The organism is Agrobacterium vacciniicorymbosi (genome assembly GCF_040427045.1).
GTDB lineage: Bacteria > Pseudomonadota > Alphaproteobacteria > Rhizobiales > Rhizobiaceae > Agrobacterium.
On record NZ_JBETMF010000007.1, the window covers coordinates 230,687 to 287,645 of the forward strand.

52 protein-coding genes, 2 tRNA genes, 1 riboswitch and 1 other annotated feature (2 of these 56 cut by a window edge) are annotated in these 56,959 nt (G+C 56.1%); of the genes, 20 read left to right on the forward strand and 34 right to left on the reverse strand.

All coding sequences use genetic code 11. The annotated features are described in order from the left end of the window. A protein-coding gene (locus tag ABUK73_RS13370; RefSeq protein WP_353577714.1) for a 3-hydroxyacyl-CoA dehydrogenase NAD-binding domain-containing protein crosses the window boundary here: on the forward strand, positions 1-676 show its 3' portion. 257 nt of this gene lie to the left of the window's left edge; the window shows 676 of its 933 coding nt (coding positions 258-933); its start codon lies beyond the left edge, outside the window; the stop codon is at positions 674-676. 48 nt (positions 677-724) lie between these two features. After that, on the forward strand, positions 725-1,492 hold the full coding sequence (locus ABUK73_RS13375; RefSeq protein WP_353577715.1) for a GntR family transcriptional regulator: 768 nt from the start codon (positions 725-727) through the stop codon (positions 1,490-1,492). 84 nt (positions 1,493-1,576) lie between these two features. Here ABUK73_RS13375 and ABUK73_RS13380 read toward each other — a convergent pair whose 3' ends face one another. The 14 genes from ABUK73_RS13380 to ABUK73_RS13445 form a co-directional block, all read right to left on the reverse strand. Further along, the gene (locus ABUK73_RS13380) at positions 1,577-2,353 is read right to left on the reverse strand and encodes an aspartate/glutamate racemase family protein (protein WP_353577716.1); all 777 of its coding nucleotides are present in this window, start codon (positions 2,351-2,353) and stop codon (positions 1,577-1,579) included. Then, positions 2,350-3,126 (reverse strand): aspartate/glutamate racemase family protein, encoded by a 777-nt coding sequence (locus ABUK73_RS13385; protein ID WP_353577717.1) that lies wholly within the window; start codon positions 3,124-3,126, stop codon positions 2,350-2,352. Before ABUK73_RS13385 ends, ABUK73_RS13380 begins: the two co-directional genes overlap by 4 nt. Positions 3,127-3,145: 19 nt before the next feature. Continuing rightward, positions 3,146-4,546: an FAD-dependent oxidoreductase gene (locus ABUK73_RS13390; RefSeq protein ID WP_353577718.1), complete on the reverse strand. Its 1,401-nt coding sequence runs from the start codon at positions 4,544-4,546 to the stop codon at positions 3,146-3,148. A 16-nt stretch (positions 4,547-4,562) separates the two neighbouring features. After that, positions 4,563-5,456 carry an isocitrate lyase/PEP mutase family protein gene (locus ABUK73_RS13395; RefSeq protein WP_200925502.1) on the reverse strand — a complete coding sequence of 298 codons (894 nt, stop codon included), beginning with the start codon at positions 5,454-5,456 and terminating at the stop codon, positions 4,563-4,565. 56 nt (positions 5,457-5,512) lie between these two features. Beyond that, entirely contained in the window at positions 5,513-6,214 is a 702-nt protein-coding gene (locus tag ABUK73_RS13400; protein WP_062448487.1) for an ABC transporter ATP-binding protein, read from the reverse strand. Further along, complete coding sequence (locus tag ABUK73_RS13405; RefSeq protein WP_103659653.1) at positions 6,207-6,947, reverse strand: ABC transporter ATP-binding protein; 741 nt, start codon at positions 6,945-6,947, stop codon at positions 6,207-6,209. The genes ABUK73_RS13400 and ABUK73_RS13405 overlap by 8 nt, the downstream gene beginning before the upstream one ends. Further along, complete coding sequence (locus ABUK73_RS13410) at positions 6,940-7,920, reverse strand: branched-chain amino acid ABC transporter permease (protein ID WP_353577719.1); 981 nt, start codon at positions 7,918-7,920, stop codon at positions 6,940-6,942. Before ABUK73_RS13410 ends, ABUK73_RS13405 begins: the two co-directional genes overlap by 8 nt. Beyond that, entirely contained in the window at positions 7,917-8,786 is an 870-nt protein-coding gene (locus tag ABUK73_RS13415; protein WP_062448481.1) for a branched-chain amino acid ABC transporter permease, read from the reverse strand. Before ABUK73_RS13415 ends, ABUK73_RS13410 begins: the two co-directional genes overlap by 4 nt. A 69-nt stretch (positions 8,787-8,855) precedes the next feature. Then, on the reverse strand, positions 8,856-10,073 hold the full coding sequence (locus ABUK73_RS13420) for an ABC transporter substrate-binding protein (RefSeq protein WP_353577720.1): 1,218 nt from the start codon (positions 10,071-10,073) through the stop codon (positions 8,856-8,858). A gap of 54 nt (positions 10,074-10,127) precedes the next feature. Beyond that, the gene (leuD, locus tag ABUK73_RS13425; RefSeq protein ID WP_353577721.1) at positions 10,128-10,745 is read right to left on the reverse strand and encodes a 3-isopropylmalate dehydratase small subunit; all 618 of its coding nucleotides are present in this window, start codon (positions 10,743-10,745) and stop codon (positions 10,128-10,130) included. Between the two features lie 7 nt (positions 10,746-10,752). Next, complete coding sequence (gene leuC, locus ABUK73_RS13430) at positions 10,753-12,159, reverse strand: 3-isopropylmalate dehydratase large subunit (protein WP_353577722.1); 1,407 nt, start codon at positions 12,157-12,159, stop codon at positions 10,753-10,755. Positions 12,160-12,230: 71 nt separating this feature from the next. Next, complete coding sequence (locus tag ABUK73_RS13435; protein ID WP_353577723.1) at positions 12,231-13,154, reverse strand: polysaccharide deacetylase family protein; 924 nt, start codon at positions 13,152-13,154, stop codon at positions 12,231-12,233. Beyond that, entirely contained in the window at positions 13,154-14,101 is a 948-nt protein-coding gene (locus tag ABUK73_RS13440) for a polysaccharide deacetylase family protein (protein WP_353577724.1), read from the reverse strand. Before ABUK73_RS13440 ends, ABUK73_RS13435 begins: the two co-directional genes overlap by 1 nt. A gap of 1 nt (position 14,102) precedes the next feature. Next, positions 14,103-14,780: an isochorismatase family protein gene (locus ABUK73_RS13445; RefSeq protein WP_353577725.1), complete on the reverse strand. Its 678-nt coding sequence runs from the start codon at positions 14,778-14,780 to the stop codon at positions 14,103-14,105. 236 nt (positions 14,781-15,016) lie between these two features. Between ABUK73_RS13445 and ABUK73_RS13450 the strand changes: the two genes are divergently transcribed. Next, positions 15,017-15,565: a carboxymuconolactone decarboxylase family protein gene (locus ABUK73_RS13450; protein WP_353577726.1), complete on the forward strand. Its 549-nt coding sequence runs from the start codon at positions 15,017-15,019 to the stop codon at positions 15,563-15,565. A gap of 7 nt (positions 15,566-15,572) precedes the next feature. On the opposite strand, the gene ABUK73_RS13455 is transcribed toward ABUK73_RS13450, so the two are convergent. Then, the gene (locus ABUK73_RS13455; RefSeq protein WP_353577727.1) at positions 15,573-17,039 is read right to left on the reverse strand and encodes a SulP family inorganic anion transporter; all 1,467 of its coding nucleotides are present in this window, start codon (positions 17,037-17,039) and stop codon (positions 15,573-15,575) included. A gap of 64 nt (positions 17,040-17,103) precedes the next feature. Beyond that, positions 17,104-17,159 (reverse strand) — a sequence feature (sul1 is cis-regulatory element that is thought to sense ions involved in sulfur or methionine metabolism; They are found in Alphaproteobacteria). Positions 17,160-17,385: 226 nt separating this feature from the next. Here ABUK73_RS13455 and ABUK73_RS13460 point away from each other — a divergent pair. Together ABUK73_RS13460 and ABUK73_RS13465 are read left to right on the forward strand one after the other, a co-directional pair. Then, on the forward strand, positions 17,386-17,652 hold the full coding sequence (locus ABUK73_RS13460; RefSeq protein ID WP_353577728.1) for a hypothetical protein: 267 nt from the start codon (positions 17,386-17,388) through the stop codon (positions 17,650-17,652). Between the two features lie 373 nt (positions 17,653-18,025). Then, entirely contained in the window at positions 18,026-18,391 is a 366-nt protein-coding gene (locus ABUK73_RS13465; RefSeq protein ID WP_353577766.1) for a PAS domain-containing protein, read from the forward strand. 67 nt (positions 18,392-18,458) lie between these two features. Here ABUK73_RS13465 and paoC read toward each other — a convergent pair whose 3' ends face one another. The 3 genes from paoC to paoA are packed head-to-tail and all read right to left on the reverse strand — an operon-like array spanning position 18,459 to position 22,243. Next, positions 18,459-20,657, reverse strand: coding sequence for an aldehyde oxidoreductase molybdenum-binding subunit PaoC (gene paoC, locus ABUK73_RS13470; RefSeq protein ID WP_353577729.1), 2,199 nt, complete (start codon positions 20,655-20,657; stop codon positions 18,459-18,461). Between the two features lie 3 nt (positions 20,658-20,660). After that, on the reverse strand, positions 20,661-21,611 hold the full coding sequence (locus tag ABUK73_RS13475; RefSeq protein WP_353577730.1) for an FAD binding domain-containing protein: 951 nt from the start codon (positions 21,609-21,611) through the stop codon (positions 20,661-20,663). Continuing rightward, positions 21,608-22,243 carry an aldehyde dehydrogenase iron-sulfur subunit PaoA gene (gene paoA, locus ABUK73_RS13480; RefSeq protein WP_353577767.1) on the reverse strand — a complete coding sequence of 212 codons (636 nt, stop codon included), beginning with the start codon at positions 22,241-22,243 and terminating at the stop codon, positions 21,608-21,610. The genes ABUK73_RS13475 and paoA overlap by 4 nt, the downstream gene beginning before the upstream one ends. A gap of 228 nt (positions 22,244-22,471) precedes the next feature. Here paoA and ABUK73_RS13485 point away from each other — a divergent pair, with 228 nt between their 5' ends. Together ABUK73_RS13485 and ABUK73_RS13490 are read left to right on the forward strand one after the other, a co-directional pair. Continuing rightward, positions 22,472-23,038 carry a DUF6030 family protein gene (locus ABUK73_RS13485; RefSeq protein ID WP_353577731.1) on the forward strand — a complete coding sequence of 189 codons (567 nt, stop codon included), beginning with the start codon at positions 22,472-22,474 and terminating at the stop codon, positions 23,036-23,038. Positions 23,039-23,053: 15 nt separating this feature from the next. Further along, positions 23,054-24,061 carry an XdhC family protein gene (locus ABUK73_RS13490; RefSeq protein ID WP_353577732.1) on the forward strand — a complete coding sequence of 336 codons (1,008 nt, stop codon included), beginning with the start codon at positions 23,054-23,056 and terminating at the stop codon, positions 24,059-24,061. Here ABUK73_RS13490 and ABUK73_RS13495 read toward each other — a convergent pair. The 8 genes from ABUK73_RS13495 to ABUK73_RS13530 all read right to left on the reverse strand — a co-directional run bounded on the left by ABUK73_RS13495 (position 24,041) and on the right by ABUK73_RS13530 (position 34,392). Beyond that, positions 24,041-24,670 carry a nucleotidyltransferase family protein gene (locus tag ABUK73_RS13495; RefSeq protein WP_353577733.1) on the reverse strand — a complete coding sequence of 210 codons (630 nt, stop codon included), beginning with the start codon at positions 24,668-24,670 and terminating at the stop codon, positions 24,041-24,043. The two genes, ABUK73_RS13490 and ABUK73_RS13495, sit on opposite strands and share 21 nt — an antisense overlap. A 95-nt stretch (positions 24,671-24,765) precedes the next feature. Continuing rightward, positions 24,766-26,574 carry an allophanate hydrolase gene (gene atzF, locus ABUK73_RS13500; RefSeq protein WP_353577734.1) on the reverse strand — a complete coding sequence of 603 codons (1,809 nt, stop codon included), beginning with the start codon at positions 26,572-26,574 and terminating at the stop codon, positions 24,766-24,768. Further along, positions 26,574-30,110, reverse strand: coding sequence for an urea carboxylase (gene uca / locus ABUK73_RS13505; protein WP_353577768.1), 3,537 nt, complete (start codon positions 30,108-30,110; stop codon positions 26,574-26,576). The genes atzF and uca overlap by 1 nt, the downstream gene beginning before the upstream one ends. Before the next feature lie 5 nt (positions 30,111-30,115). Then, positions 30,116-30,766, reverse strand: coding sequence for an urea amidolyase associated protein UAAP2 (locus ABUK73_RS13510; RefSeq protein WP_353577735.1), 651 nt, complete (start codon positions 30,764-30,766; stop codon positions 30,116-30,118). A gap of 16 nt (positions 30,767-30,782) precedes the next feature. Further along, a complete protein-coding gene (locus ABUK73_RS13515; RefSeq protein ID WP_353577736.1) occupies positions 30,783-31,598 on the reverse strand; it encodes an urea amidolyase associated protein UAAP1 in 816 nt (271 codons plus the stop codon). An 87-nt stretch (positions 31,599-31,685) separates the two neighbouring features. Then, entirely contained in the window at positions 31,686-32,429 is a 744-nt protein-coding gene (locus ABUK73_RS13520) for an ABC transporter ATP-binding protein (RefSeq protein WP_353577737.1), read from the reverse strand. Next, on the reverse strand, positions 32,426-33,244 hold the full coding sequence (locus tag ABUK73_RS13525; RefSeq protein WP_353577738.1) for an ABC transporter permease: 819 nt from the start codon (positions 33,242-33,244) through the stop codon (positions 32,426-32,428). The genes ABUK73_RS13520 and ABUK73_RS13525 overlap by 4 nt, the downstream gene beginning before the upstream one ends. A gap of 74 nt (positions 33,245-33,318) precedes the next feature. Beyond that, positions 33,319-34,392 (reverse strand): putative urea ABC transporter substrate-binding protein, encoded by a 1,074-nt coding sequence (locus ABUK73_RS13530; RefSeq protein WP_353577739.1) that lies wholly within the window; start codon positions 34,390-34,392, stop codon positions 33,319-33,321. A gap of 72 nt (positions 34,393-34,464) precedes the next feature. Then, positions 34,465-34,574: riboswitch (guanidine-I (ykkC/yxkD leader) on the reverse strand. Positions 34,575-34,933: 359 nt separating this feature from the next. Between ABUK73_RS13530 and scpA the strand changes: the two genes are divergently transcribed. Continuing rightward, on the forward strand, positions 34,934-37,075 hold the full coding sequence (gene scpA, locus ABUK73_RS13535; RefSeq protein WP_353577740.1) for a methylmalonyl-CoA mutase: 2,142 nt from the start codon (positions 34,934-34,936) through the stop codon (positions 37,073-37,075). Between the two features lie 22 nt (positions 37,076-37,097). On the opposite strand, the gene ABUK73_RS13540 is transcribed toward scpA, so the two are convergent. The 3 genes from ABUK73_RS13540 to ABUK73_RS13550 are packed head-to-tail and all read right to left on the reverse strand — an operon-like array spanning position 37,098 to position 40,845. Further along, the gene (locus tag ABUK73_RS13540) at positions 37,098-38,144 is read right to left on the reverse strand and encodes a glutathione synthase (RefSeq protein WP_353577741.1); all 1,047 of its coding nucleotides are present in this window, start codon (positions 38,142-38,144) and stop codon (positions 37,098-37,100) included. Positions 38,145-38,155: 11 nt separating this feature from the next. Continuing rightward, on the reverse strand, positions 38,156-40,030 hold the full coding sequence (locus tag ABUK73_RS13545; RefSeq protein ID WP_353577742.1) for a flavohemoglobin expression-modulating QEGLA motif protein: 1,875 nt from the start codon (positions 40,028-40,030) through the stop codon (positions 38,156-38,158). Then, positions 40,027-40,845: an N-formylglutamate amidohydrolase gene (locus ABUK73_RS13550; protein ID WP_353577743.1), complete on the reverse strand. Its 819-nt coding sequence runs from the start codon at positions 40,843-40,845 to the stop codon at positions 40,027-40,029. Before ABUK73_RS13550 ends, ABUK73_RS13545 begins: the two co-directional genes overlap by 4 nt. A gap of 226 nt (positions 40,846-41,071) precedes the next feature. Here ABUK73_RS13550 and ABUK73_RS13555 point away from each other — a divergent pair. The 3 genes from ABUK73_RS13555 (at position 41,072) to ABUK73_RS13565 (ending at position 43,561) form a co-directional block, all read left to right on the forward strand. Beyond that, positions 41,072-41,161 (forward strand) — tRNA-Ser (locus tag ABUK73_RS13555). Between the two features lie 219 nt (positions 41,162-41,380). Continuing rightward, entirely contained in the window at positions 41,381-42,829 is a 1,449-nt protein-coding gene (locus ABUK73_RS13560) for a P-loop ATPase, Sll1717 family (protein WP_353577744.1), read from the forward strand. A gap of 15 nt (positions 42,830-42,844) precedes the next feature. Then, positions 42,845-43,561 (forward strand): HNH endonuclease, encoded by a 717-nt coding sequence (locus tag ABUK73_RS13565; RefSeq protein ID WP_353577745.1) that lies wholly within the window; start codon positions 42,845-42,847, stop codon positions 43,559-43,561. Positions 43,562-43,667: 106 nt separating this feature from the next. Here ABUK73_RS13565 and ABUK73_RS13570 read toward each other — a convergent pair whose 3' ends face one another. Together ABUK73_RS13570 and ABUK73_RS13575 are read right to left on the reverse strand one after the other, a co-directional pair. Continuing rightward, on the reverse strand, positions 43,668-44,384 hold the full coding sequence (locus ABUK73_RS13570; RefSeq protein ID WP_353577746.1) for a DUF6998 domain-containing protein: 717 nt from the start codon (positions 44,382-44,384) through the stop codon (positions 43,668-43,670). Positions 44,385-44,398: 14 nt separating this feature from the next. Then, positions 44,399-45,661, reverse strand: coding sequence for a PAN domain-containing protein (locus ABUK73_RS13575; protein ID WP_353577747.1), 1,263 nt, complete (start codon positions 45,659-45,661; stop codon positions 44,399-44,401). Positions 45,662-45,843: 182 nt separating this feature from the next. On the opposite strand from ABUK73_RS13575, the gene ABUK73_RS13580 reads away from it, so the two are divergent. The 3 genes from ABUK73_RS13580 (at position 45,844) to ABUK73_RS13590 (ending at position 49,422) form a co-directional block, all read left to right on the forward strand. Next, on the forward strand, positions 45,844-46,836 hold the full coding sequence (locus tag ABUK73_RS13580; RefSeq protein WP_353577748.1) for a site-specific integrase: 993 nt from the start codon (positions 45,844-45,846) through the stop codon (positions 46,834-46,836). Positions 46,837-47,829: 993 nt separating this feature from the next. Beyond that, positions 47,830-48,855 (forward strand): hypothetical protein, encoded by a 1,026-nt coding sequence (locus tag ABUK73_RS13585; RefSeq protein ID WP_353577749.1) that lies wholly within the window; start codon positions 47,830-47,832, stop codon positions 48,853-48,855. Positions 48,856-49,023: 168 nt separating this feature from the next. Further along, the gene (locus tag ABUK73_RS13590) at positions 49,024-49,422 is read left to right on the forward strand and encodes a hypothetical protein (protein ID WP_353577750.1); all 399 of its coding nucleotides are present in this window, start codon (positions 49,024-49,026) and stop codon (positions 49,420-49,422) included. Between the two features lie 157 nt (positions 49,423-49,579). On the opposite strand, the gene ABUK73_RS13595 is transcribed toward ABUK73_RS13590, so the two are convergent. After that, positions 49,580-50,164, reverse strand: a complete 585-nt coding sequence (locus ABUK73_RS13595; RefSeq protein WP_353577769.1) for a recombinase family protein — start codon at positions 50,162-50,164, stop codon at positions 49,580-49,582. A gap of 219 nt (positions 50,165-50,383) precedes the next feature. Between ABUK73_RS13595 and ABUK73_RS13600 the strand changes: the two genes are divergently transcribed. Both ABUK73_RS13600 and ABUK73_RS13605 read left to right on the forward strand, forming a co-directional pair. Continuing rightward, the gene (locus tag ABUK73_RS13600) at positions 50,384-50,953 is read left to right on the forward strand and encodes a hypothetical protein (RefSeq protein ID WP_353577751.1); all 570 of its coding nucleotides are present in this window, start codon (positions 50,384-50,386) and stop codon (positions 50,951-50,953) included. A 361-nt stretch (positions 50,954-51,314) separates the two neighbouring features. After that, positions 51,315-52,952, forward strand: coding sequence for a DNA cytosine methyltransferase (locus ABUK73_RS13605; RefSeq protein WP_353577752.1), 1,638 nt, complete (start codon positions 51,315-51,317; stop codon positions 52,950-52,952). Here the strand turns inward: ABUK73_RS13605 and ABUK73_RS13610 are convergent. After that, the gene (locus tag ABUK73_RS13610; protein ID WP_353577753.1) at positions 52,949-53,563 is read right to left on the reverse strand and encodes a BglII/BstYI family type II restriction endonuclease; all 615 of its coding nucleotides are present in this window, start codon (positions 53,561-53,563) and stop codon (positions 52,949-52,951) included. The genes ABUK73_RS13605 and ABUK73_RS13610 overlap by 4 nt on opposite strands. Before the next feature lie 119 nt (positions 53,564-53,682). Here ABUK73_RS13610 and ABUK73_RS13615 point away from each other — a divergent pair, with 119 nt between their 5' ends. The 4 genes from ABUK73_RS13615 (at position 53,683) to ABUK73_RS13630 (ending at position 56,452) form a co-directional block, all read left to right on the forward strand. Then, positions 53,683-54,489 carry a BglII/BstYI family type II restriction endonuclease gene (locus ABUK73_RS13615; protein WP_353577754.1) on the forward strand — a complete coding sequence of 269 codons (807 nt, stop codon included), beginning with the start codon at positions 53,683-53,685 and terminating at the stop codon, positions 54,487-54,489. An 89-nt stretch (positions 54,490-54,578) separates the two neighbouring features. Then, positions 54,579-55,556 carry a hypothetical protein gene (locus ABUK73_RS13620; protein ID WP_353577755.1) on the forward strand — a complete coding sequence of 326 codons (978 nt, stop codon included), beginning with the start codon at positions 54,579-54,581 and terminating at the stop codon, positions 55,554-55,556. Between the two features lie 228 nt (positions 55,557-55,784). Then, on the forward strand, positions 55,785-56,309 hold the full coding sequence (locus tag ABUK73_RS13625) for a ClpX C4-type zinc finger protein (protein ID WP_353577756.1): 525 nt from the start codon (positions 55,785-55,787) through the stop codon (positions 56,307-56,309). Positions 56,310-56,362: 53 nt separating this feature from the next. Further along, positions 56,363-56,452: transfer RNA gene (locus ABUK73_RS13630), tRNA-Ser, on the forward strand. Between the two features lie 71 nt (positions 56,453-56,523). Here ABUK73_RS13630 and ABUK73_RS13635 read toward each other — a convergent pair. Next, positions 56,524-56,959 carry the 3' portion of a hypothetical protein gene (locus ABUK73_RS13635; protein WP_353577757.1) on the reverse strand. It continues 41 nt past the right edge of the window, so the window shows 436 of its 477 coding nt (coding positions 42-477); its start codon lies off the right edge, out of view; it ends in the stop codon at positions 56,524-56,526.

The window sequence follows — 56,959 nt, forward strand, 5'->3', positions numbered from 1 at the left end:
GGTTCAAGAGAACGCCCCGGAAAACGTACCGCTGAAGCGTGAACTCTATTCTGCGATTGAAACAGACGCTCCGGCGGGTATCACCATCGCCTCCAGCACCTCATCGCTGGTCTGGTCGGAATTGAGTGCCGAAATGGCCGATCCGTCACGGCTCATCACCGCCCATCCCTTCAACCCACCGCATCTGATGCCGCTGGTTGAACTCTATGGCAGTGATCGCAAACGCGTTGACGCTGCTGCGTCCTTCTACCGCACGCTGGATCGCCATCCGGTCAGATTGAAGCGGGAAGCGGTGGGCCACATTGCCAATCGCCTGTCTTCGGCGCTCTGGCGGGAGGCGGTCAATATGGTGGCGGAAGACATTGCCGAGGTCGAGGATATCGATGCAGCTCTCGTCTACGGCCCCGGCCTTCGCTGGTCCGTGGTCGGTTCGCATATGGCATATCATCTGGGCGGTGGCGCGGGCGGTATCGCACATTATCTTTCGCATCTCGGGCCCAGCCAGGAACGCCGTTGGCAGGACCTTGGGTCGCCAAGCCTCGATGCAGCGGCGTGTGAAAAACTCGTTGACGGCATCACCGCCGAAACGCGCGGCAGGAACATGTCCGAACTGGAGGCGATGCGCGATGACGGGCTAATTGCCGTACAGCGCGCCTTAAAAGGTCGCCGCGTCTAACGAGCTTCGTTCACATCAATTTTATTCTCTTTATGGATCCACGCATATATGGCCGAACGACATTCCCCGACCCCGCTTTATCACCGCGTTTATGCCGTCATGCGCGAACGTATCGTCAAGGGTTATTACCCCATCGACGTACCGGTTCCGAGTGAAGCGGAGCTTTCCGAAAGCTTTTCCGTCAGCCGCATTACGATCCGCAAGGCCATGGAAATGTTGACGGCGGAGGGTCTGGTGACGCGCACGCGCGGACGCGGAACCTATGTCACCGACCGCTCAAAGGAAAACAAACTCAACCGCGTGGTCGTTTCAAATATCAACAGCCTGTTCAGCTACCTCAACACGGTGGGCAAAAACACGAGGCTGAAAGTGGTCAGCCTTGATCTCGGTGAAGCGCCACCGCGCATCTGCGAGCAGATGGGCGTCCCACCGACCACAGAACTGATACGGGCCGTTCGCATCCGCTCCCTCGACCGCCGCCCTTACTCGCTGTCGATTGCCTATCTCCTCCCCGAGATTGGCCAAACGCTAAACCGCCAAGACCTGGCGACCACCAACATGATCGATCTGGTCCAGAAAACCGGTGTGGTGGTGGAACAGGTCGAACAAACCCTGACCGCGACGCTTGCCGATGATTACGCCGCCAAGCATCTGGAGATCCCCATCGGCGCGCCGCTGATGCTGGTCAATCGCGTGTTCTTCAACGCCGATCTGAAGCCGTTCTATGTAGCAGAAATTTTCTACCGGGCTGACCGCTATGAGTACCGCGTCTCGCTGAAGCGGGAAGATGGCAAGGATTTCTCGCTCGGGAATTGATCGTCTTCGCGTCAAAGAAAAGGCCGCACATCGGATGCGCGGCCTTCCTCTAAACTATGACATCAGCAGCTCTGAACATATCGCTCAGCCCTTTGCTGCATTCTCCGAAACGGCTCCCGCCTTCATCATGGCGTGCAGCATATCCAGCCGCGGCTCGACCGGTGGCGGATAAACATCTCTGCCGTGGGTGAGGCCAAGCGCGAGAAAGGTCTCGACCAGCTTGTACGTGAGAGGACCGGGATTGACGACGGGCACCGGCAGGTTCGCGGCGAGATATTCGCCCGCCTGGTGCATGGTCGTTGAGCCCAGGCAGATGACCTCCGCTCCGTCTTCCTCGATACAGCGCATGGCAACGTCGCGCATGCGTGGGAAAACACTGTCCTCCTTGCCGCCCAGCAGATTGGAGAAATCCGGTGGCTGATCGAAGCTGCGCACCGAGGCGCATTGGCGATCGAAACCATATTCGCGGATGGCCTTGCGGTATCGCGGCAGTGCCGGTTCCCATTGCGCCAACACGGAAAACTTGCCGCCGAGCGTCAGCGCGTAAAGCATTGACGCCTTGCCAGCGCCGATGACGGGAATAGAGAGGACGGAGCGCAGCATGACCATGCCGCTATCCGACATCGTGTCGATGCAAACAGCATCGAAGCCTTCGTCTTGCGCCTTGCACCCAGCCTCGAAGATGGCAAGGTCCATCAGGCCCCAATCATGCGGAGACATGAATGAGGTTGGGCCGCAGGTGACGGGGCGGTAGGTCAGCTCCCAATCCGCAGGCAGGGGCACGTATTGCGACTGCGCTTCACGATTGCGCACGCCTTCAGCATCCAGCGCGAAGGGAACGATGACGAGAATGCGGGTCATTGGTTACCCTCCAGATAGGCCGCACCGGCAGCGCCGATGGCGCGGATCATGTCGTGCTTGGGAGACAACGGCGTCGGCCATGTCGCCTTACTGTGGGTGAGGTTCAGGTCGAGCGCAATCGATGCCAGCTTGTAGGTCAGCGGGCCGGGATTGATGACGGGAACCCCAATGCGGGCAGAAAGCCAGGAATGCGCCTCATGCATGGTGGTGGAGCCCAAGATAAGCACCTGCGCGCCATCCTCTTCGACACATTTCTTCGCCGCGTCCAGCAGAAGCGGAAACACTTCGTCTTCCTTGCCAGCAAGCAGGCTCTTGTTATCAGGCGTCACGCCAATCGAGCGCATCGAGGCACATTTGTGCTCCATCCCAAGCTCGCCCAGCGTCTTGGTGTAGAGCATTTTCCAGCGATCCCACATCATCAGGATCGAGAATTTGTCACCCAACATCTGCGCCATCAGCATGGAGTGACGTCCCGGCGCAATCACGGGGATGGTCAGAACCGAACGCAGCATCGACATGCCACTGTCGGACATGGTGTCGATGCAGACGGCGTCGAAGCCTTCCTTCTCGGCATCAAGACCAGCATCAAGGATCGAGAAATCGGCGAGCGCCATATCGTGCTGGCTCGAGTAGTTCTTCGGCCCCGCCCGCACGGCGCGATAGTGAAACTCGATGCCCGGGCCAAGATCGACCGCCTTCATCTGCGCTTGCCTGCGGGCGAGATCATCCTGCCCCATGGGAAACGGTACGATGACCATAACCTTCTTCATCATGTCCTCCTCCTAATTGCGATTAGCTTTCGGCAGCAATCCGTGCAGCCGTGATGCCAGCCAACCGGCCAAAGCTGGTGGCCGTCAAAAGGCCGTTGCCGGACAGGTAGCCGTAATTGGAATCTCCAGACACACCGCGCGCAGCACCACCGCCCGCCATCAGGTTCGGCAAAACAGTGCCATCTTCGCGCAGCACCCGCGCCTCAGCATCGATCACCAAACCGCCCTGCGTATGGAACAACGCGCCGTTGACCTTAACCGCGCAATAGGGGGCGCTCAGCACCTGATCCTGCATGAAACTGCGACCAAAGCGGTCAGGCTCGCCGGTGCGTGCGGAGGTTTCGATGGCTTCGAACTCTTCACGAATGGCGGCCAATGAAAGCCCCGTCACCGTCGCAAGTTCCTCCAGACTGTTTGCCGTCTTGATGGCACCCAGCTTGCGGATTTCCCGGTAATCGTAAAAGCCCATCCCGGCCTCATCGCCCTTGGAATCATAGATGTCCCAGGCAATATGGTCCGGCTGCGCGGCGACTTCTGCAGCATGTTCGGAATAGCCGCGCATCTCGTTCGAAAAGCGCTGACCTTGCGTGTTGAGAAGAATGCCGCCCTTGGTGATGACGGCCCATGTCAACGGCAGAGCATGGGGGTGAGCGACCGATCCATGCCCTTGATAAGCTCCCATGTCGGCCAGAGCCGCGCCGATCTGTGCGCCCCATTTCACCGCATCGCCCGTGTTGGAAAGGTGACCGCAGCACTCGGCATCGGCAATTTCCGGGATGTATTTCTGCACGAGCGCGACATCGCCAGCAAAGCCGCAGGACGCAAGAACGAGCGCCTTGCAGCCCAGCATTTCCAGCGCGCCATCCGGCCGACGGAAACGGACGCCGGTTACGCGACCAGACGCATCCGCGTAGAGGTCTTCTACGGACGCATTCGTCACGACATCGATATCGGCGTTGGACACGGCAGAGAGAAGCGACTGCTCCAGGTCCGCGCCGGTGCGGCTTTTCGGGCCGTGCATGCGAAGGCGCGAATGGCCGGGATAGATGAAGCCCGTGACCAGTTCGAATTCGACCCTATGGCTGTCCATCAACCAGTCGATCATCGGACCTGCGGTTTGTGCCGCAACCAGCGCCATATCGTGCGGCGTGTGGTCATGGGTCTTGGCGACAAGGTCTTGAGCGAAAAGTTCGGGGCTGTCGTCAATGCCCGCCTCCTTCTGCAAACGGGTGCAGGGCGCGGGAATGAGGCCGGCGGACAGCGAGGTAGAGCCCGTGGGGTTCTCGTCCCGCTCCAGCACCATAACCTCTTGGCCCGCATCATGAGCCGCAAGGGCTGCGACCAGACCGCAGGCCCCTGCCCCGACAACCACGACCGGCATTTCAAAATCGAACGTCACGCCTTCCGCAGATAGCACTGCCATGGCTCAAATCTCCTGCTCAATAGCTGGTGCGGTTTGCTTCCGGTGTGCCGTAGCGTGCTTCCAGTTCCTGAATTTCAGGCATGCGCGCCATATCGAAGAACTCCTTGAAGTTCATGACGTTGGGCGCGACCGACGCGATGGTCTCCTCGGTCTTCAAGACCTGAAGCGTCTTGCGCGCGGCTTCGCAGGCGGAAAGAAGCAACCAGTTCGGATAGATGATGAGCTTGAAGCCCAACGCTTCGATTTCCGACCGCGTCAGGAACGGTGTCTTGCCCGAGGTCGCCATGTTGTAGAGCAACGGAATACCGGGAAAACGCGGTGCGATATGCGGCAGATCATCCGGGCCGGGGCTTTCGATGAAGATGACATCGGCACCCGCCTCGCGGTACATTTCCGCACGGTCGAACGCGGCGTTGCGGCCATGCAGTGCCAGCGCATCCGTGCGGGCGATGACGACGAAATTCTCGTCGATACGCGCATCGACGGCGGCCTTGACCTTCGCCACCATATCTTCCGCTGAAACAATCTGCTTGCCCGCCAGATGGCCACAGCGCTTCGGCAGCACCTGATCTTCCAGATGCACCGCGGCCACGCCCCCGCGCTCATAAAGCTGAATGGCACGGCGCACGTTGAGCGGGCCGCCGAAACCATTATCGGCATCAGCAATCAGCGGAATGTCGGAAGCGTCGGCAATGCGGGTGGCATTGTCGACCATCTCCGTCATCGTCAACAGACCGACATCCGGGTAGCCAAGGCGCGTGGCAGAGGTGCCAGCACCGGTCATATACATGGCGTCAAAACCGGCTTCCGTTACGAGGCGGGCATACATGGCATCGACCACACCGGGAGCCATGAGGGCTCGTTCGCCTGCCAGCAGCTGCCGCAGACGTTGGGTACGTGTAAGGGACATTATATTCTCCATTTCTCCGTAAATTGGCCCCGGCTCACTCCATCCGGGGCAGCGTCTCACATTCCGAGATAGGCCTGGCGCAACTGCGGATCGGCCAGCAGCGTGGCGGCCTCTCCCTGCATGACAAAACGGCCCTGCTCGATGACATAGGCGCGCTTTGCGACACCTAGCGACTGCATGACATTCTGCTCGACCAGCAACACGGCAACACCGTCGGCATTGATCTTGGTGATCAGCCCGAACATCTCTTCGACCATGATGGGGGACAGGCCGAGAGACGGCTCATCCAGAATAAGCAGTTCCGGCTCCGACATCATGCCGCGACCGATGGCGAGCATCTGCTGTTCACCGCCAGATAACGTGCCCGCAAGCTGGTTCATTCGTTCGCGAAGCCTTGGGAAGATTTCGCAGATGCGCTCGAAATTCTGTTTGGTGTTTTTGCTGGCACGGCGAAACGCACCAAGCTTCAGATTTTCGCCAACCGAGAGGTTGGGGAAAACCTTTCGCCCCTCCGGCACATGGGCAATGCCGAGTGCCACGATGTCGCGCGCATTTTTGCCAGTTATCGTCACGCCCTTGAAGGAGATCGATCCGGCGCTTGGCTTGATGAAGCCTGATATGACGTTGTTGAGCGTCGTCTTGCCTACGCCGTTCGAGCCCAACAAGGCGACGATTTCGCCATTGTCGACGCGCATGTCGATGCCTTGCAGCACGCTCATCGACCCATAGCCTGCGCGGATACCCTTGATATCAAGCATGGTTTTCCTCCTGCAGCCGGGCAGCGGCACCGTGGCCGAGATAGGCTTCCACCACCGACGGGTCCTTGACGAGTTCGCGCGGCGTGCCATGGGCAATCATCTTGCCCTGGTTCAGCACATAGGCGGTTTCGGCCAGTTGCATCACCGCCTGCATGACGTGTTCGATCATCAGGAAGGTATGCCCTTCCTCACGGATTTTACGGATGATGCCGACGATCTCGGTGATTTCGGACGGGATCAATCCGGCCATGACCTCATCGAGCAGCAGCAGTTTCGCACCGGTCGCCAGCGCACGCGCAAGCTCCAACCGTTTACGACCCGCAATGGTCAGTGAAGAGGCGGGGCGATCAAGCATCGCACCCATGCCCAGCCGCTTGCCCACATCCCGCGCCACCGACATGGCTTCGCGACGGTCGTGGTGGTGGAGATAGGCACCAACAGCGATGTTTTCCTGAACCGTTAACCCGGCAAAGGGCTGAACGATCTGGAAGGTGCGGATCATGCCCAGCGCGCAGATGCTGTGCGGCGCAAGGCCCGTGATATCCTTGCCCTGAAAGCGCACCGTGCCTTCGTCAGCCTTGGTAAAACCGGCAATCATGGTGAAACAGGTCGTCTTGCCTGCGCCGTTCGGCCCGAGAAGTCCGACAATGGAGCCTTCGGGTACATCGAGCGAGGCATCCGTGACGGCCTTCAAGCCACCGAAGCTTTTGGAAAGATTACGGACTTCAAGCATTGTCGTCCTCCTTCTTCTTCTTGAAGGTGCCAAGCTTGCCCGCAAGGCCGACAAGACCATTGGGCAGGAAGCGCAGCGCGCAGATCAGCACAATCGCGTAGAGCACGAAGTTCAGACCAGGCGCGTTCGGCAGCAGATGTTTCGCGCCCTCTCCAAGGAGATGCAGGCCGAGCGTGCCGAGCAGCGGACCCCAGATCGTCCCGGCACCGCCAATGATCGGGCCGATCAGTGCTTCGATGGAAACGGCGCTGCCATAGACCACGTTGCTGTCGATGAAGAGCCAGAGCTGGAGGTACAGCACACCGGCCAGACCACCAAAGGCACCTGAGATCGCCATGGCCTGAACCTTGATCTTGTAGGTGTTGATACCGAGCGCGCGGGCAGCGTCCTCATTTTCCCTGACGGCGATGAGATAGGCACCGAAACGGGAATATTTGATGAGAGCCGTAAGCGCCATGACAAGGGCGACCACAACCAAAAGAGCGGTGTAGGCGATGGCACGATCATTGAATTGCAGGTTCGCCACGCCGGGAACCAGTTTCAATTGCAGCCCGCTACCGCCGCCGGTGAAATCGAAGGACGAGGCGCAGATGCGCAGCACTTCTGCAAAGGCCAGGGTGACGAGCGCGAAGTAGGAACCCTTCAAGCCGTAACGAAACGCCAGAGCGCCGATGAAGGCTCCCATGGCAGCACCCGCGAGAATGCCAGCACCGAAGCCGACCCATGCGTTGACGCCGTACTGCACCTGAAGGATGGCCGATGCGTAAGCACCAGTGCCGTAAAGTGCTGCGTGACCGAAGGAAGACATGCCACCGAAACCGCCGGTGATATTCCACGAGAGCGCTACAACTGCAACAATCAGCGCGTTGATGGTAAAGCCCATCCACACCGGTGATGACGCGAAATAGACCCCGAAGAGATAGGCGAGAGCCGCCGCAATAAGGGCAATCTGCCCGATGGATTGAGGTCTCATGTTCTTGCCCTCCCGAGAAGCCCTGACGGTTTGAAGAGAAGGATGAGGATGAAGGCGAGGAAGATGCCGATCTGGCCGAGGCTTTCGCCGAGGAAGAGACCGCAAAGGGACTCGATGACGCCAAGCAGCAGACCGGCGACCAAGGCACCCAGCAGGCTGCCCATTCCGCCCAGCACGACTGTGGTGAAGGCGACGAGGACGAAGGTGTAGCCGACCTGCGGCGTAATATAGAATGTCGGCAGCAACAGGCAGGCAGCAAGCGCAACGCAGGCCGTGCCGATACCGAAGCAGATGGCATAGGTGTGGTTCACATCGATACCGACGAGTTCGGCCCCACGCTTTTCAATCGCCACGGCGCGAATGGCAGAGCCCGTGCGCGTATAGGCCATGAAGCACCAGAGCAGCGGTGCGACGGCGAGGGCTGCACCGAAGGCAATCACACGACCAAGCGGCAGGTACGCGCCCAGTACTTCGACCGTGTCATAGGCATAGGCGATATCCGCCGTACGCGTATTCGACGTCCAGAAGTAGAGCGCCAGATTGTCGATGATCATCGACACGGCAAGCGTAATGAGAAGAACGTTCTGTTCCGAGCCGCTGCTCATCGGCGCAATCAGGAACCGCTGCAACACGTAACCCAGCGCAAAAAAGGCGGGCAGCACGATGGGAATGGCGAGATAGGGATCGACGCCGAAATAGAAGTACAGGAAATAGACGGCGTAAAGCGCCAGCATCAACAGGCTGCCATGCGCAAAGTTGATGATGTGGAGCACGCCGTAGATGAGGGTCAGGCCCAGCGCTACCAGCGCATAGACGGCTCCCATCATCAGGCCGCTCAACACGGCAGGTAAGATCAGACTTGACATCAGGGCTCGCCTCTCTGTCGTTTGAAGAGCGCCCCCAGGGACATTGGCGTCCGTGGGGGCGAGACCGTGTCAGTTTTTGGCAGGGATCGGGAAGACCGCTTCTGCGGTGGCGTATTCCTTTGGGAACACCAGTTCGATCTTGTCGCCACGGATCTGCGTGTTCACCGGTTGCGAGTTGACATTGTCGCCATTGACGAACTTCGTCGGACCGTAAGGCATGATGGACTTGTCGAAGGTCGATGCGGCCAAAGCCTCGATCATCTTCTGGCGATCAGCCGAAGCGCCACGCTCCAGAGCGTCGGCAATGACCTGTATCGTCGCATAGGACACCATGACGTCATAGGTCAGGTCGAGCTTGGCTGCGGCAACGCTGGCGGCGAGCGCCTTGGACAGGTCCTTGGACGGATCGTACCAGTGATTGCAGTCCATCACATATTGGGCGACTTCCTTGTTCTCGCGAACGAACTTGATGTTGGATGCCGCGCCACCGAGGATGGAGTAGATGGCTTTGAGTTCAACACGCTGCTGGTTCAGCGCACGCGCCATCAATGTGTATTCATTGATGTAGTTCGACGGAATGAGGATATCGGCCTTCGATGCCTTGACGCGGAGCGCGATGTTGGAAAAGTCACGCTGCGGTGTTGGGTGCGAGATGGTCTCGACCACCTCGATGCCCTGCTTCGGCAGCTGTTCAGCCAGGATTTTCGCCATGTTGGAGCCGAAGGGACCGTCCTCATGGACGATAGCCGCCGTCTTGATGGAATTGCCCGCGCCGGCATTCAGAAGCTTGAGGTTCTCAAGCGCAACGCTGGTGCATTTGTTGACGCCCGGCGTGAAACGGAAAACGTTGGGCAGGCCGCGCGTTACGACAGTTTCGGCGGTGCCGATGGAGAAGACCTGCGCGAGATTGTACTTTGCTGCTGCCTGCGAGGAGGCAAGGCCGAGAGCTGATGCCGTTGCGCCGGTGAAGGCACAGGCATTGGCCTCGATCAGCGTATCGACGGCGGCGGCGGCGGCTTCCGGGCGGCTCTGCGCGTCCACCACGACGAGTTCGATCTTGGCACCGCCCATGGACTTGATGCCGCCTGCGGCATTGATAGCTTCTGCGGCAAACTTTGCACCGGCAGCACTCTGCGTGCCGTTATAGGCAAGGTTGCCTGTCAGCGGTTCGATGACGCCAACCTTGATGGCCGGTGTCTGCGCACGGAGAATGGATGGCGCAGCCAGGCTGACGGCTAGCGCTCCGGAGACCTTTAAAAGGTCGCGTCGTTCAATTTTGAATGTCATTTTATGCTCCCAGTTTTTTTATGAGACGGCAAAAGAAACTCGCTGGTCCGCCCGTCAACGGCCCAGCCAGGAATGCGACGCCATTCGATCCGTTTCGAAGGCGGTGATCTGCTCCATGAAAGTGAATGTCATTTCGATCTCGTCCAAACCGCGTAAGATACAGTCGCGCGCGAAGGGATCGATAACGATGGGGTGCGTGCCGAGATTACCCGGAAGGATCAGCTCGGCGGCCTCCAGATCGACCGTGACCTCCGCGTCAGGAAAACGGTTGAGATGATCTGCCAGCGCTTCGCAATGATCTACGGACAGGCGAACCGGCACGAGCCCATTTTTAAGGGCGTTGTTGAAGAAGATGTCGCCGAAGCTCGGCCCGATGACTGCCCGGATGCCATGGTCCACCAGAGCGTAAACCGCACCCTCGCGGGACGATCCGCATCCGAAATTGTCCTCAACGAGAAGAATGGTCGCGGCGTCGGCACCCGGCTTGTTCAGCGGAAACGACGGGTCCAGTTCTTTCTGCTCGTCGCGGCGGATGTCGTGGAACAGGAACTGGCCATAACCCTGCGCGCGGTCTGCCTTCAAAAAGCGACCGGGAATGATCTGATCCGTGTCGCAGTTGACGCCGGGGATGGCTACTGCTGTGGATGTTTCGCGAATGAATGCTTTCATCATTGTGCCCTCACATCCTGCGTACGTCGGTCAGACAGCCACTGATGGCGGCAGCAGCCGCCATGGCGGGGCTGACCAGATGGGTGCGCGCGCCGGGGCCCTGACGACCGACGAAATTGCGGTTGGAGGTGGAGGCGCAGCGTTCGCCGGGACCAACGACATCGCCATTGATTGCCGCGCACATGGAACAGCCCGACTCGCGCCATTCGAAACCTGCCTCAAGGAAGGTGCGAGCAATGCCCTCGGCTTCTGCTTGCGCCTTCACTTGCGTCGATCCCGGCACGACGATGGCCGGTATCATCGCCTTTCGGCCTTTGAGAATGGAGGCAGCAGCCCGCAAATCCTCGATCCGACTGTTGGTGCAGGAGCCGATGAAGACCTTGTCCAGTTTCAGGCCATCCAGAGGCGTGCCGGGCGCAAGCTCCATATATTCCAGCGACTTCGTCACCGCCTTGCGCTTTTCGACGCTGTCGAAAGTCGAGGGATCGGGGACGCGTCCATTGATCGAAACGGCATCTTCCGGGCTGGTGCCCCACGTCACCATGGGCGCGATATCCGCAGCATCCAACGACACTTCGGCATCGAAGAAGGCATCGCTATCGCTGGCAAGCGTGCGCCAGTGCGCAACCGCGCCGTCCCATTCCTGCTCCAATGGTGCGAAATGGCGGCCTCTAACATAGGCGAATGTTGTTTCATCCGCCGCAACCATGCCGAAGCGGGCCGCAGCCTCGATCGACATATTGCAAAGAGTCAGCCGCCCCTCGATGGAAAGATCTCTCACCACCTGTCCGGCGAATTCGATCGCGTGGCCACCTGCACCCGCAGCACCAATCTTCGCAATCAGCGCCAGCATGACATCCTTGGCGGTCACACCCTGCCCCAGCACGCCGTCAATCGTCACCCGCATTGTTTTAGGACGAGACTGCCACAGCGTTTGCGTGGCCAGAACATGAGCGTTTTCTGATTGGCCGATGCCGAAGGCGATGGCACCCAACGCGCCTTGCGTGGACGTATGGCTATCGGAACAGACGATGGTCAGGCCCGGCAATGTGATGCCCTGTTCCGGTGCCACGACATGGACGATGCCCTGCTCTCGGCTCGATATGCCGAAATGGCGCACGCCGCCCCATTCCATATTCTCATCAAAGGTGTCGATCATGTGGGCGATGGCTGGGCTTGCCGCATCGCTCGACTTTCGGCCCAGCGTCGGCACATAGTGGTCGGCAACACCGAATATCTGCTGTGGACGCCGTGGTTTCAGACCGCGCCGCTTGAGATCGGCAAAGGCATGGAAGCTGCCTTCGTGAATCATGTCGCGGTCAATGTAAAGCAAAGACGGTCCAGCCGGATGGCGCAATATCTCATGCTCATCCCAAATCTTGCCCAACATTGTGCGCGGTGCGACTGCTTGCGCCATGACCTTGTCTTTCTATTCTTCAAAAAGCGTTCGGTGAGCAGCCGCGGCCACTCACCTCAACGGCAACGCATTCAGCCAGCGGCACGGAACGCCGCGCAGATGTCGCCCGCGGGGGCATTCCACACGCCCTCGTGCGACAGAATGTAATCAAGGGCTTCGCGCAGGTATTCTACGCGATACGGCATGCCCGACACCCAGCTATGCAGCGGCAGGCTCATGACACGACCGCCATATTGCGCGCTTTCGCGGTAGAGAACGTCGAAGCGGTCCTTGACCTGCTGCACCCACTCGGCTTCCGACTGGAAATACTCGTCGGCCACAACACGGTCATCCGTCTCATAGGCCATTGGCATGGCAAGCAATGAGCCGTTTTTCGTCTGCATCTCGTAGGGAAGATCGTCGTTTGCCCAATCAAGGCTATAGGCGACCCCGTTGCGCGCCAAAAGATCAGGCGTGTTGAAGCCCTGCGCGCGACCCGGCGACAGCCAGCCCTCAACTTTCTGACCGCTCGCCTCGCGAAGCAGGCTCAGGGCCTCGGCGATAATGGCATTTTCTTCGTCTTCGCCAAGGCCGGAATGATGTACCTTGCCCATATCCAGACCATGAGCGATGATCTCATGCCCGCCTCTGACCACGGCGTCGATCAGCGCCGGATATCGCTTGGCAATCACACCATTGATGGCAAAGCTGGCTTCCAGCTCCTTTTCCGCAAGCAGCTTGAGAACGCGGAAAATGCCGATGCGATTGCCGTAGTCACGGTTCGTATAATAGCGAAAATCCGGGTAGGGCATGGACAAAGCGCCCGGCGCCTTGAACGGCTTCGAGGGCATATCGAGCGGAAAATGCTGGACGTGTGTGACGATGGAGAGCGCAATGCGCGCACCATCCGGCCATGCAATCGGCTTGCGGGAGAACATGTCGCTCCAAGCGTAGCGATCATGGTCCATGCCGTAACGACGGGCGGGATATTTGAGATAGTCTTCAGGCATAGACATCAGCGTGCTCCCTTCCCGGAATTATGGGCAACCATGGCAGCACTCATCGCGTCGTAGGCACCGGTGGCATGATAGGCTGCTGCGATTTCGCGGCCTGTCGTCTGCCACACGCCGTCATGGCTGGCGATGTATTCGATGGCTTCAGCAAAGGCGTCGATGCGGTGTGGCTGGCCAACGAGATAGGGATGCAGCGGAATGCACATGACCGTGCCGCTTTCATCGCCTTCCTTATAAAGCTGATCGAACTGCCGCTTGATGATTTCGCCATAATGGCGGGGCGTGACCTTCTGGCTGTTGTAGACGATGACGTCGTTCATCTCGAGCGAGTACGGCATGGAAATCAGCTTGCCGGACTTCACCTTGACCGGCATCGGCTGGTCATCATGGAACATGTCGCAGGTGTACTGAATGCCCGCTTCCGACAGAATATCCATCGTCCAGAAATTATTGGACAGCGCTGGCGAAAGCCATCCTGCCAGTTCCTGACCGGTGTGTTTGCGCACCGTGTCGAAAGCATCGCGGATGATCGCACGCTCCTGCTCGATATCGAGATTGTAGACATAACGCGTGTTGTAGATGCCGTGGGAGAAGAACTCCCAGCCACGATCCGCACAGGCCTTGATGATTTCAGGATGGTGATCGCACAGCGCGACGTTGAGCGAGACGGAGCCGCGAAAACCGGCCTTGTCCATCGCCGCCATCATCCGCTGCCAACCGGCACGGTTGCCGTAATCGCGGTGAGAATATTGCAGAACATCCGGGTTTGGGCGCGCCCAGGGTGTGCGGGTGGGGTTGTTCGGCGGATTGTATTCGTAAAACTCGATGTTGGGCGCGATCCAGACGGCGATCTTCTTGTTGCCGGGCCAGACGATTTTGGGGCGGCTGGGCCAAGGCAAGTAATCGTAGAGCCCCAAATCCGACTTCATGGCGGTGTCTTCAGCAGCCATCTCAGCGAACCTCCGGCTGATAGGCCTCGTACCAGGCAACGGCATCCGAGACAGGGATCACGTCGCCATACTTCACCGAAATGTCGTAGAGATTGGCGAAATGCGGGCTCTCATGCTTGTCGGCCACGCACTCCTCGGGAACGATGACCCGGTAGCCGCGCGAAATGGAATCCACCACGCAGGCGCGGATGCAGCCGGATGTCGAGCCACCGGTCAGGACGACCGTATCGCACTGGTGCCAGACCATCAGCGACTGAAGATTCGTTTCGTGGAAGGGAGATGCCATGCGTTTGTTGAGGATGATGTCCTTGATGTGATCGATCTTCAGGCGTGGATCGAACTCGGCCCGGCGCGAGCCGACCTTGATGTTCTGCAGGGAATCTGGCGTGTCGGTGCGCGTGCCCCAGACGCCACAATCCTCACCCGATTCCATGTAGGCTACATAGGTCCACGTTACCGGCAGGCCCTTGTCGCGGGCAAGACCGGACAGTGTATTGACGTATTCCAGCTGCCGGGGATCGGTCTCATATGCCGTCACGAACTCGCCGAGAGACGTGTAAGCACATTGCAAATCGATATTGATCAGCATCGGCTTGCGACCGAACCCAAATCGTTTGCGCGTGGGATTGGCTTTGGCCTGCTCGTACAATTGACGCGCGGTAAGCGATGAGTTTTCCATGACGGCCTCCTGTGTCTTGCGACCCTCCACACGGTCCGACAGGCGGGCCGCTTCCTCAGCAGAGGGGACGCTTTATTCTTTCTATTGTTATCACTTTATATCATTTGTAAAGCCACTTTTCGAAGCCATTTGATGTCTTTTTTAAAGACGCATTTTGTCTGTGCAGATGCCTTGCAAGTAGTGGATTCAATGCTGATAAATTGAGCAGCTAGAGCTGCTTTGATGGAGAAAATGCAATGTCCCAATCCCCCTGCCCGCCGATCAGCGATGCGGAGTGGCCCGAATCCATCAGTGAGATGCGCAGCGGTTTTGCCGGTCAGCTGAATGTTTATCGTACCATGGCGCACCACCCCGCCCTTCTTCAAAGCTGGACGCCTCTTCGCCAACATCTGGTGAAGGACAGCGCGCTTGGCCCCGCTCGATCCGAGGTGGTGATTTTGCGAACCGGACATCGCCTCGGCTCGCATTATGAATGGGCGCACCACGTCAGTAGGGCGCGCACCTTAGGCTTCTCGGATGAGCGCATACGCTCCATCGCGGCCATGCCCGAGGGTGAGGACGGCTTGCTCGTAAAAGCGGTCGATGCCCTGTTCGACCTCCACCGGATTCCCGTAGAATTGGAGGCCGAACTCGCAGCGGTTATAGGCCGCCAGGCGGTTTTCGATCTGATCGCAACAGTCGGCTTCTACATCGTCCTCGGCGGCATTCTTATGACCTATGAGACGCCCGTGGATGACGCCGTCGCATCGGAGCTGGCAGCAGCTCCGATATCGCCGCCTGCGTGAGATCGCGTCAAGCGTCTTTGAGTTTCGGCGCGCCATTCAACTGGTCGATAAGCGTCGAACTGGCCTCGTTCATGCCCAACACATCAACAGTCACGCCGTGCTTTGTGAAGCGCTCCACCACTTTTTCGAGCGCAGCAACGGCGGTAATGTCCCAAAAATGCGCTTGGGAAACATTGATAACAGCAGCCATACCGGTTGCTTCCTCGATATCGAAGGCATCGACGAAGACATCCGCCGAGGCGAAGAAGACCTGACCGGACACACGGTATGTCACACGGCGCGAAAACTCGTCTTTCTCCGTTTCCACCCGCAACAGTCGGGCAACCTTGAAGGTGAAGAAGACGCCGCTGAGAAGCACACCCACGGCAACACCCAGAGCGAGGTTCGCGCTCAACACCGTCACGATGACGGTTGCGACCATGACCACGCTCGATATTTTTGGATGAACGACGAGGGTCTTGAGCGATGACCAGTCAAACGTATCGATGGACACCATGACCATGATCGCAACCAGTGCAGCAACGGGAACTTGAGAAACCCAGGGTTTCAAAAGTACAATCAGCACCAGAAGAAATGCGCCCGCAAACAGCGTCGACAGGCGCCCGCGCCCTCCATATTTGACGTTGCTGACGGTCTGGCCGATCATACCGCAACCCGCAATTCCGCCGAAAAGGCTGGCCGCCGTGTTGGCGATGCCGAGGCCTGTGCATTCGCGGTTCTTGGAGCTGGGGGTTCCCGTGAGATCGTCAACGACGCTCGCGGTCATCATGGATTCCAGCAAGCCAACCATGGCGATGGCCAGCGCCGGTCCGGCGATGATCTTGAACGTGTCCAGCGTGAGTGGAACAGCCGGCCAGCTGAAGATCGGCAGGGAATCCGGCAGTTTTCCAAGGTCTGCGATGGTCATGACCGGAAGCTGGAAGCCTACTGAAACGGCGGTCAAAACCAGAATGCAGATCAGAGGCGAAGGAACAGCCGTCGTCAATCTTGGAACGAGGTAGATGACAACGAGCCCGGCAGCCAGCATGCCGTAGGCTAACCAATCGCCACCCAGAATATGCGGCAACTGCGCCGCGAAGATGAGGATCGCAAGCGCGTTGACGAAGCCAGTTCGCACGGATTTCGAAACGAAGCGCATCAAGACGCCCAGCCGCAACAGACCGAATAGAATTTGCAGCACACCCGCCAGCAGGCCGGCAGCAAAAAGATAGGGCAGTCCGTGCGTATGGACGAGCGGCGCAGCGACCAACGCCACTGATCCGGCCGCAGCCGAGATCATCGCGGGTCGGCCACCGGTGAACGCAATGACGATACCAATGATAAAGGAGGCGAAAAGCCCGACTTGAGGATCAACGCCCGCGACGAAGGAAAACGCGATGACCTCCGGGATCAAAGCGAATGTCGCGACGGCACCGGCAAGCATTTCGCGGATGGGATTGGCAGACCAATCCCGACGGATAGAGGTGAGTAGCATGTGATGAGTTCTCGCAAAGCATGTCGAACGCGCTTGAGGCGTCATTAAAGGCATGCAGCTTTTGCGTTGTCTGGCGGATCGGCGGCCAGAAGAGCCACCCGGAATTTCACCGGGTCCGTGGTGAGTGACTTTTTATGACCTCATCCGTTCTGCGATGCAACATGGTGCTCAAAAAATTTGACATCAAGACGCCAAGCGTCAGCTTATTCAGGCCAAGCGGCACTCGCCATTAGCGGGAAACGTCTCCGTTTTATCCGCTCAAATGCCCTCGATTTTCCTAGCAGCCGCGCAGAGGAACCAATTGAGTTCATAGGCGTTTATCTCCGTCCCGCGAAGGAGAGCCCTCATGAAAATCTTCACTGCTGCTATCTGTTTTGTTTCCGTTGCCGTACTCAGTGGTTGTGTCGATGACCGTGGCTACCGAAGCGGCGGATATTATTCGACAACGGTCTACAGCCGGACCTACGACAATGATCGTTACTATCGTGATCGGGATTACCGCCGGGACCGTGGTCGCGACTGGAGAGACCGTCGTGGTGACTGGCGCGACAACGACCGTGGCCGATATCGCTACGGTGACAACCGGGTGATCTACGGCGTCACTACGCGCTAGTCATATTTTTATGGGAGGGTCCGCGAGGTGCCTCCCTCTTCATTCGTCGCAACCTTCTGACACGCATCTTATTTGAATTTTAGTACCGCACTCGGCATCTTCATCGCGGCGCGATCAAGCCCCAACTAAATATTTTATGAAGATGGAACCGAGGCGTCGCCCTTTTGGTTAGGGGCCTAATGATTAGCATTACACGTGCGGACACCCGGACCTTCATCACAGGCGCCTGGAATTAACCATGGCATTCAACCAAACCTGAATTCAGCCGATAATGCCTGCTTTGCGGTTGAGGGATACCCCACGTTGCCATACGACTGAAAGGTCTGTTTGGTGGCCTGATCTGGGCCACTCTTTCGCATGGGGGACTGGATTGATGCATGTGGAGAGCCTTGCTGGTGCCCATAATGAGGCAGGAATCTATACGTGGTCACTTGAGAACGACCGTCTCTACGGAGATACAGCTATTGCTGCTCTCTTCGGACTGGAACCTGCGGAGACCATACGCGGCCTGCCGCTTATGTCCTACCTAGATCGTGTCCACACGGACGACAGGCCAATGCTCGCCGCTCTCATCGCCAAAGCAGTAGAGGACGGTCTTCCCTATAATGCAGAATATCGCGTCCGAAACGCCCTCAACGAGTTTGAGCTCGTCATGGCCGTCGGGCGGTGCTTCCGCGACCCGGCTGGAAACCCATCCATCTATTCAGGTATCATCTATCCCGTTGAAAAACTCGGATAGAGACTCATACCCCCAACAACGGTATCAGCCGGGCCCGCCTCGAATGACAGGCCCGACAGAAATCGTCTTACGCGACCTCTGGTAGCCCGCTGAGAAGCTTGTCGAGCGTCATCGGATAATGCCGCACGCGCACGCCAGTCGCATTGTAAATTGCATTGGCAATGGCAGCCGACACGCCGCAGAGACCCAACTCACCAACACCTTTCGCCTTCATGGGCGAAGACATTGGGTCAGTCTCATCCAGGAAAATGACATCCTGATGTGGAATATCGGCGTGAACAGGCACTTCGTAACCAGCGAGATCGTGGTTGACGAAGAAGCCCCGCTTGGTATCGACCGCAAGCTCTTCCGATAGGGCACCACCGGCACCCATCGTCATCGCACCGATAACCTGGCTGCGCGCCGTGATCGGGTTCAGAATGCGGCCCGCCGCACACACCGCCAACATGCGACGGATGCGTGTTTCACCTGTTGCGGCATCCACACCGACTTCAACGAAGTGGGCACCGAATGTGGACTGCTGATGCGTCTTGGTCAGATCGCCCCACTCCATCTTGTCTTCGCCAACCAGACCCTCGGCACCGGCTGCTTCAGCAAGCGGTACAGCGCGATTGCCAGATTTGACCGATCCGTCTTCAAACACGGCATCTTCGGAATTGAAGCCGAGCTTCTGGGCGATGGCTTCCCGCAGTTTCACGCAGGCGGCGTACACACCTGATGTGGATGAGTTGGCACCAAACTGGCCGCCTGAGCCCGCAGATATCGGGAAGCGGGAGTCCCCTAGCTGCACAGCCACCTTGTCGATGCCCACACCCATCATTTCCGCAGCCGTCTGCGCAATAATCGTGTAACTGCCGGTGCCGATGTCGGTCATATCGGTTTCGACGGTGATGATACCATCCCTACCGAGCTTGACCCGCGCTGCGGACGGCAGAACGAGGTTGTCACGGAATGCAGCGGCAACGCCCATGCCGATCAGCCAATTTCCTTCCCGCTTTGATCCAACCTTCGGGCGGTTGTTCCAACCAAAGCGTTCTGCACCCAGTTTTAGACAGCCGATGAGATCGCGATGGGAAAAAGGCCGCTCGTGGTTCTCAGGATCGACCTGCGTGTCGTTGAGAACGCGAAACTCGATCGGGTCCAGACCAACTTTTTCCGCAATTTCGTCAATAGCGATTTCCAAGGCCATCAGACCCGGCGCTTCACCCGGCGCACGCATGGCATTGCCTTCAGGCAGGTTCAGCGTCGCAAGCCGCATTGCCGTCATGCGGTTTGCACCGGCGTACAGAAGACGCGTCTGGTTCACGGCCGTTTCCGGCACACCGCCCGGAAGATCACCCGACCAGCTTTCATGAGCGATGGCCGTGATTTTTCCATCCTGCTCCGTACCGATACGAATGCGCTGGATCGTTGCTGGCCGATGCGTGGCATTGTTGATCATGAAGGGACGCGGCAACGCCACCTTTACCGGGCGACCAGCTTCTTTTGCGCCAAGCGCAGCCAAAACAGCATCGACGCGCAAAAACAATTTGCCGCCAAAGCCGCCACCGATAAAGGGTGACATCAGGTGGATCTTATCCTTCTCGACGCCCAATGTCGTCGCGAGATCGGAACGCCACCAATCGATCATCTGACTGGACGTCCACACCGTCACTTCGTCACCATTCCACGCAGCGATGGAGGCATGCGGCTCCATCATCGCATGTGATTGGTCAGGAGTCGTATAGGATTGGTCAATCGTGACAGGCGCTGCGGAAAACGCGGCAGCGAAATCACCGACGGCGGTGTCAGGCCTCTGGGATTCGTCCGGTTTCTTTGCGGCATCTTTCTGCGCACTTAGATCGAAAGTACCCTTTTCTTCCGTATATTCGACCTTGATCAGACCAGCAGCGGCACGCGCCTGCTCAAAAGTCTCAGCTACGACAACGGCGATGGCCTGATGGTAATGCTCGATCTCATCGCCACCGAAAAGATTGGCAGTATTAAACTCTCCCTTTTTGAGCTTGCCGACATCCAGAGTGGTAACGACGGACACAACACCGGGAGCTTTTTTGGCTGCGGCGACGTCCATTGACTTGATCCGTCCCTTGGCAATGGCCGAGCCGAGCGGATAGCCATAGGCATATTTCAGGTTGGGGTCATGCCACTCATAGGCATACATAGCCCGGCCCGTCGTCTTCAACTCGCCATCGATGCGATGGATCGGCTTGCCGACGACTTTGAGACGGTCGATGGGATTGGTCGTTGCTGGTTTATCGAACTTCATAACTCAACCCCTTGCTTCGGACAGGACAGCACCGAGTGTGCGCTCGACAAGCTCGACCTTGAACCGGTTTTCTTCGGTTGGACGAGCGCCGGCAAGAATGTGCTGTGCCGCACCCCGCGCGCCCTTCGGCAGATCGGCTTCCGCCACTTCAACGCGCCATGGCTTGTGGGCCACACCGCCGACAGCGACGCGTCCCGTTCCATCCGGCTGGATGACAGCCCCGACTGAAATCAGCGCAAAGGCGTAGGACGCGCGGTCCCTGACCTTCTTGTAGATATGCTTTCCGCCGATTGGCGGCGGCAGCACAACAGCGGTGATGAACTCGCCCGGTTCCAGAACCGTCTCGATATGCGGCGTATCACCGGGCAGTCGATAGAAATCGGCAATAGGGATCGAACGGCGGCTAGCGTCTGCCTTCACCGTTTCTAACGTCGCATCCAGCGCGCGCATGGCAATCGCCATATCGCTGGGGTGCGTTGCGATGCAGGCATCGCTTACGCCAACAACCGCATGCTGGCGGCTGAAACCGCCGATGGCGGAACAGCCACTACCCGGCTGGCGCTTATTGCACGGCTGGTTGGTATCGTAGAAATAAGGACAGCGTGTTCGCTGCAACAGATTGCCAGCCGTAGTCGCCTTGTTGCGCAACTGGCCAGATGCCCCCGCAACAAGTGCGCGTGACAGCAGGCCGTAATCGCGGCGAACGGTAGTGTGGGCGGCGAGGTCGGTGTTCCGCACCAATGCGCCGATGCGCAGGCCGCCATCCTGTGTCGCTTCGATCTGGTCCAGGCCCAGCCCATTGACATCGATGAGATGTGTCGGCGTTTCGATCTCAAGCTTCATCAGATCGAGAAGATTGGTGCCGCCTGCAATGAATTTGGCGTTGCGATTGGAAGCGGCGGCTCCGGCTGCGGCCTCAACGGAAGATGCGCGTTCGTAAGTGAAGGCTCTCATGCTCTTATCCCTCCAACTTCTGAAATCGCATCCAGAATGTTGGAGTACGCCCCGCATCGACAGATATTACCACTCATACGCTCGCGCACTTCCGCTGCCGTCAGCTCTGCAGGGCTGTTGAGATCACCGGTAACGTGGCTGGGAATGTTGGCTTTGATCTCTTCAAGCACCGCCACGGAGGAACAGATTTGCCCCGGCGTACAGTAGCCACACTGAAAACCATCATGTTTGACAAAAGCGGCCTGCATGGGGTGCAGATTGCCGGGAGCGCCCAGCCCTTCGATGGTCGTTACTTCGTCACCGTCATGCATGACAGCAAGCGTCAGACAGGAATTGATCCGTTTGCCGTCAACCATAACGGTGCAAGCGCCGCACTGACCGTGGTCACAGCCCTTTTTCGTGCCAGTGAGATGCAGATGCTCCCGCAATGCGTCGAGCAATGTCGTGCGATTATCCACGTCAAGAACATGGTTTTCACCATTGACGGTGAATTCAACTTTGGAATGATGATTCATCTGGCTCCCCGGAGACTGCGCCACCGCCTGTCCGGCGACACCTGTGGCCGCGATTGTCGCAGCCGATGAGATAAGTAAGTTGCGTCGGGAAAGTTCCAGTAGGATGCTATCCTGCATATCCAACTCCGCTTCGATTGTTTGAGGTGTTGGGTTAACGGAGCTGACCGGTAAAAGTGCCGCTGACGAACGGAAAGTTGAACACAGCCAAATACGACTGACTTGGCGCGTTGGCCAGTTACGGCGCATAAACTGCTTCGCCGCTCAACATCGCTTGCTACCTTCGCGCAGGTCTGCCATCACAATACAATCTGCATCTGCAACGACTGACGCTGACATCACATGCTCGTGGCCGCGATACTTTCCCTGTTACTTGTTGGCGGCGACGCCGGTCTCGCCACGACTTCTGACGCGCAGGTCACCCCTGCTGTTGAGCAGGCTCAGCAGGAAACATCCAAGAGCCCCGCTTCCAACTTCAACGCTCCTCGATGCCAGGGCATGGCCGATCTCTCTTCACCCAGCCGTCCGGTCTTTATCGAAAAACAGAACGGTGAATGGGAATGCACCTATCTGCTGGAATATTCCGAAACCGGCCACAGCCCTTCGGTTTTCATCCAGATCAGAGGCGTTGCAGCCGGAACATGGAACAGTTTCCGACTGAAGCTGAATTTCGGCTCGCTTCTGTCGCGCCAAGTCCTTGCGACAAGAGCGGCCAGCCTCGTCAACAGCCTTTTCGGAACGAAAACTCCACTGACCGATTTGGATGGAATGCTTGCATCAGGACGTGAATTTGAGCTGACCTTCGACGGTGTTACGCTGAAATACCGGCAGGAACGCATGGACGAAAATCGTTTCAATCTTTTTGGCAGCCAAAACGTTGTTGACGCACGGAAGACTGATCCAGTGCCGGACTGAGCGAGGGGCGAAACCATGGACAACCCGACAGATGATCCGCTGACGACAGCCCAGCAATGGGCAAAAAGCGGACGAAAGGTCGCGATTGCGACCGTCATCGAAACCTGGGGATCTGCACCCAGACCTGTCGGAAGTCACCTCGTTATCGATGCTGACGGCAATTTCGAAGGTTCGGTGTCAGGCGGCTGTGTGGAAGGTGCGGTCATAGTTGCTGCAAGCGATGTCATCGAAGACGGCAAATCAAAGCTCCTCGAATTCGGCGTTGCGGATGAAACGGCATGGGCTGTGGGCCTATCCTGCGGCGGTCGTATCAGCGTTTACGTCGAAAAGCTGCCAAGCCTTGAACATCTGAACGCTCTCCGCCAGGCTCGTCAGGCTGTGGTTGTCATAACTAAGATGGAAAGCGGCCAGACGCGTATTGTTACAGATCACGACGAAGTTGACGGGTTTCTTGGGGAGGCCGTTACCGCGGCGTTTCGATCAGGCAAATCCAGTAGCGTCACGATTGAAGACACACGTTACTTCATCAATGCCTATCTTCCCGCGCCACGTCTCGTCGTCATCGGCGCGGTGCATATCAGTCAGGTACTGGTTCAGATGGCAAAGCTCGCGGGTTTCGATGTCAGCATCATCGATCCACGCACGGCCTTCGCCACTGCCGAGCGCTTTGCGCAAACTGATCTCATGGCAGACTGGCCGGAGGACGTGCTGCAAACGAGCCCGCTTGACGCTCACACGGCGCTGGTTGCACTGACGCATGACCCCAAAATCGATGACTTTCCGCTGGCGGAAGCGCTGCGAAAAGGCTGTTTCTATGTGGGTGCGCTGGGCAGCCGCAAAACGCATGCCGCACGGCTGGAACGTTTGAAACAACAGGGATTGACGGAAACAGATATTGCAAAAATTCACGGGCCGATCGGATTGAACATCGGGGCCGTCAGCCCCGCCGAAATAGCCGTCGCTATTCTGGCCGAAATGATCGATGCCCTGCGATCTGGAAGCCTATCGAAGCGGAACAGTTGAGGGCGGATCGACCAACACGCCGCCCGCAGCCGCAACTGCCTCGGGCGTATCGACATCCACCTGCGCCGCAAGCCCAAGATCCACATTGATGACCGGCAAGCCGGAGGTTTCGATCAGATGCCGCGCGCCCACATCGCCTTCCAACTGCAAAACGCCGTCATATAGAGAGCGCGGCATAATAACCGGATTTCCGGGCTTTCCGCCCGAAACGGCACGGATAACGGCGGTTTTACCCGATGTGTGGAAAGCTTCGATCAACTGGTTCAGGTGGTCGCTGGTGATGTCAGGCATATCTGCCAGCATGACCATAACCCCTTCAGCAGCTTGCGCCTGCGCCGTTGCAAGACCCGTGGCAAGGGAACGCGCCATTCCCGACGCATAGTCCGGGTTGACGACCACATCGACATCGACGCCGGAAAGAACGCGTTGCATGTCTTCATGCCTGTGCCCCAGCACGACAGTCACGGACGACGCTTCGCTATCGGCTGCGACCATAGCCACGCGTCGCAGCAAGGGCACGCCATTGAACTCAGCCAGCAACTTATGCGGTCCATCTTTGCCCATGCGGCTCGACATTCCGGCGGCAAGGAGGACGATTGCAACGGCCATGTGATGTTCTCCGTGATGCAGTTCGGTGCTTCAACATCGGTCGAAGCCCCGGTCACGGTCACAATATCACATCCATGTCGCTGCTAGTCCTACATTTACGATTTCTGAAGCGACCCGATATAGGCACGCCAGCCACCGAGATGGGTAATGTCCTGCGCACCCTCCAAGGCGTATGCCTCACACAGAAAGCCGGAAACCCTCGAGCCATCATCCAGCGTCACCTTGCCGATGCCGAGCGGAGCGGGAATGTTCTGCACGAAATTGCCGAAGGCCTCAGGCGAGACTTTCCACACCTCGACTTCGAGGCCGTGCCCATCAAAGCCCGGTTGCCTGATGAGACCGGGTTTCGGGGGTGTGGTATTGGGCAGCACGAACAGACGATAATCGCCCGACGTTCGGCAAGTCTTGACGAGCGTCCCTCCGGGGCCGGTCAGTTCGTGGTTCAGCGGCATTTCGGTTAGATGCGCACCGACAACCATGATCGTCACGTCCCCGTCAGGCGCTGGCCCAAGGCGGCTGTCTTGCGGCAATGCTGCGGCCTTATCTTTACCCATTCCGCTCTTAAAAGAATGATGCAGCGCATCGGCAAAGGGGGAGATGGCATCGTCGGAGAAAGCAGGGCCGAACAGAGTGACGCCCGACGGCAAGTACCCTTCGGCATCAAAGCCGCACGGCACCGCGATTGCCGCATAGCCGAAGAGGTTGGCGAAGTTGGTATAGCGCCCGAAATGCGCATTCTTGCCGATGGGATCGGCCAACATTTGTTCTACCGTGTAAGTCGTCGGAGATGTCGGCAGCATCAGCATATCGATCTGCTTCCACTCTTCAATGGTCTTCTGACGCAGGGCCTCCAGCCTGTAGAGACCCTCAAATGCATCTACCGCAGTGTAGCCAGCGGCGCCTGAGATGATGGCTCGGACAGTTGGGTCGAAGTCCTCGGCGTGGTCGGCAAAAAAGTCCGTTACCGCCGCCAGCCGCTCTGCCACCCATGGGCCGTTGTAGAGGAGTTCGGCGGCCTGGCGGAAGGGGGCGTAATCTATCGGAACGATCGTCGCGCCGAGCGCTTTGGCATGCTCGATGGCGCTATCATAGGCGGCTTCGTAAGCGGCATTGCCATAGAACTCGCGCTCACTTTCCGTCAGAACACCGAGCCTGAGGCCTGAACTCGGCATTTTGACGGGTCTTGCCTGTTTCGAAAACGGATCTGCAGCGTCATGGCCATCCATGATCTTGCGGATCGCGACGCCATCCCCCACCGTTCCGGCAAACACCGTCACCACATCGACAGAGCGGCAGGCGGGAACGACACCGACATTCGGCACCAGGCCGGGTGTTGGCTTAATGCCGACGAGATTGTTGAATGCAGCCGGGACGCGACCCGAGCCCGCAGTATCCGTGCCAAGCGCAAAGCTGGCAAGGCCGGAAGCAACCGCGACTGCCGAGCCCGATGACGAGCCGCCGGAGACATAGGCCAGATCGAAGACAGAGCGCGGTGCGCCATGGGGTGAGCGTGTGCCATTCAGGCCCGTTGCGAACTGGTCGAGGTTCGTCTTACCGATGACGAGAGCGCCCGCCGCCTTCAACCGGGCGACAACGGTCGCGTCCTTTTCCGGATCGTAAGAAAATGCCGGGCATGCCGCCGTCGTCGGCAGTCCGGCAACATCTATATTGTCCTTCACCGCAAAGGGCAGGCCCCACAGCGGCAGACTGTTCGGAACCGGCGCCCGGGCGATGAGATCGCGAGCGGCGGCGCGCAGATCATCTGCCGGGGTCTTGGTGATGAAGATCGCCGGATCGTCACTGGCGGCGATGCGAGCAAGCACCTCCTCCACCAGATCCAGCGGCGAAAGACCATTGGCATAAGCCTGTTTCAGTGACGTGAGATCGAGAAATACGGGAAGCATCAGGCATTCTCCAGAACAACGAGCACATCGCCCGCCTTGACGTTGCGGCCCGGTCCCGCGCGCAGATCGCGGACGCGACCCGGCGCATGGGCGGTGACGTTGATTTCCATTTTCATGGATTCGATGATGGCAAGCGTATCGCCTGCCGCGACTTTCTGGCCTTGCTCGACAAGCACTTTCCAGACATTGCCGGGAACCGCGCTTTCAATGCCGAAGCAACCTTCGGGAATGTCCCCGCCAAGTCCCTCGCTCAAGCCTTCATCGACGACGAAACTGTCGAGACCCTGCTCTTTCCAGCACTGACGCTCCGCCTCGAATGCAGCCTGTTGCCCGGCCTTGAAGGCGCCGATGCCCGCCGCGTTGCGAGCCAGTTCGGCCTCATAATCTGCATATGAGAATTCGCCTTCCTCGATGCGGACAGGATATCCGCCGTGCGGAAAAGCGGCGCGGGCCTCGGTCAGTTCGGCATGCGACACCGGGAAGAAGCGGACCTGATCGAAGAAATCCAGCAGCCAGGGCTTGTCCTTGCCGAAAACAGGCGTCTGCCGCCAACTGTTCCACATCTGGATCGTACGACCAAAAAGCTGATAGCCGCCCGGCCCTTCCATGCCGTAGATGCACATGTAAGCTCCGCCGATACCCACCGCATTTTCCGGCGTCCATGTGCGGGCCGGATTATATTTCGTGGTTACCAGACGTTGGCGTGGGTCAAGCGGCGTGGCGACCGGCGCACCGAGATAAACATCGCCAAGGCCCATCACCAGATAGGACGCATTGAAGATCGTGTCTTTCACTGCCTGCTCATCCGCCAGCCCATTGATGCGGCGAATGAATTCTATGTTCGATGGGCACCAGGGCGCGTTGGGACGCACGAGTTCCTGATATTTGCGCATGGCAAGTTCTGCGTCGGGATCGTTCCACGACAAAGGCAACCAGACCGTCCGGCTCGGCACCTTGACCGATTGCACCGAGGGCATGTCGTCCTCGATCTCCGATAGCAGACCCAGCAAGCGCGTTCGGGCAAGGCTCGACCCATCATAATGGATTTGCAGCGAGCGAATGCCGGGGGTGAGATCGATGACACCGGGCACATTCGCCTGCTTGACGGCCTGCATCAGCAGATGCGCGCGTAGCCGCAACCCGACATCGAGCCGCATCGAGCCATATTCGACCAGCAGATTGTCGTCGCCCTGACGCCGATAGGTGACTGGAACCTGAGCATTGTCACGTCCGCCAAGAACGGGTGAACCGGCATTCTCACCAAGGCGCTTCACCACCGGTCCAGCAATCGGGTCTTGCGCACGGGCAACCGCATGGAACCGGATTTTGTCGCCGGGTTTGAACTGCCCCATTTTCCACTGCTCATCGACTGCAATGACGGCCGGGCAAACAAAGCCGCCCAGCGATGGACCGTCCGGCCCGAGGATGATCGGCATATCGCCGGTGAAATCGATAGAGCCTATGGCATAGGCATTGTCGTGAAGGTTGGAAGGGTGCAGTCCCGCCTCGCCCCCATCTTCCCGTGCCCATTTCGGCGCCGGACCAATCAATCGAACGCCTGTGCGGGCGGAGTTGAAATGAACCTCATAAGGCGTAGAAAAGAGGTTTTCGATATCCTCGTCCTCAAAGAAATCCGGCGCGCCGTGGGGACCATAGAGAACGCCAACAGACCATTCGCGGGTCAATGTGGCGGGCTCTGTTGCCGGTTTCACGTCGGTCTGTGTCGCTCTCGCAAGACGCAGGACATGGCCCGCACGCAAGGTTCCAGTAGCATTGCCACCAAACTGGCCAAGCCCAAAGGTGGCGCGTGAGCCCAGCACCAAGGGCGCATCGAACCCACCTGCAACGGCAAGATAGGCCCTCTGGCCCGCGCCATTGATCTGGCCGATGGCGAGCATTTGACCGGCCTTGACGACGATGGCTGTGTTGCTTGCGCAAGGCTCGCCATCCAGCGTCATCGGCATCTCCGCGCCAGCCAATGCCACCGTCACGTCGGAGAAGAATTTCAGAACAGGTCCAGACACCGTCAGTTCAAGTGCTGCCGTGTGATCGTGGTTGCCGACAAGCCGGTTGGCGTGACGGAACGAACGTTCATCCATCGGCCCACTTGGAGGAACGCCGACATGCCAAAGGCCGAGCCGACCCGGCAGTTCCTGAAGGCTGGATTGCGCGCCGGGAGCGACGACCTCGACCACATCAGGCACGAAAGCGAAATCCTTCAGGGCGGTCGTCGCCAGATCTCCGCTTTTGAAAAGATCGGAGGCGGCGATGGCTTTGAGGTAATCGAGATTGGTTTCGATGCCCGAAATCGACGTGCCCGCAAGCGCCTTTTCCAACTGCTCGATGGCGTCCTGACGGTTCTCACCGGATACGATGATCTTGGCCAGCATCGGATCATAAAACGGCGTGATCTCGGCACCAGTTTCTATCCAGCCATCAATGCGTATGTCCTTGGGAAAGACCACCTCGGTCAACAGACCGGCACTGGGGCGAAAATCCGCATGCGGCATTTCCGCATAGACGCGTGCCTCGATTGCCGCGCCTGTTGGCACCAGATCGTCCTTGCCGGTCAACACATCCTCACCTGCGGCCTGCCGGATCATCCATTCCACGAGGTCGATGCCGAAAACCGCTTCTGTTACAGGATGTTCGACCTGCAGGCGGGTGTTGACTTCGAGAAAATAGAACGCCTCTCGCGCAGGATCGAATATGAACTCCACCGTGCCTGCGGACTGGTACCTCACCTGTTTGCCCAAGGCTATCGCAGCCGCATGAAGCTTCTGTCGCATAGCGGCCGACAGACCCGGTGCCGGAGTTTCCTCGATGACTTTCTGGTTTCGGCGCTGAAGCGAGCAGTCGCGCTCGCCAAGTGCGATGACCCTGCCCTCTCCGTCACCAAAGATTTGGACTTCGACATGCCGGGCTTTTGAAACAAAGCGTTCGAGATAGACCCGCGCATCGCCGAAGCTGGCCTTCGCCGTCCGCTGCACGCTTTCAAATGCCGCCTGAAGTGCCGCCGGATCATCGCAAAGCTGCATGCCGATGCCGCCGCCACCAGCCGTGGACTTCAGCATGACCGGGTATCCGACCTGATCGGCAACACGCAGCGCCTCGTCCACAGAACTCAGCAGATCAGAACCCGGTAGAAGCGGAACGCCGCTTTTTCTGGCAAGCTCGCGGGCCGTGTGTTTCAGCCCAAAATCGGCAATATTTTCTGGCTTGGGACCGATGAAGGTTATTCCCTCGGCGGCTAACCGTTCGGCAAAACCGATGTTTTCTGACAGAAAGCCATAGCCGGGATGAACAGCCTGTGCACCGGTAGCCTTGCAGGCGGCAATGACGGCATCAACATTCAGATAGCTTTCCGCAGCAGCTGCCGGCCCCAGACGCACGCTTTCATCTGCCATCAATGTCGCCATGGCGAAACGATCTGCATCCGAGTAGACGGCGACGGACGCTATGCCCATGCGACGCAGCGTGCTGATGACGCGCACGGCGATTTCGCCTCTGTTGGCGATGAGAACCTTGTCGAACATCACCATCAGCCCTCCTCGTTCCACACCAGCACGCGGATAGGCGTCGGATCGAAACCGTTGCAGGGATTGTTGATCTGCGGGCAGTTGGAGATGACGAGCAGCACATCCATCTCCGCCTTGAGCTCGACATAGTCTCCCGGTGCGGAAATGCCATCAACGATTGTCATGCCGCCATTGGGAGAGATTGGCACATTCATAAAGAAGTTGATGTTGGGGACCACATCTCGCTTGCCCATGCCGTATTTCGCGACTTCCGCCACGAAATTATCGCGGCAGGCATGGAGATATTGGGTACCGTGGCCGAAACGCACGGTGTTGCTTTCGCATGAACAGGCACCAGCGGACGTATCATGCCGCCCGCAACTATCGGCGGTCACACACAACATTGTCCGGCCCTCGTTCGACATGACCTTAGTGCCCGTTGAGATGTAGGCCGCGCTCTGAGCGCGCACGGTGTCCTGACTGGAGTACCGCTCCGAATAATCGTCGGCATTGTAAAACAGCGTATCGATAGCCTGCTGGCCATAGCTGTCTTCGATGCGAACCGTCTGGCCTTTGCGGATGATGGTGGAAAACGGCTTTTCAGCCGCGATGTAATGGTCCTGCACGGTGTTTTCGAGCGTGCGGGAGGGGGCGGTCTGAATGAAATGCGTCATGATTTTTCTCCCTCGCTCAAAGTGCCGCTGCAACGTTGTTTTCAAATCCGCGGATGGCTTCGGCAGTCGCGGTGCGACACAGGTCGTCATGCAGCACGGCTTGCGCAGCGATGCGTGTGATCGTGACTGGGTTCGGCGCATAGACCGGGTTGGGGTCCAGCGGATGCGGGCAATTGGAGAAGCCGATGATCATGTCCATCTCGGCACGCAATTCTACATAATCAGCACCGTTGAGCAGTCCCGGATTCCAGAAAAACCGGCCTTCGGCATCGACACGCACCGGGGCGAAGAGTGTCAGCGCCGCCGGAATATCGCGTCGGTCGAGGCCGATCTTCATGGCGAGTTTGACAAAGTTATCCCGCGTGTCGCGCAGCAGATTGCCCTGATATTTGGCATTCGTTTGGGCATTGGAGCCGCCGACGAGGCAGTCATGTGCACCCGACGAATCCTCGGTTACGGAAAACATGACGCGACCCATATCGGAAAAAATGACCCGGCCTTTGGAAAGACCCGTCGTCCATTGCATCTTTACCGTATCGGGCAGGTTCATCCGCTCGGAGGTGTCGGCACTGGCCCAGGCAATCATCGCCAAGGATGAGAAACCGTGGCTGAGGCTGATACGAACGGTCTCCTCCCGGCGTATTTTCGTTGACCAGTACCAGCCGGCCGGAATGATTTCGCGGTGGAGGATTTCGGCGTTCTCGATGGGCGGTTCGGGAAGTGCGCTGAAACCCGGAAGGGATTTCGGGGCGAAATCCAGCCCCTTTTTCTGGTGTTCCTCGTAGCGTGCGCGATTGGCGGCGATTTCTTCGGGCGAACGTCTTTGGTGCATTGGTCTGCTCCATGGTGGTTGAGTTCGGGTCGTCCCGGTGGTGTCTGCCCTTTATGCCGGGTCGTCCCGGCGGGCGTTCAAAAGCTTTCAGGCCACGTTGCCAGCGCGCCGCGGCGGCCAGATCGGAAGGTCTCGGGTGATGCTTGCGCCGTAGCGGATTTTCTCTTCGGGCCGATCACGCGGACGCTCGAAGGCAACGACGCGGGTGGCGAGCGTGAAGGCTTCACGCATGTCATGCGTCACCATCATCACCGTCATCGGCGTTTCATTCCACAGGCGCTTCATCAACTGGTGAATTTCCGCGCGGATGCCGGGGTCGAGAGCGCCAAATGGCTCGTCCAGCAAAAGAACTTTCGGTCGCATCAGCAGCGCCTGCGCCAAAGCCAGACGCTGCTGCATTCCACCCGAAAGCTGTGCCGGATATTTCCCTTCCGTTCCCGCAAGCCCGACATCGGCAATCATGGCACGGGCCTCGTCGATGGCGGTGCTGCGCGCCTTGCCGAACAGCTTGCCGGTCAATGGCGATGCGGCCAACTCTTTGCCGATCAGCACATTGCCAAGCACCGTCAGATGCGGAAAAACCGAATATCGCTGGAACACCACACCTCTATCAGCCCCCGGCTCCCGCGAAAGCGGCTGACCATCCAGGAGGATTGTTCCTCGCGTCGGGCTTTCCTGCCCAAGGAGCATCCGCAGAAACGTAGTCTTGCCGCAACCGGACGGCCCGACGAGAGCGACGAAGGCACGGGATTCAATATCCAGCGAAATATCTTCCAGAACGATCTGGTCGCCATATTCCTTCCAGACATTGTCGATTTTGATCGCGCTCATGCCTTCATCTCCACGGCTGACCAGGGAAAGACAGCAAGCCGCAGGCGCTCCAGCAACCAGTCGGTTAGGACGGCGATGAGAGTGATCCAGACGACGTAGGGAAAGATCACGTCCATAGCCAGATAGCGGCGAACGAGGAAAATGCGGTAGCCAAGACCGGCATCCGCAGAGATCGCCTCGGCAGCAATTAGAAACAGCCATGCCGGGCCAATCTGCAAACGCAGACAGGTGATGAGTCGGGGCAATATCTGTGGCAACACCACGCGAAGCGCGATCTGCCAGGAATTTCCGCCGAGCGTCTCCGCTTTGATGATTTGTTCGCGCGGCAGTTCGATGGCCTTGAGCGCCAGATCGCGGATCATCACCGGCATGACGCCGATGACGATAAGTGCAATTTTCGACACTTCGCCCAGCCCCAGCGCGATGAAAAGAATGGGCAACAGCGCCAGAGGCGGCACCATGGAGATGGCGCCCACGAACGGCGCGAGCAGAGACCGCGCATAGGGCAGCATGCCGATCAGCATGCCGATGGTCAGCGCAAGCGCTGTCGCAATGCCGAGCCCTGAAAACAGGCGGATGAGACTGGCAATCGTGTCGGTCCACAACACGATATCACCCGTGCGGGGGTCCGGTATGAATGCCATGCGGTTGATCGCATCGGCAAATCCGGTCAGTCCCGGCAACAGCTTGTCATTGGCATTGGCATAAAGCCGTGCCGCCGAGCCGATGGTATAGGCGACCAAAACCGCAGCGAATGGCAAGGCCGCAAGGGCAAGGCGTGCGCCGCCTGAGGGTCGCGTGTTGATCCAGCGCATGAAAAGCTCCCGATTGACGCTTCATCTGGAGGCCGGGCGCAATGCGCCCGGCGGCAATGGCGTTAAGCGGTGCCTTACAAAGCACCCTTCGCGGCAGCGTCCATGTATTCCGTCGTAAAGCGGAACTTGATGTTGGTCTTGTCGCCATGAACCGCACCATCGGGGAAGGCGATGCCGATGACATCGGCGGAAGGCGCTCCGTTGCCCAGAAGGCCTTTTTCAAACAGGAAGTTGCGAACAAGGTCCATGGTTTTCGGAAGGTTTGGAGACGCGGCAAAAGCGACCGCATCCGCAGGTTTGTCGAAAAGCTTGGTTGCCGCCATTTGCGCTTCGAAACCGGCGAGATCGGTGCCGGAAGCCTTGCCCATGGTTTCGCGCGCAGATTTACCTTCGGCGCTATCGGCGGTCATGACCTTCATCGTGTCATACCAGATGCCGGCAAGCGCTTTGCCGAAATCCGGATTGTCCTTCAGCACATCGGTATTGGCGACCATGAGATCGATGATTTCGCCGGGGATTTTCGCGCTGTCGAAGACCTTCTTGGCAGATGGCGTTTCAAGGATGGTGGAAACCAGCGGGTTCCAGGTAACGACGGCAGTAACGTCAGGCGTCTGGTAAGCCGCCACCATATCGGCATCGGACGTGTTGACGACCTTCACATCACGCTCGGTGGAGCCAATGCTTTCCAAGGCTCGGGCAAGGAGATAATGCGAGACGGAGAACTCGACCAGATTGACGTTCTGGCCCTTGATATCGGCAAGGTTCGTCTTGTCTTTCAGGATCACGGCATCATTGCCATTGGAAAAGTCACCGACAATGACCGCTGTGGTATCGACACCGCCAGCGGCGGGAATGGACAGACCATCCATATTGGTCAGCGTGACGGCATCGTAAGCGCCCGCCGTATATTGGTTCATCGACTCCACATAGTCATTGAACTGGGTCACCTCGATGCTGATACCGTATTTATCAGCCCACTTTTTCACGATGCCGTGGTCGTTTGCGTAACCCCAAGGCATCCAGCCAACATAGATAGACCAGGCGACTTTGAAATCCTTCTTCGGCGCGGCCTGTGCGGTCATGGCACCGGAAAACGCGAGTGAGGCTGTGAGTGCGGTGATGGAGATGATCTTTTTGAGTATCGTCATTGGTATTCCCCTTTTGCTTTTTTCAAAAAGGGATCGGCACGAACCAACGCCGCCAATCCCTTGGCTAACGAGGTCTCCCGGGCTTTTGTCCCGCCGTGCATCCGGGCAGGATTTCTCCCTACCCAGTGGCTGCTCTCGGACCAGTCACGCAATGAAGCGCCGGAACCCTAGCGGCCAACTCTGACATGTGTAGTGAAGCAAAGGGCGTGCCAAGTTGAGTTACCCTCCAAGATTCTCCGATTTCCAGGGTGTCTGGAGCTCTCGAACATGATCACACTTGGCAAAACGCCTTCTCAAACTCCGCCTTGCCGCAATTAACGGCATGATGGAACGTCACATGCACAGAAAATAAACTGCGCGAATGATGCTTGCTCTTCCGATTTCCGCCACCCTCAATTTGGAAAGTTGGGGCGGTCATAGTTGTGTAACAGGTATGGGCTTCATATCTTGCTGCTGCGGTCGCAAAAAACATGCGTCCAAATCGGGAGGTAAAGCGTTACCGTCTGCAAAGACTGTGATCGCTTGTGAAAAGGAGATGTGGATGTCGGATGAAAAGACGGTGAAAGACTGGCAGGGGCTTGCCGAAAAGGAACTCAAACGATCACCGGAAAGCCTTGTCTGGCACACGCCTGAAGGCATCGACATCAAGCCGCTCTACACCGCCGAGGACACGAAAGACATCAAGCATCTTGATAGCCTACCGGGCTTTGCACCTTTCGTGCGCGGCCCTCGTGCCACCATGTATGCTGGCCGCCCCTGGACAATCCGCCAATATGCCGGGTTTTCTACGGCAGAAGAGTCCAACGCCTTTTACAAGCGCAATCTTGCCGCTGGCCAGAAGGGCCTGTCCGTCGCCTTCGACCTAGCTACCCATCGCGGTTACGACAGTGACCACGAGCGGGTCGTCGGTGATGTCGGCAAGGCGGGGGTCGCCATCGATAGTGTCGAGGACATGAAGGTTCTCTTCGACGGTATTCCGCTTAAAGACATGTCCGTTTCGATGACAATGAACGGGGCGGTTATCCCCATTCTTGCAAGCTTTATCGTTGCTGGTGAGGAGCAGGGTTGTTACAAGGCCGAGCTTTCCGGCACCATTCAGAACGATATTCTCAAAGAATTCATGGTGCGCAACACCTATATCTATCCGCCCGAACCTTCCATGCGGATCATCGCTGACATCATCGAATATACCGCCAGGGAAATGCCGCGCTTCAACTCGATTTCCATTTCCGGCTATCACATGCAGGAAGCGGGCGCGACGCTGGTGCAGGAACTGGCGTTCACCCTTGCCGATGGCCGCGAATATGTGCGGGCCGCCATCAAGAAGGGGCTCAATGTCGATGATTTCGCAGGCCGCCTCTCCTTCTTCTTTGCTATCGGCATGAATTTCTTCATGGAAGCGGCAAAGCTACGGGCGGCACGCCTGCTGTGGTCGAAGATCATGGAAGAATTCGAGCCGCAAAAAGCATCCTCGCTAATGCTGCGCACCCATTGCCAAACCTCCGGCGTGTCTTTGCAGGAACAGGACCCATACAACAACGTCATCCGCACGGCCTATGAAGCCCTATCTGCCGCTCTTGGCGGCACGCAATCCCTGCATACCAATGCGCTGGATGAGGCTATGGCTCTGCCGACCGACTTCTCCGCCCGCATTGCCCGCAACACCCAGCTTATTCTTCAGCACGAAACCGGTGTGACAAAAGTGGTCGATCCGCTGGCAGGTTCCTATTACGTGGAAAGCCTGACCAATGAACTGGCCGAAAAAGCCTGGGCCTTGATCGAAGAGGTCGAGGCGCTGGGTGGCATGACCAAGGCCGTGGATGATGGCCTGCCGAAACGGCTGATCGAGGAGGCCGCCACACGGCGTCAGGCTGCGGTGGACCGTGGCGAAGAGGTTATCGTCGGCGTCAACAAATTCCGTCTGGAGAATGAAGACCCGATCGACATTCTCGATATTGATAACAGCGCTGTGCGTGCCGGTCAGATCAAGCGGCTTGAACAGGTACGCCGTCAGCGTGACCCGAAACGGGTGGAAGCAGCGCTTGCAGCCTTGACTGATGTTGCTAAATCCCGTGAGGGCAATCTGTTGGAAATGGCAGTGGAAGCGGCCCGCGCCCGCGCCACCGTCGGCGAAATATCAGACGCCATGCGCACAGTCTTCGGCGACCATGCCGCCGTGCCAGAGGTGGTGCATGATGTCTATGGCGCTGCCTATGAAGACGATCCCGAATATGCAACGCTCTGCACGCGCCTTGGCGAACTATCCGCCGTGGTGGGAACCAAGCCGAAAATGCTGGTGGCCAAGCTGGGTCAGGACGGACACGACCGCGGCGCAAAGATCATCGCTTCCGCCTTCGGCGACATAGGCTTCGATGTGGTGGCAGGTCCGCTGTTCCAGACGCCTGAAGAAGCGGCAGATCTGGCCATCGAGAACAAAGTGCATGTCGTTGGCATGTCTTCATTGGCGGCAGGCCACAAGACGCTAGCACCGCAGCTCGTGCAGGCGCTGAAGGCGAAGGGCGCGGAGAACGTCATCGTCATTGTCGGAGGCGTGGTGCCACGTCAGGACTATCAATTCCTGCTGGACAACGGCGTCGCCGCCGTCTTTGGCCCCGGCACCAATGTTCTGGAAGCCGCCCGCGCAGTCATAGACTTGATGCAGGGGCGGCTTCGAAACGCTTGATAATCGTAAAATTGGCGGCCCTTTACAGGGTCGCCAACAAACGGTTGTTCAACATGCCAGCCGATGCCGCCTGCATGTTCACTTTCTTCTCAATGGCTTCGATAACGGTATCGGTAAAGTCAACCTTGGTCAGATCGCGGATATGCGCGAGCCCACCCGGCGAAAACACGTTGACCTCCAAAATCTTGTCGCCAACGATGTCGAGTCCCACGAGGAACATGCCGTCTTCCACCAGTTTCGGGCGCATCATTTCAGCAAGGGCAATCACCTCATCGGTCACCTCCACCGCTTCTGCCGTGCCACTGGCGTGAATGTTGGAGCGTAGATCACCCTTGGCCGGCACCCGGCGCAGCGCCGCATATTGGCCATCACGCATCAGCGGCTCGCCATTCATCATGAAAAAGCGGATATCGCCATCTTTCGCAGCGGGCAGATAAGCCTGCGCAATGAGGTAGCCCTCGATGCTGACCGCCTCGAAAATCTGATTAAGATTGGTTTCCTTGCTGGAGCCGATCTTGAAGACATTCTTGCCGCCTGATCCCTGCAAAGGCTTCACGATGACGCCCTTCGGGTGCGAATCCGCAAAAGCCCGGATTTCCTCAACATTGCGCGAAATCAGCGTCGTTGGCCGGACGATCTCCGGGAAGCTCTGGAAATAAAGCTTGTTCTGCGCCAGCGCCAAGCCCTCCGGGTCGTTCAGCACCACCACGCCGCGCTGTTCCGCCAGGCGACCAAACAGAATGCCGGAATGGACAGCCCATGGCCGGGCGGTCTGATCCAGCGACGGGTCGTTGCGCAGCATCAACGCATCGATATCCTCGATATTGATCGTTTCCCGCTCCAGCTTCTTTTCCTGCAAGACGGCATGGAAATTTTCGATCTTCTTATATTTCTGCCGCGGCAGCACGAGGCCGTGCACCACAAGCGAGTCATCCGGCCTCAGTGTAAAATCACCTGGTGTGAGATAGATGACCTCATGGCCGCGGTTGAGTGCGGCCATTGCCAGCAGCCCCGTGGCAAAGGTCGGTTGTTCGCCCTCGATCGAATTGACGAAAAATGCAAGACGCATATGTCCCTCCCTTATAAGGTTGCCATTTCTGCTATCGATAAACCTGATCGTATTTTTTCCAGCCGTTCATTGGCCTTTGCAGGCGCAAGAAAGGCTGGTCGTATGCCCGGCGGACGCAAAAGCCCGCGTAGCGCAAGCTCTTGCATGACCGGGAAATGCGCGGCTGAAATCTTGCCCATCCAGAATGGATCGAGAGCGCCGCCTTTTCTCAAATGCTCGAGAATTTCGTTAAGACCGCGCAGATAGATTGCGTCCTTGGAAAGTCCGCCACCGCGATAAATCCTCAAGACCATGTTGAACGCACCGGCCTCATCGAAACCGTGCTGCTCGGTCATAATGCGGAAGGTTTCCACGAAACTTGCACCATCCAGCATAGCCGCACAGCCAACAACGCGCCCGGCAATCAGCCGCAACCGCTCACGCGTCATGCCGCCAGCCAGATGTTCCGCCAGCACCGCCAGCCCTTCCTGCACGCCTTCATAACCGGAAAGGCCGGTGCGAAACAGGCGGAGCCCCTGCGCGGAGCCGTTGAAATATGTCAGCAGATGGACGCCGATCTCATGGTGAAGCAGTGCTTCCACGCGCCGGCGTTCCATCACTGTATGGCGTGAGACCAGCAGCTTTTCACCGGTCACCATCAAGCCCGGCGGCAGGTCATCACGGATTTCAACGCGCGCCTTGAATTCAGGATTTTCATCCCGGTAAGCTTCCACCATCTCCCGCGCTTTGTTCGTGACCTCGTAGCAATCGACCATAGCGATGTCCCCGGCATTATCCGGGCGGGGACATCGCGCCAAAACATCTTCGGCAAGGGTGAGTAACGCGGGCTCTACCGAACCGTAGAGCGCGCGGCTGAAATCCGAATACTGACGACGGTGCAGGTTGGCCAGCATCGTCAGCTGCAAATCGATCTCCTGCTGCTTCTCACGATACAGATGATACAGCACCGGGTCTTCAAGGTGATCGAAGGCAACCGAGTAAAGCTTTCGCTTCTGCTCCTCCACATCGACGCCGAGCGGTCGATAAAGAAAATGCGGCGCATACTGGAAATTGCTCTCCTTGAAATCAGCAAACGCGGCGCGCGCATTGATTGGCGTCACCGACAGCAGAAAATCGAATGAAGCGGCAATATCGTCTATAGACCGGTCCGCGCGACGCACAGCATCCACGAACGCCTTGCGGCCAAGCGCGCGATGCGACGCAACCTTGAGGGCATCCGAGCCGGTTGAAAAAGCTGCAAAGGCGCGCAGGCCCGCGTCAAACAAATCCGCGATCATCGTCTCGCGCAGACCTGGATAGTCCGCACCGGATTCCGGTTGTCGATAAATCGGCGCAAAGCGAACGCTAATGCAGGGAAACTCGAGCCCCGCTGCTTTCAGCTTCACGACTGGATCGTTTTCTTCATCGGGACGCGTTATGCGCGGCGTGCGGAAGCGTATCTCCGCATCACATACCGCCTTTATGAAAACCCGCTTCGCATTCTGCGTTTCCGCCTCTGCCGTCGCGGAAACCGCCACTTCATAATGCGGCAGAAACGGCGAGTCATCGGCCAGCAGAATATCGTGCTCAAGCTCGCCCATATCCAGAACGATGAAGGTGCCGAAACGCTTCTGCATTTCTGCCCCCGCCGCCTGAAGAAGCGGCATGGCTTCAGCAATATTGGAGGCGATCAGATAGGAAGCATGCGCCGACGCAATATCCCGCGCCGCCAGATTTTTGGACCCATTGGTGAGATGCAGGCAGATAAATGGCAGTGGCCTGTCGATATGCAGACGTCCATCGACGCCGATGTCCTGACGAACAGCCTTTCCGGCAACAAGGGCCTCAAGAACATCATCGAATACGTCAGTGACAGCAACCTGCTTCTTCGCCTCAGACGCACTCATGTCCGCGTCCTCAGCAATTCCTCCAGAACCGGCTCCAGCGATGTCACGGCATCCCTGATATCCTGGATGATTTTCATATCAGGCTCACCGGTCCATTCGTCCATGAAGATTTTCTTGAACTCAATGGCAATCGCGCACCCATTGTCTGGAAATCGCTCATGGATAAATCGCGTTTGCTCACCCTTGCCCTGAAATGCGATATTCTCACGGACGTCCAAATGGCGACCGCCGATCAGAGCACCGCTGAAATGCTCAATAATCGTATCCACAACATCAGCCCAACGATCCCGATCCATTGAAATCGTACCGATATTGATATCCGGAGCTTTCACCTGAGGCGTAGATTCTGCCTCTGCACCGTCTCGTCTATGGTTATAGCTGTGCACATCCAACACAATGAATGCGCCATAGCGGCGCTCTACGCTCTGCAATATCTCATGCAGCATCGCATAATAATCATCATGGAAATTCAAAGAGCGGCTTAAAACATCGTCGTGTGGCTGCTCCCGCCAAACCTTCAAACCCCAGGCCTGCTCCGGCTGCAGATAAATCGCCTGGTCTTTCGCCCTGTTCAAATCGATCTCGAAACGGGAGCGGTGGACAACAATCTGATTGGTCATTCCCGAAATCATCTGCGCCGTAAAAGGATCTTCCTCACGAAGCCGCTCATCATCCGAAAGCGCCATCAAAGGCAAAACGTCATCCCGCGTCCCATGCCCGTCATGAATAGCCGTCGTCACCACAGGCGATGCCCCACATTCAACCGACCAAAGCCGCTTCTTATCTCTGTCTTCCCGCTCCGACGTCGCGCCCATCCTGCCCTCTCATTCATAGGCAGGGAAACACCAAGACGTGAAATTTTGTTCCGAATTGATTTCCAGCAAGGCAAAACACCTACCCCTTGCCAACCCAAATCTCCCCTTTTCACAAAAACATCAAAAACTTGCTCAAGCACCACCACAACAAACATTTAGCCCTTGCAAGCACGCAGATTGCTGGTTATGAGAACGCCCGCACGACGCTTAAAAACCTCGTGCCCGCGGAGAGGTGGCAGAGTGGTCGAATGCACCGCACTCGAAATGCGGCATACCTGCAAGGGTATCGTGGGTTCAAATCCCACCCTCTCCGCCATCGTGAACCTTGGGTGGCAAGGCCATTCAAATCTCCGTTGAACTGACCACCGTTTTATCTGCCTTCGCGCGTTCTGCAACGGCCACGCTTGAGGCACAAGCGATTACATTTGGACTCAAGCGGGGCTCTTCCACGTTGCATTTCTTCGACGTCGAACTTCTGGTTTTGTCCTACGGAATTGTGATGTAGTCTGCGATTCTAAGCGGCTTGGGGAGGCTGATGATGATTAACGACTTCAGAAAAATTGCGTTTGGCTTCATAAGTGCTGAGCACGAACGTGCGAATGATCCGGGACTTATCACCGAAGGATACGTTGACTTCAAGGCCTCAGCAGAAGAGGCCACCGACGGAAAAAAATTTCTGTTCCTTGGATATAAGGGGGCGGGAAAATCTTCGCTTGGTGAGCGGCTTCATCTCACGCTTGCTGACCGGCATGACCGATTTGCAAGACTCGTTTCGTTGGCAGACTTTCCGTTTACACCCTTCTCTAAGCTAATACGAGGTGATGCAGAGCCGGAAGCGAAATACCCCACGGCGTGGTCCTGGATCCTTTTAATTTACTTGCTCGAGTCCATGGCAGGCGATGAAGGCGGATCACATTACAACATGCCGTCACTAATGGACGCCGCGAAGGCATTCAGGCAAATGGGTTTATCTCCGGCGTCTGATCCAGCATCTATAGTTAGGACGACGAGCAAGAACACTTTTAAGCTCGCCTTACCTGGCGAATTGGCGTCGTTTGAATGGGCTGGCTCGGATATTCGTCCGGCGTCAGAAATTCCAGATTTCGTCGAGAGCTTGAAGACCATAATACGGGGTTTCCGTAGCTCGAGCAGGCATTACCTGATTATCGACGGTTTGGACGACATCCTTACCTCCAGAGAGATACAATACAAATCTCTGGGTGCGCTCATATTCGAGGTATCAAGACTCAACTCAGACTTTGTGAAACATGGCGTGCCTGCGAAAATAATTCTGCTTTGCAGAACAGATTTGTTCGAACGCATCCCAGGTGCCAACAAAAACAAGGTCCGGCACGATTCATCTGTCGAGTTCGATTGGTATCATGACCCGCAAAATCCGGAAAATTCTTTGCTTCTTCATGCAGCAGAAATCCGAGCCTCTCGAAGTCTCGGGTCAGGAACGAAGCTTTTTGGCACTCTGATACCTGATCAACTAAAGGGAGACAGAGTTGCAAAGCAGCTCCTAGATATGACGCGTCACACACCGAGAGATTTTCTGCAATTGCTGGCGCACATTCAGGGGTTTTGCACTGGCAACATAGTCAGCGTTGACGCATTCACCTCCGGACTAAGAGAGTATTCCATAAAGTATTTCTTACCCGAAATCACAGATGAACTCAGTGGTTACGCGGATCCAAGTGAGATAAACCAAATGTTCACTGCGTTTGGCCGTGTAAAAAAGCGAGACTTTTCATTTTCTGAGCTCATTACTGCAGGAAAATCCATGAAAAAGACATTAACTGAGGAGCGAATACACGAGATATGCGATCACCTCTTCGAATGCAGCGCACTTGGCGCGATACAGAACAAGCCTGGTGGAACCACTTTCTACTCATTTAAATACAGAAATCGGCATTCTAGTTTCGATGAAAGAGAAAAAATTATGCTTCATAGGGGATTATGGAAGGCTCTCAATCTCGTTTGATAGAGGGACACTCCTATGGCCGTCACGCAGGGACACGGAAATCCACACTGGACTCGGGATGAGACGCTTCTTGCGCTCGGCCTCTATCTTACGCTCGACGGAAAATTGCCGTCGCCTCGAGCACCTGAGGTAAAAGCACTTTCGGGAATACTGCGCTCTCTCCCTTATCACGCTGAAGCAGCAAAACAGCCCACGTTCAGAAATCCTGACGGCGTCGGCCTTAAGCTTATGAATATCCGGCAAGTAGCGACCGGCAAAGGGCTGGGCAACGTCTCCAAAATGGACCGCCTGATCTGGGCTGAATTCGGACAGCGACCAAACGACGTGCATCAAATCGCCGCTGCGATAAAAGCGGCGATCGCACTTCCCGGCCCGGAAGCCTTACCGGATGTGGAGCAGGAACTGCCGGAAGGTCGCATCCTTACGGCACTTCACATTCGTCGCGAAAGAAATCCGAAGGTGAGAAAGATGCTACTCGACGCTCGGCGTCCTATCGGGATTCAGTGTGAGGTCTGCGGTTTGTCGCGACCGGATCTTGAAATGTCGATGCAGGAGGCGATGTTTGAAGCGCATCACCTAATTCCGCTTGCTGAGGCTGATGAGCGGAAAACGAAGCTCCCAGATCTTGCGCTTCTGTGTGCGTGCTGCCACAGGCTGATTCATCACGCAATGGTTCTGCAGTCTCGTTGGGTCAGTGTTGCCGAGGCGCGGGCGATGGTTGCGCCGGGATAGTTCTTGGCACCCGTCTAAGGGCGTCCTACGCGTGGCCTTCAACACCGTTTGGAGATCACGATGGCGACAATCCGAAAACTCAGAGGACCTGGCAGGCTCAGCTGCGTCAGCGCGGAATGTCTGATGACAAACCTGCTGCGACGTTCAGAGAACGAATGACGTCCGCCCCAAGCTGCTGAGTGTTTTTCAATCCACCTTTGGAATTGAACAAATCGACCCCGACCTCTGTTGCGATGGATCGCAAGGCTTCTTTGACGACGCCTTGTTGGACAGTTCCATGCTGAAGAATCCGAATGGCACCGCTTTCGTATTTGACGACCTCAAGATCGGAATAGGAGGCCCTGGCCGTAATCTCGAGGGATTCAGCCGGTCGTTCTTCAAGAGTGCCACGCTTAATGGGATAGACAAGCTTGCCCGCCTGTTCTCGCATCAACTGACGCATCTCCTCTGCAGACGCATCCAGGAGCTCTTCGACGGAAACACCTTTCTCATCATCAATGTTGATCCGGAGTATCATCACCCGGTCGACATGATGAAATGTGTTCTGGTTAAAGCCGACATGCGTTGACGTGGTGATCGTCTTAACTGAAATCCGTTCATTCGAAGCTGACACAACATCGTAGCCGCGCTGATTGGTGTCCAGAGCCATCTGTCCCTGAGTGATCATCGCGGCGTAGAGTTCGCCAATTCTCCCGGTCAGATGATTGAGTTCTCCTGAACTCACACCCCAACTGATTTCTTTCTCAAACCAAGACAGGGCCTCAGCGAGCGACTGGATGATCTGGACCTGAGTAAGCGTTGGCCGGTCGATTGCAACATGCATATTTACGCTTCCATTCAATCCAAGCTAATGATCTTGGCTGGTGCAAACCGTTCCAGCTTTTTCAATCCTGAGACCATTCCCTTGCCTGGCATCGGTGTCCCTATGGCGCTTTTCAGCCAACATTCCTTTTTCGGCTTGATATACGTAAAGGCGACGCACTGTTTCTCGTCTATGCACGCCAGACGACAATCCAAAGGAGTCTTCGCCGAGCGTTCTGGGCGTCGGGCTAGATCGCCACCCGGTAAATCTACGTCGTCAAAAAGGGCCGTCTGCGGGTCGATCGTTCCAAGCGAAATTGCAGAGGGGTCAGCTTCGGACCCACTGAGAAAATGACCCGAAAATGCAACGCTGTTGCCATCGGCTCGTCCAATATTCGATTTCAAAAAGCAGTTTGGACCTCTCTTGATTTTTGGGTTGACGTTGTAGGTAAAAGCTTTGCACTGGCCGTTCAAAATCAAGCAACGGCGCGCGCATTCGCTCGCGTCGGCAACCCGTTCCGATGAGATGTCATCACCGAAGAGGTCTAGGCCGGTGTAGATGGCAATTCGATTGGGTCGCCGCGTAAACGCTTCGAGGGTCGACAGCTTTGTTTGTTGTGTGGAGTCTGGCGTAGAAGGCGACGTGGGCGCGTCTTCCAGAAGATCAGCATCACTTGATTTCGCACCAATATTTCGCCCATCGACCGCGACGGGGCTATCGGGCGTAGTTGATTGACCTCCCGCTATCCGGTTGAGCTTGTATTTCTCGACTTCTTCCAAACTGAATATATGCATATCGTCCGGTGGTGTTTTGAACATGACATGCATAACGTCGACGGGCGTGCCAAAGCGATTGAGAACCTCGATGATATCGGAGATTGCTAGCTGCGCACCAACAAGGTCGGGTGCGTCCGACGAAATCTGATGAACGCCTAAAGCACCGTCGACCTTCCGCTCATCTCCAGCGAGAAAGACGAAAGAACACGCCGACAGGCATTTGCTCTCTTTCGAGATGTAGGTCGCCAGCTTGCGTTGATGGATATCGTCAGCAATGAGCAATCCCATCTGCACATTGCCACCGGGGCTGTTCAGGGTCACGAGCTTGGCATTCGGTGTCGCCTGAAGCGCACGGCGGAAATTCAGACCTGAGTTCACATCAATGTCGCCATTCAAGGCAATGACGCCCGGATTTGCGTCATCAATTTTGAAAGGACCAAAGGTCTTTTCACCAGCGACTGCGGCAGAGAGCGGTGCCAATGAAATAACGCTAACCGCAACGAAGCGAAGAAATCCGCGCATATATGACACCCTGTTACCCGACCCCATCAAACTACACCAAGGCCGCGCACGCAAGATGCACAATCACTAATGGTCTACAACTTTTGATCGCGGTTAATGGGTGTTGCCTCAGTGCCGGGATAATCCTTGGCACCCCTTAAGGGGCATCCTACGCATGAGCTCCAATACCAATTGGAGGTCGCATGGCAACGCTTAGGAAACTCAGAGGACGCTGGCAAGCACAGGTGCGTCGTCGCGGCATGAAACCCCGTTGCAAATCGTTCGATACGAAGATCGAAGCTGAAAAGTGGGCGCGTGATCTCGAAGCACAGGTCGACAGATTCGGTGCTGCACCGGACACCAAGATACTCGAAAGCACGACGCTCGGTGCACTCCTCGAACGATACCAGCGTGAAGTCTCTCCTTTGAAGCGCGGCTCGGTCCAAGAGATCCAGCGGATCGACGTTTTGCGCCGCCACGATCTCGCTTACCGGACGATGATAGGTCTGAGCCAGCAGGATATAGCGTCATTCCGTGACGAGCGCCTTCAGACCGTAGCTCCATCTACCGCCGTCCGGGAGCTTGCCATTCTCAGTCACGTCCTGGAGGTCGCAACGCGTGATTGGGGTCTGCCGCTCGCCAAGAACGTGGTAAAACTTGTGCGTCGTCCGGTGATCCGGAATGAGCGCAGCCGTCGGCTTACCGGAAATGAAGAACAGCGCCTGTTGGACGCTTGCGATGCCGGAAAGACACCTTTCCTTCGCACTTTGCTCATCGTGGCAATCGAGACCGGGATGCGTCGTGGAGAGCTTCTTGGATTGAAGTGGACGGATTTCTCACACAATCGCCGAGTGCTGTCGCTTGCTCTCACCAAAAACGGTTCTGGTCGTGACGTGCCGCTTTCACAACGGGCATTCGATGCGCTGATAGCCTGGAGACAACATTCTGACGTGGATCAATCTACCATCTTTCCAATGCGTGCCGGAACACTGGAACAAGCGTGGAGAAGGCTGCTTACACGCGGCGGTGTGACAGCACTGCGCTTTCACGATCTTCGTCACGAAGGCGTTAGCCGCCTATTCGAACGTGGTCTGAACGTTATTGAGGTGAGCAGCATTTCCGGTCACAAAGAGCTGCGTATGTTGAAACGCTATACTCATTTGAGCGCCGAGAATCTCGTAGGTCGCCTCGGCTAAGGCGGTTCCGAGTAGATATATCGCCCATAGGTAGGTTACACTAAGTTTACATTCTCTTTATGGTTGTTGTCATATGTCAACTTCAGGAGCCATTTTATCGGTAAAATGTTCGGTTTTCGGCGTTTTAGCCGGTCAAAATCACGCTTTAGGTTGCGCTAAGTTTACGTTTGGTTGACACTTTTGAACGGAATTCCGGTTTTTCCGGAGATGTAAACTTGAGCGACTTCTAAAAAGTCGTCTGTGCAGAACCTCGGATTCCGGCACTCCTCAGCGCTTCAAAATCACCGACTAAGGAACAGTTCTCTGCGCTGCTTGCGGTTGAGACGTGAACGCGGAAGCCTCACCACGCAGCGCTGAAAACATATTCGGCAGCTTGTCGAGATGGGTGTGGAGATGCCCCCCCACGCATCGTCACCGATCACTAAAACCCACGGATATCTGTCCAAAGAGCTGCCGCCGCCGCCGCGCGTTCTACGTTCGATCCGCTATGGATGTTGTGGTTTTGCGCACCGCTCTTCTGGTGTCACCTCTCTTTTGCGTGGACCCTCCTGCGCCGCGAGATGCTGCCATTCATTTTTATCAAATTCCGCTGCCGCCGGGATGCGAAGTCCTAGAGGGTTTCAAGGCACCGTATGGGGATGGCTTTTGCGTCCACCATGATCCGAGGTCGAAACCTCCCTTGCCGCGGGAACTGATACAGAAGCTCACTGGCGAGCTCCGAGCTTCAGAGCGAGCGCTTATCGGAAAAGTTATCATGTCGCGCCAGATGACCAACCCTGAGTCAAAGCGCAGCAACCGCGAGCAATCTCCTGCATCTCATGACGTTGCGGCTATAAAGTAAGTAAGGCGAGGATGCGGTGACCGGAGGTAACGCCAGCCAATGACCGCCCGCTCACGTCTTGCGTCATCTCACACAGCACAGCGCTATAAGAAAAATAGCAGCGCTGCAAACCAACTTTCACAATGGATACTCAAGTATCCAAAGGAGAACCTGTGACCGGAAATAACCATTCATTCGAAGATCGTGTTCGCGATAATATCACGGCCCTCAGGCTAGTTATGCCGGACGTCCTCATGCGGGAACGAGAGCGCGCGCACACGAAGTGGTATGCATATCGCTTTATGTCGGCGCTCGAGGCGACTAAGCTTTTCGCGGATTTGTATCGAGCCGCATTCAAGCGGTATGTGCGCACCCACCGTGACATGAGTGACGCCGACGCCGCCAATGGCCTCGGAACCAGGATTTTTGGCAGTCCGAACAGCTCCCTTACTGAGCTCTGGAACGCAAGACAGCGCGCCGACGAACTTGGCTTGCCCTATAATCTGCTCATGGATTTCAGCTTTGATTTCGCAGGTAGGCGCACTAGAAAGCGCGCACCTCGCCCTGGACAGCTGTTTGATAGTGGAAAGGCTGGCATTGCATGGCCGATTGAGCTTGAAAAGTGGATTGGGGATCCATTGCATCTTGAGGTTCAGCGCCTCAGTATGCCGCAGTATCAGCGTGAGAATTATAGGTCCCTTCCCGTTCAGGACGAGTTCCACGACTACATTCTTTCGAGCATTAATGAGAGAGTCGGCGCTTGGGGGCCGAGGTTGGCCCATCACTGTTTGAGTCGCCGTCATCTTCCCATCAGTAAGGCAATCAATCTCGTGCCTAAGGCCGCGCGCAAGATCACCGTCCGCTACCTTCGGGGCGAGCTCGAGCTCGACTACGAGCAGAATGGCAGAAATGATCGGTTGCCGGACATTGCCCTGGCTCCAGCATGCTTCGGCCTCCCTTTTGCGAAATGTGTGACGTCACCGGTATGTGTGGAATGCCCTCTCGCAAATCTGTGCTCTAGCGCTGTGCGTGCCGTGTCTGACCATATGCACGGCAGCTATGGTGCCCTCTCTCCGATTGGGCACAGCAGGAGGCAGAACACGAACGAGAAGACGAGATTGCGGGTCCGTAAGTGCAGGGCAAACAAGAAGATGCGTGGTCCTGAAGGCACTCAGCCGCCGGAGGGGATTCGAATGTAACGCTGGGCCAAATAGGTTATCTTTTAAAGAGAGATATAAACTTAGGCTCATAGTTACACTATTTTCTCCTCCGGGAAACAGAACCTCCATCATCCACCTTCTTCAAGACAATACCACGCCGCCTTCCGGCGTCGTGGACGATGATTTGCAAGCAAAAAGGAATACCCAATGAAGGACGAAATGTTGAACCTGCGCCGGTTTTTCCGGAACCGGTTCCAGCGTCTGATCGACCACAATGACGCGGACGGCTCCGGCACCGGTGACGGTTCCGCCATCAGATTGGCTGACGTTTGCGAACTCTTAGCCAATGATGATGAGAGTTTCCCGCGAAACTACGACCAGAATCTTCGACGATTTTGCGGACACGAGGCTTCTGTCTGGTTTCGCCAAGAGCGCAGCTACGGTGATGTCGCCCGGCTTGTAATTTGTGTGCTGGAAGCGCGCAGCAACGGAAACACTCGCCCTACTGGCTTTTGGGTCAGTAAGGTTCTCCACTGCGACAGTCCCATCATCCATATGCGCAGCGAAGAGAATATCCGTAGGGAGCGAAACAATGCTGAGCGCTGAGCTGAGAGAGCGAGTATCGGCCATGGCGGGAAAGTATCGTCAGAAGGAAGTTGACTTCCTCGAGATGCTCGGGAGAATCGATAGCCGCAAGATTCAGCAGGCCAAGCCCAGGATCCGTGTAATTGCGCCATCGTATCGGTGGTCGATTTCCGATACTTCAGAGACCGACATCGCAGGGAGGCAATAGTCCTTGCTTCATTCCCCGCGCAAGAGTGCGGGGATGCACCTGGTATCGCTCGGCAAGAGCGTCGAGCGATACCTTGCCGATCGTCATAGCGTCTCGTGCTTCGATAATCTGCTTTGGGGTGAGTGCTTTCGGTCGACCGATGAAACTCCCCCTGGAGCGCGCAGCGGACATGCCTGCCTTTGTGCGCTCGCTGATGATGGCGCGCTCAAATTCAGCCATAGCCGCCATAATATGAAATGTCAGTCGCCCGCCCGAGGTGGACGTATCGATAGCCTCATTGAGCGAGCGGAACTCGACCTCTCGCTTTCCAAGATCGTTGATCGCGCCGATGAGGTCGATCAGTGATCGGCCAAGTCTGTCGAGTCTCCATACGATGAACATGTCGCCTGCACGAACTGCATTTAAAGCCTCCGCCAATCCGGGCCGATCGAACGTGGAGCCTGAGATGCCTTGATCTGTAAACGTGCGATGACAGCCACTGGCTTCCAGTGCTTTGAGCTGGAGGTCCAAATGCTGCTCATTTGTCGAGACCCTGGCATATCCAATTTTCCGCACAACAACCTTCAATACTTCTATTCGACGGAAGCATCATACCCGGTAACCCATTGACTAAAAGGAACCTTTATCCCATAGGTCGAGACCGGAATCGTCCTCAGCGTAAGCCGTTGTTTCCATTTGGCTCGCGTTCAAGGTGCACAAGAAACCCGCCGTCGGACAAAAAGGTTCCCTTTTGTCGGGCTAAAATCCTCGGATCGTCACGTGAAAATCTTCCAAATGCTGACCGTCGTTGCTGCTGTCTCGTCTCTCTGGACTTCGGCCCGCGCTGGCGAAGCTCCAATCCATCTTTTCCTCAACGAGGGCTCTGCGGAAACGAAAATCGATGGAATGAATGTCAGGCTGCGGGCTGAACTTTCAGACAAGGATCGGAAAGAACGTGATTTCGCTCGAACCCCGCGTGTGTGGATCAGCTGTTTTGACGATGGTCGCCAGATTATGAGCTTTGATATCGCTGACGATCTCGATCCATGGCCGTCTGTGACCGCCGGCCATGATGTCAGAGCAAGCGCGGTTCTGAAATCCCAGACAGGCTCGTTCAAGGATCTCGCCACTCAAGTCAATGCATCGAGAGTAAACGATCTTTTACAGATCAATGTAGACATTACTGGGCGGGCAGAGGACATTGCGCGCTCATGGCTTCAAGGCTTTCCGATCAAACTTAACGCCTCGCCCGACGGTGGGGAACTGGAGGATCTTGAACTCGTCATTTTCCCTGAATCGAGAAGCTCTGTATTCAAAACAGAAGCGTCAGCACTCGTTCGAGTGTGCGAGGTTCTGGGTGGTTAGTAACTGGCACGCGCCAGGGCGACTCACCGGCGCGCTCGGCATATCCAGAGCGACAAAGCGACGTCCAGCTGCGCCAAGCCAGCCAGCAAGCTCCCTGAGTCAAATAGCGCTACGCCAGAGCCAACCTGTTCTTCTCAAGCGCTTCCCGCGCCCATCCCGCCCATTGATCCTGCGGTGGCAGCCAAAACCAGTTTCGTATATCGTCGCCTACGGCGTCAGCTTCACCAACTTTAACCGCGATTGTGGGCCGAAAGCAACCTAGGATAGCGACCTTGAACATGGCATGGGCTTTGGATCTTGCTCTTTTCCCCTCTATGAGTATTATCGCAAAATAATGAATCACGTTGATTAAGGGTGCGTCGTGCGAGCAATTGATCTTTATGCGGGAATTGGTGGCTGGAGCACCGGCCTAAAACTCGCTGGGATAGAAGTCGTGGCCTCGTATGAGCGTTGGAAGCCTGCCATCGACACCCATAACGAAAACTTCGCCGGTAGTATTTCTCCCACTGACATCCGCGCTTTGTCACTCGAAGACTTACCTCGCGACATCGACTTAGTCGTTGGAAGCCCACCCTGCACAGAGTTTTCATATGCCAACAGAGGTGGCCGAGGGAATATTGCTGAAGGTCTTAAGGACGTCTTCAAGTTTCTCGAAATCGTTGAATTTCTGCGGCCACGCTTTTGGGCGTTTGAAAACGTTCCTAGAGTTGCGGAGGTTTTGCGGCATGCGTTTAATGATGAGACACACGTCCTCTATCGTTTCCGCCATTTAAACCCCACCATTAAGGTCTTAGATTTCTCGGAGTTCGGTGCGCCACAAGCTAGGAAGCGTTGCGTTGCAGGAAATATTCCATTTGATCTGCTTGAAAGTTATCAAACTCGGCTCAAAAAGCTAACATTAGGGGATGTCATCGCTGGCCTAAACAAGGCTGACGGTGTGACAGACCCGGTTTGGGGTGTAGAACTGCCGAAGGAAAAGCTTACGGAAATGCAGTTTGAACCGGCTCTGAACCGTGAAGAGCTACGGATGAACAGAGAGGCGAAAGAGTTTCATCCTGTTTATAACAATATGGCATTTCCCGACAACATGGATCAGCCATCCCGGACTGTTACTGCTACCTGCACCCGCGTCTCTCGCGAGAGCATCGTCATCGCCAACCCTAACGCGACAAACTCTTTTCGCAGGCTGACGATTCGAGAGAGAGCCAGCTTGCAGGGCTTTCCTGTAACCCACCAATTTTTTGCGAAATCATTTTCGGAGAAAGCAAAAATGGTGGGGAATGCCATACCACCCACCTTTACTTATCTTGTCGCACACGCTGCCAGGCTAACAGCACCAGAAAATTTGCCCTCGTTTGAGAAAGCTGGCCGAGCTTTATCACTCCCGGCGAAGCTGTCGACAGTAACACTTCCCGATGCAGAGGGGCGATCATACCCTGCTAAGCGAAATTTCAGAGCTGCATTACCAAACCTCCGTTTTAAAAGTGGAATGAGATTCGATCTTTCAAACGGGTTTGAAAATGATCATGTCTTTTGGACAGTCGGCTTTTTCTTTGGTTCGTCGAAGGATATCCGACAAATTAGTCCTGATGCCAGGGTCACACGACAGCTTCTTCAGTTGAAAGGCATATCTTCCACGGTAGCCGACATGGGCTCAGAGTTCTTACGTTTTGAGACAGACCTACGTGAATCCACCCCAGAAGTCCTACAAGCGGCTTGGACGCGGCGCGGAAATGGATTGTCACCTTATGACATCGTGGATACCCTTGGGCAGCTTGCTAATGCGATTTATAATCAGTTGAACCAGCGAATGAGTGAGGCTGAGTTGTCCAGCCTGTCAAATACCGTTCTCAAGATCGCAGTTAGTTCTAACCCAGGTTCATCAATACTCGGAGAAAAAAAGCTCAGAAAGAACTCGCTGCGAATTGTCAGCGGCCTGTTGGTAGCAAGCTGGTTCAATACGCTCGATTGGCATGCTAAAGCGCAAATGGCAGCTTAGCCCTGCGCTACACCAAACAAAACTAGCGGCACCGCTGGCACGCCTCTACCTTCGCGCATCAGATTGAAAAGCTCCGCTTCGTAATAGCCGGGGCCAGATGACATTTCTCTCTGCAAACACTTCATCGGTATAATCTCGATTCCTACGTCGATCGTGTCAGCCACATAGAATGCCAAGTGCTTTACGAACAAATCGTAGGCGATGAAGCTGTATTTACCAAACTGAACCTCAACGGATACTCGCTCTTTCACAAAGTCGGTCTGGTTCTTTGAAGGAAATGGAGTAAATCCCGCTTCGGTTATTTCTTTTTTTTGCCGATCTGCTGGCAGGTCGACGATCTTGCGGTTCGTCCTAGCATCCTCGCAGACCCAGTATTTTGTCTGAACAGACTTCCAGCCATGGGCGGAGAACCCATTTTTGAATGATTTATTCAAATCTTTGGGTGAATAGAGAGACTTAGATAGCCTAGTTTTTTCTTTAGAAATTTTTGTCTGGCAAGCGGCTGCGTCAACTTTCTCGATGACTTCATAAATTTCCGTAAGCAGTTGGGGTTTTCGCGCCTCCAAAAATTCTAAGCCATTCAGGTGGGAATAATGGGCTGCAATTTTCATGTGTAGGCCTAAAGTTCGAAACTGAATTACCAAATACTGGCCAACTATGTGGGCTGGCCTTAAGTTAATCAGACATTTGATTCGCGTCCAGATTGTCGGCCATCCGACAGGGAGAAGTAATGTTTGATAAACTTGTGCAACGGGGCTTTCAGATCGAGTTCATGTCCCATGCTCAAGCAATATTAAGCGTAGATTTTGCTGACGCCGTGCAGGAGTTAGAAGAGGCGCTGATGAACGCGACGATACCTGTGGAGGAAATCATCGCGGGAGGCGGCGGCGAAGCTAAGGGAACGCAACGATTGAGGAGGGTCCTTCACGGAGTCGGTTGGCCAAAGTTCGAATTCGTTGTCGAACGCCGGATTAATGGAGTGCCACGCGAAAGCCAATCGCATGAGGTGGATCACGTGCGAACGTTTCCGGACGGCAGCAGGATCGCATTGGAGATCGAATGGAACAACAAGGATCCATTCTTTGATCGGGACCTCGAAAACTTTAAGCGTCTTCATGCGGACGGTGCAATATCAGTTGGCATTATCGTAACTCGAGGAAAAAGTCTCCACGACAACATGCGAGCAATAGTTCGGAGATTTCTATATGAGAGACAAATTCAGGGTTTCGACGATATCCGGCGTTGGGGATACGACCCAACATCTCGCCAACGACGATTGATACAAGATAAAATCGATAGGCCGGTCAATCCACTCGACTTTAAAGAAGCTTTTGTAGGACAGTTCGTTTCCGACAAATTCGGAGAGGCAACCACTCACTGGCGCAAGCTCGATGATCGGCTCCGACGAGGCGTTGGAAATCCCTGTCCCCTCCTCCTAATCGGCCTGCCGGTCGAGGTTGTCACCTTTCATGAAGGCAAGGCTGCGCTAGCGGAAGTTGAGGCAGCTGACGACGCTGGTGAAGTTCCGTCGACTTAAGATAAGCTCATCCGGCATTGCAGATTTTGGCGTAGGAAATTGTTTAGATTGCCAGTTTAGGTTGCCCTGGTTGAATCAGGGGGCGTCTTATGGGAAATATCAAACAGTTATCCGTCATGAACTCTGGAAGAGTGTCGGTCGTCGGCGTTGTTCTTCTTGTTGCAGCGATGTTGATGGGCGATATCTATCCAATAATTACATTGCTGGTGGGTTTCTCAGGGACTTTCCTAATATTGCTAGGCGCAGGAATCGAGATTCTTTCGTATCTTCAGCAATCCAGAGCTGATCGGAACGGCGATAGTGATCTCGAAGAGAATCCAAATTCCGAGCTTGCCGATTTGAAGCGAAAGGTCGAAGCGCTTTCTCGGGAACAAACTAGCGGATTCTCCAAGCAGGAGAGAATTGCGCTGAAAAAAGAGGCACTTAAGTCGATCAGTGACGATCTTCAAGCAGGATTGGGTGCCTACTGGCAGAGGCAATTTCAACAATTAGATGAAAATCTATCTGGAAAAAAAGTATTGCGAGCGACGATCGTCAATTCACGAATACGCTTGAAAAAGGAGATAAGTGATCTCGGTCGAAGAGCGAATCTAAACCTGACAATTGGTGCGCTTATCTCTGTCTGTGGCATCTTCTTTCTAGGATATTCAGTTCTTCTAGCAAGTAATGAACTAAACGGCGACGTCAACATTATGCATGTCTCCTTCAAATTTGTCGCTAGATTGTCTGTGGTGGCAGTAGTCCAAGTTTTTGCATACTTCTTTCTAAGGCTTTACCGCTACTCGCTCTATGAGATAAAGTTCTTTCAAAACGAACTTACAAATGCAGACCTCCGATTCAGTGCCCTTTACTCTGCAATCTGCTTCGGCGAGAAATCATCTGTATTGGCGATCGCGAAATTGCTCGCGCAGACCGAGCGGAATTTCATTCTTAAAAAAGGCGAGACGACAATAAATCTAAAGCGTGAGGAGCTAGAAACCGCGCACGAAGCGACGATATTGTCAGCGGTAGAACGTTTTGGCGCCAAGGTGAGTTCACACGAGTCCTCTGCACAGAAAAGGGAGTGACGCTGGTCGAAAGCCATCACGCTCCATTAACACCACCGATCGTATCGCCGTCGCACACGAGAAGCCTAGTTGAACGATCCGAGTTCACACAGACGCTGGCAACTTTCAGGTCTCATGAAGGCACAGCCGTCGTTGCAACGGCGTATGAAGGTAGCCAGTCTGTTCCGTCGTAGCAACCGCTAATTGTTATGCAAAGTGATCGGCTGTCATTTCAAGAAGGAGTGCCGTATGAACCAGCTCTCTATAAAAGACCGATTGCTTGCAGCGCGCCGCGTGCTCTTCGGCCAAGGCGACAACGCTGTAATATGTAGTTTCTGCGGAAAATCCCGGCAGGACGGCGTCGGCAATATCATTGCCGGACCAGGAGTGGCGATCTGTGCCTCATGCTCACATATTGCTTCTCACTTAAATATTATTGAGGATTTTTCAGAGGTTGAAGGGACACTCGTCCATGTTCTTTCAATTTTCTTCGACCATCAAGCATGCTTGCTCCCTGAGCGTAGAAGCCGAATGCATGCCGAGCTTCTGGAATGCGCCAGTGAATTAGATGCAAAGATTGTAGGGTGGACCTACGGGTGGGCCGAGAACGATTTCGGTGATGTCTTGATGGTATATGCGCGCGTGCGCCGTGATGTGAATCTGGCGATCTTTCAGGATACCTTTACTGAATTCTTTCTTCGATTGATGCCAGCTAACGAAACAACGCCACGGAAAGCCACACTTGCGGCACCCTGGATCAGGCAACAGCTCTAATATGTGCTCAACCATCTCGCTCTTTGCGCACGACCCTAAAAAATCGTGTCCGCGGAGAGGTGGCAGAGTGGTCGAATGCACCGCACTCGAAATGCGGCATACCTGCAAGGGTATCGTGGGTTCAAATCCCACCCTCTCCGCCAAGCATCGATCCGCCTAACTTCGCGGAACTAGTGAGACGACCTGATTGAATTTACGACAATCGGATCGAAATCTAACAAGCGTAATTTGAACCGCTCACCCCAGGACAAAGGCGAACGTTTTTATTTTTCCAACATTGACCTTCGCGCTTCATTTCACCCAGTTCGGAATGGGCATGGGTGCTACCCGGCGTTTCATTCCACCAGCCGTCAGCGGTTGATTGATTGATTTCGATATAGGCGAAATAACCATTTGCTTGCATATAGATACTGTTTTTATCAAGGCTGGACCCGCTCCAATGGCAGGCGCCGTCGATAGCTTTCTTACCATTGACTTGAAGTAAGCAGTTTTTGCAATTGAGTGCACCTTGGTCTACGACGGAATCGTCGCTGGTGGCTTCCGCTTTGGCAGGAGCGTTATTGAAACATTCGACGAACTGCGAAAATGGTTCCGACGCTGAAGCAAGGCCGAGGGTGATCGTCTTGCCGCCATTGTCGCTGATTGTCAGT

What these genes read in the sequence shown, in the direction of transcription:
- ABUK73_RS13405 (WP_103659653.1), bottom strand. Translation starts at nt 6,947, where the DNA reads ATGCTTGAAGTCCGTAATCTTTCCAAAAGCTTCGGTGGCTTGAAGGCC.
- ABUK73_RS13435 (WP_353577723.1), bottom strand. Translation starts at nt 13,154, where the DNA reads ATGTCTATGCCTGAAGACTATCTCAAATATCCCGCCCGTCGTTACGGC.
- ABUK73_RS13395 (WP_200925502.1), bottom strand. Translation starts at nt 5,456, where the DNA reads ATGTCCCTTACACGTACCCAACGTCTGCGGCAGCTGCTGGCAGGCGAA.
- ABUK73_RS13490 (WP_353577732.1), top strand. Translation starts at nt 23,054, where the DNA reads ATGGACAACCCGACAGATGATCCGCTGACGACAGCCCAGCAATGGGCA.
- paoA (WP_353577767.1), bottom strand. Translation starts at nt 22,243, where the DNA reads ATGCAGGATAGCATCCTACTGGAACTTTCCCGACGCAACTTACTTATC.
- ABUK73_RS13510 (WP_353577735.1), bottom strand. Translation starts at nt 30,766, where the DNA reads ATGACGCATTTCATTCAGACCGCCCCCTCCCGCACGCTCGAAAACACC.
- ABUK73_RS13460 (WP_353577728.1), top strand. Translation starts at nt 17,386, where the DNA reads ATGAAAATCTTCACTGCTGCTATCTGTTTTGTTTCCGTTGCCGTACTC.
- ABUK73_RS13625 (WP_353577756.1), top strand. Translation starts at nt 55,785, where the DNA reads ATGAACCAGCTCTCTATAAAAGACCGATTGCTTGCAGCGCGCCGCGTG.
- ABUK73_RS13550 (WP_353577743.1), bottom strand. Translation starts at nt 40,845, where the DNA reads ATGGGCGCGACGTCGGAGCGGGAAGACAGAGATAAGAAGCGGCTTTGG.
- ABUK73_RS13600 (WP_353577751.1), top strand. Translation starts at nt 50,384, where the DNA reads ATGCTGACCGTCGTTGCTGCTGTCTCGTCTCTCTGGACTTCGGCCCGC.
- ABUK73_RS13530 (WP_353577739.1), bottom strand. Translation starts at nt 34,392, where the DNA reads ATGACGATACTCAAAAAGATCATCTCCATCACCGCACTCACAGCCTCA.
- ABUK73_RS13495 (WP_353577733.1), bottom strand. Translation starts at nt 24,670, where the DNA reads ATGGCCGTTGCAATCGTCCTCCTTGCCGCCGGAATGTCGAGCCGCATG.
- ABUK73_RS13540 (WP_353577741.1), bottom strand. Translation starts at nt 38,144, where the DNA reads ATGCGTCTTGCATTTTTCGTCAATTCGATCGAGGGCGAACAACCGACC.
- ABUK73_RS13400 (WP_062448487.1), bottom strand. Translation starts at nt 6,214, where the DNA reads ATGCTTGATATCAAGGGTATCCGCGCAGGCTATGGGTCGATGAGCGTG.
- ABUK73_RS13560 (WP_353577744.1), top strand. Translation starts at nt 41,381, where the DNA reads ATGATGATTAACGACTTCAGAAAAATTGCGTTTGGCTTCATAAGTGCT.
- ABUK73_RS13445 (WP_353577725.1), bottom strand. Translation starts at nt 14,780, where the DNA reads ATGGAAAACTCATCGCTTACCGCGCGTCAATTGTACGAGCAGGCCAAA.
- ABUK73_RS13615 (WP_353577754.1), top strand. Translation starts at nt 53,683, where the DNA reads ATGTTTGATAAACTTGTGCAACGGGGCTTTCAGATCGAGTTCATGTCC.
- ABUK73_RS13455 (WP_353577727.1), bottom strand. Translation starts at nt 17,039, where the DNA reads ATGCTACTCACCTCTATCCGTCGGGATTGGTCTGCCAATCCCATCCGC.
- ABUK73_RS13610 (WP_353577753.1), bottom strand. Translation starts at nt 53,563, where the DNA reads ATGAAAATTGCAGCCCATTATTCCCACCTGAATGGCTTAGAATTTTTG.
- ABUK73_RS13385 (WP_353577717.1), bottom strand. Translation starts at nt 3,126, where the DNA reads ATGATGAAGAAGGTTATGGTCATCGTACCGTTTCCCATGGGGCAGGAT.
- ABUK73_RS13590 (WP_353577750.1), top strand. Translation starts at nt 49,024, where the DNA reads ATGAAGGACGAAATGTTGAACCTGCGCCGGTTTTTCCGGAACCGGTTC.
- scpA (WP_353577740.1), top strand. Translation starts at nt 34,934, where the DNA reads ATGTCGGATGAAAAGACGGTGAAAGACTGGCAGGGGCTTGCCGAAAAG.
- ABUK73_RS13520 (WP_353577737.1), bottom strand. Translation starts at nt 32,429, where the DNA reads ATGAGCGCGATCAAAATCGACAATGTCTGGAAGGAATATGGCGACCAG.
- ABUK73_RS13515 (WP_353577736.1), bottom strand. Translation starts at nt 31,598, where the DNA reads ATGCACCAAAGACGTTCGCCCGAAGAAATCGCCGCCAATCGCGCACGC.
- ABUK73_RS13570 (WP_353577746.1), bottom strand. Translation starts at nt 44,384, where the DNA reads ATGCATGTTGCAATCGACCGGCCAACGCTTACTCAGGTCCAGATCATC.
- paoC (WP_353577729.1), bottom strand. Translation starts at nt 20,657, where the DNA reads ATGAAGTTCGATAAACCAGCAACGACCAATCCCATCGACCGTCTCAAA.
- ABUK73_RS13545 (WP_353577742.1), bottom strand. Translation starts at nt 40,030, where the DNA reads ATGAGTGCGTCTGAGGCGAAGAAGCAGGTTGCTGTCACTGACGTATTC.
- ABUK73_RS13620 (WP_353577755.1), top strand. Translation starts at nt 54,579, where the DNA reads ATGGGAAATATCAAACAGTTATCCGTCATGAACTCTGGAAGAGTGTCG.
- uca (WP_353577768.1), bottom strand. Translation starts at nt 30,110, where the DNA reads ATGTTCGACAAGGTTCTCATCGCCAACAGAGGCGAAATCGCCGTGCGC.
- ABUK73_RS13420 (WP_353577720.1), bottom strand. Translation starts at nt 10,073, where the DNA reads ATGACATTCAAAATTGAACGACGCGACCTTTTAAAGGTCTCCGGAGCG.
- ABUK73_RS13465 (WP_353577766.1), top strand. Translation starts at nt 18,026, where the DNA reads ATGCATGTGGAGAGCCTTGCTGGTGCCCATAATGAGGCAGGAATCTAT.
- ABUK73_RS13375 (WP_353577715.1), top strand. Translation starts at nt 725, where the DNA reads ATGGCCGAACGACATTCCCCGACCCCGCTTTATCACCGCGTTTATGCC.
- ABUK73_RS13450 (WP_353577726.1), top strand. Translation starts at nt 15,017, where the DNA reads ATGTCCCAATCCCCCTGCCCGCCGATCAGCGATGCGGAGTGGCCCGAA.
- leuC (WP_353577722.1), bottom strand. Translation starts at nt 12,159, where the DNA reads ATGGCGCAAGCAGTCGCACCGCGCACAATGTTGGGCAAGATTTGGGAT.
- ABUK73_RS13380 (WP_353577716.1), bottom strand. Translation starts at nt 2,353, where the DNA reads ATGACCCGCATTCTCGTCATCGTTCCCTTCGCGCTGGATGCTGAAGGC.
- ABUK73_RS13565 (WP_353577745.1), top strand. Translation starts at nt 42,845, where the DNA reads ATGGCCGTCACGCAGGGACACGGAAATCCACACTGGACTCGGGATGAG.
- leuD (WP_353577721.1), bottom strand. Translation starts at nt 10,745, where the DNA reads ATGATGAAAGCATTCATTCGCGAAACATCCACAGCAGTAGCCATCCCC.
- atzF (WP_353577734.1), bottom strand. Translation starts at nt 26,574, where the DNA reads ATGCTTCCCGTATTTCTCGATCTCACGTCACTGAAACAGGCTTATGCC.
- ABUK73_RS13440 (WP_353577724.1), bottom strand. Translation starts at nt 14,101, where the DNA reads ATGGCTGCTGAAGACACCGCCATGAAGTCGGATTTGGGGCTCTACGAT.
- ABUK73_RS13580 (WP_353577748.1), top strand. Translation starts at nt 45,844, where the DNA reads ATGGCAACGCTTAGGAAACTCAGAGGACGCTGGCAAGCACAGGTGCGT.
- ABUK73_RS13390 (WP_353577718.1), bottom strand. Translation starts at nt 4,546, where the DNA reads ATGGCAGTGCTATCTGCGGAAGGCGTGACGTTCGATTTTGAAATGCCG.
- ABUK73_RS13575 (WP_353577747.1), bottom strand. Translation starts at nt 45,661, where the DNA reads ATGCGCGGATTTCTTCGCTTCGTTGCGGTTAGCGTTATTTCATTGGCA.
- ABUK73_RS13525 (WP_353577738.1), bottom strand. Translation starts at nt 33,244, where the DNA reads ATGCGCTGGATCAACACGCGACCCTCAGGCGGCGCACGCCTTGCCCTT.
- ABUK73_RS13475 (WP_353577730.1), bottom strand. Translation starts at nt 21,611, where the DNA reads ATGAGAGCCTTCACTTACGAACGCGCATCTTCCGTTGAGGCCGCAGCC.
- ABUK73_RS13415 (WP_062448481.1), bottom strand. Translation starts at nt 8,786, where the DNA reads ATGTCAAGTCTGATCTTACCTGCCGTGTTGAGCGGCCTGATGATGGGA.
- ABUK73_RS13410 (WP_353577719.1), bottom strand. Translation starts at nt 7,920, where the DNA reads ATGAGACCTCAATCCATCGGGCAGATTGCCCTTATTGCGGCGGCTCTC.